Raw genomic sequence first — 54406 nt, 5'->3', positions numbered from 1 at the left:
CCCAGGCCGGTTCGGGCGGGGCGGGGTGTCAGCCTCCAGCGCGCGCAGCTGCAGCCGCAGCCCCGTGTAGCCGCGCAGCTGCAACAGCGCCGACTTCAAGCCGGGCTCGGCCATGAAGAGGGCATCGAAGCTGCCGTCGGCCACTGCCAGATTCAAGCCGCGCTGCAGCCGCTCGGCGAGCTGCGGCCGGCCGGGCGTGACGAAGAAGTACAGCGGCTGCCGGTACTGCAGCGCCAGCCCCGGCAGCTCGACCAGCCCCAGCTCGGCATGCTGCTGCACCTCAACGTCGATCTCCTCCCGGGTGCGAGGGATGAAGTCGAAGCGGCCGGCCTTGAGCATGCGGAACAAGGCATCGAACTTGGGCGTCGCCTCGACGGTGAAGCCGTTGGCGCGCAGGATCTGCGCATCGCTCCAGAAGGTGCCGGCACCGGCGCTCAGCCCGCGCAGCTCTTCCAGCGTGCGCAACTTGCGCATCCTCGGCACGTCAGCGGCCCGCACGAGCAGGAAGCGCAGCTCATTGGTGCCCTTGAGCAGGTTGACGCGCACCGGCAGCGCCTGCGCCTCGCGCTCCGGTGTCGTCGTGCTCCACAGCAGGTCGAGCTGGCCCTCGGCCAGCATCTGGCGCAGGCGCTCGCGCGGGCGGTCGACGGGCGCGTGGACGAGCGTCGGCGGCGGCTCGCCTTCGGCGGTCCTGGCGAGCGCCAGCTTCAGCACCTCAATGAAGAAATCGCCATGCGCGCTGTAGGCCTGAGGGTCGGGCACACGCAGCATCCACGGCGCAGCGCCCCGAGCCGGTGACAGCGCGGCTGCGAAGGGAAGCGCCAGCAGGTGGCGCCGCAGGCGGGACGGGGACGGCATGACGGCTTGATTCTCGTCCCGGGCGACTCCCGCCAGCGTGACTTCTGCCGCATTGCCAACGTTGTCAGCAGTAGCATGACCGACATGAAAATCGCCGCCCTCCAGATGGTGTCCGGCCCCGAGCTGGGCGCCAACCTCATTGCCGCCAGCCAGTTGCTCGAATCCGCCGCCGCGCAGGGCGCCCACCTCGCCGCCCTGCCCGAGTACTTCTGCCTGATGGGCCACCAGGACAGCGACAAGCTAGCCATTGCCGAAGACCTGGGCCACGGCCCCATCCAGGCCATGCTGTCACGCGCCGCGCGTGAGCTGAGGCTCTGGATCATCGGCGGCACCTTGCCCATCAAGGCGGATCAACCTGGCCGCGTGCGCAACACGACGCTGGTGTTCTCGCCCACGGGCGAGGTCGTGGCGCGCTACGACAAGATCCATCTCTTCGCCTACGACAACGGCCGCGAGAGCTACGACGAGGCGCGTGTGCTGGAGGCGGGCAGCCAGCCGACGATGTTTGATGCCGAGGGGGTGCGGACTGGCCTGTCGGTCTGCTACGACCTGCGCTTCCCCGAGCTGTTCCGCAGCTACAACCCCTGCGAGCTGATCGCCGTGCCGGCTGCCTTCACCTACACGACGGGCGAGAAGCACTGGGAGCTGCTGCTGCGCGCCCGCGCGGTGGAGAACCAGTGCTATGTCATCGCGCCGGCCCAGGGCGGCAAGCACGAGAACGGCCGCCGCACCTGGGGCCACAGCATGATCATCGACCCCTGGGGCGAGGTGCTGGCCGTGCTGCCTGAGGGCGAGGGCGTCGTCTGTGCCGACATCGACCCGGCGCGCCTCGCGCAGGTCCGCCAGCAGCTGCCCGCGCTCGCGCATCGCAAGCTGTGACGACCGCTCAACCGCCCCGCAACGTCGCCTGGCTCATCGGTGTGCTGGTCGCACTGGCGCTGTTCGGCAACTACTACGTCTACGACTCCATCGGCCCGGTGGCCGACCTGCTGCAACAGCAGCGCGGTTTCAGCAACAGCCAGGTCGGCTTGCTGAACGCCATCTACAGCCTGCCCAACATCGTCCTCATCCTCGTCGGCGGCATCCTCGTGGACCGCTTCGGCGCGGCGCGCATGACGCTGGTGACAGCAGCCATTTGCCTGGCCGGCGCAGCACTGACGGCCTTCAGCCCAAATTTCACCGGCATGGCGGCCGGCCGCCTCCTGTTCGGCATCGGCGCCGAGACCTTCAGCATCGCCACGCTGGCAGCGATTGCCGACTACTTCGGCGGTCGCAGCCTGGCCCTGGCGATGGGGTTGGCCCTGGCCATTGGCCGGCTGGGCTCCTACAGCGCCGACATGTCGCCCACCTGGTTCGCGAGCGCCTACGCCCAGGGCTGGCAGCAGCCGCTCATCATCGCGGCGGCCATCGCGGCGACCTCGTTCGCCGCGTCGGTCGTCTACTGGCGGGTGGACCGCGGACCGCGTGAGGCCGGGCTGCTGCCGACGGGCCGCACCGCCGAGCGCCTCGTCTGGCGCGACCTGCTGCACTTCGGCCGCGCCTACTGGTATCTGCTGGCGCTGTGCGTGCTGTGGTACTCGGTCATCCTGGCCTTCCGCAGCACCTTCTCGATCACGTATTTCCAGCATGTGCACGGGCTGGACCTGGCCACGGCCGGCGAGATGAACAGTTATGTCTTCCTGGCCGCCGTGTTCGCCACGCCGGCCTTCGGCTGGCTGTGCGACCGCCTCAACCGCTATGCGCCCTTCCTGGCCTTGGGCGCCCTGCTGCTGCCGGTGGCGCTGGCCGTGATGGCGCTGACCAACTGGAGCCTGTGGGTGCCAACGGCGCTGATCGGCGTCAGCTACTCGCTGGTGCCGGCCGTCATGTGGCCGCTGGCCAGCCGCATCGTCGCGCCCAGCCGCTTCGGCACGGCCATCGGCCTGATGTGGGTGGCGCAGAACGCCGGTATCGGCGGCGCCAACCTGGCGGCCGGCTGGCTGAACGACCGCGCGGGCGCCAGCGCCGCCAACCCGGCGGGCTATGCGGCCATGATGGAGTTCTTCGGCATCGCCAGCATCCTGGGCGTGCTGTGTGCCTTTGCGCTGTGGTTCACGGCCGGCCGGCGCCGGCACGAGGTCAAGGCCTCAGCGTGACCAGATCGCGCAGCATCAGGTTGATGTTGCTCCGCAGCGCACGCTCATTGGCGATGCGCAGCCGATCGGACGGCGACAGCACGGCCTCGGTGAAGCCGGCCTCCTCGGTGTTGGCGATGCGGCGCTGGTAGACGAGCTTGCCGCTGGCCTTGTCGACCAGCGTGTAGTGCACCGCCGTGCCCACGGTCACGCCGACGACGGGCACGGTGGGCTGCTCCAGCAGCACGAGCCGGGCCTGCAGCTCGAAGCGCGGCGCCGGTTCGGGCGACGTGGGCCGCATGCCGACGGCGTGGAGCGATTCTTCCAACGCCTGCTGCAACGCCGCAGCGCTGACCTTGGAGCCCCACCACCGCCCCGTCTCGAAGCCGCCTTGCACGGCAGCGACGGCGACCTGGCCCTTCAGTGCGTCAGGCACCCAGCTGCGGATCTGCAGCGCATCGGCCGACACGATGGCCATGGGCAGGGGCTGGCTGGGCGTGCCGCAGCCGGCCAGCACGGAGGCGAGCGCGGCGGCGATGAGGGCAAGGCGTGACATGGGTGACCCATGCTAGGACCAAGCCGCGCCGCCGATGGGCACAAATGCGCCAGCGCGGCCGGCCATTTCAGTGCTCAGCCAGTGGCTCCGGCGCCCCAAGCGCAGAGATCACCTCCAGCATGCCGCGCACCTTGAAGGGCTTGAGCAGCAGGCGGCAGACGTCGAGCTGCTTGAGGCGCAGCGCCAGCTCCACGTCGCAACTCGTGGCCGTGACGGCAATCGGCACGTCGGCCGGGTGCAAGGCCTCGCCGGCGCGCACGCGGCGCACCAGCTCCAACGCCTCGCCGTCGTCGTCGAGGGCGATCAGCAGCGCATTGAAGCGGCGCTCGGTCAGCAGCTTCTCGGCATGCGCCGCGCTGGTGGCTTCCTGCACGTCGGCCAGGCCCATCTCGCGCGCCATCGTCGACACCGTGCGGCGCATGACGAACTGCGGCTCGACGAGCAGCAGCCGGCCGCTGGGGGAGATGCGCGCGTTCATGCGCCAGCCTCCTGCCCGGCCAGCTCGGCCAAGGCCAGGTCGCGCAAGGTGCCGAGGATGGCGCGGTCCATTGCGTCGAACTCGCGCGGCTTGATGTCGATGAGGCAAAGCGTGCCGATGGCAGCGCCGCCCGGCATGGTCAGCGGCGCACCGATGTAGAAACGGATGAAGGGCGCGCCGACGACGAGGGGGTTGTCGGCAAAGCGCGGGTCGCGCAGCGCGTCCATGACCTGGAACAGCTCCGACTGCACGACGGCATGGCCGCAGAAGGAGATGTCGCGCCCGGTCTCGCAGGCGTCCAGCCCGACCCGGGCCTTGAACCACTGGCGGTCGCGGTCGACGAGGCTGATCAGCGCAATGGGCATATCGAACTCGGCGGCCGCGAACTCGACGAGGCGGTCGAAGCGCTCCTCGGGCGGCGTGTCGAGGATGAGCAGCTCGCGCAAGGCGCGCAGCCGTTCTTCATCGTTGGCGGGAATGGGTGCGGGCAGCATGCAGGGCTCCATCAGACGCGGGTCAGTTTAGGTTTGTCACGGGCAGAATTGCGTGGATGAGCGAATCCGTCCGCGTCGTCGGCGCCAGCATCCAGACCGAGCTGCCGGTCATCATTGCCGAGCTCGGCCCCATCGCCGACCGCCTGCAGCTGGCCCGCGAGGCCATCGACGAACTGCGCATCAGCCATCCGCAGTCGCCCGAGTCCAATGTGAAGGCGGCCTACATGAGCCCATGGAAGAGCCATCTGCTCAACCAGAAGCTGATGCCGCTGTGTGCCAGCGTCGTCGAGATCGCCAGGGCGGCCGCGCCCAAGGCCTGGTCGGGCGACCTGGACGCGCTGGGGCTGGACCTGCTGGTCACGCACTGCTGGGGCGCCATCTACGAGCAGGCCGACTACACCGCGCCGCACAACCACTGGCCGGCGGACCTGAGCTGCGTCGTCTATCTGGAGGCCGAGCCCGGGTGCGCGCCGCTGGTGTTCTCCAAGACCAGCGCCTACCAGCCCAGGCCGGCCACGCTGGTCATGTTCCCCGGCATCGCGATGCACGAGGTGCCGGCCACGCCGGGGCGCCGCGTCGTCGTGGCGATGAACCTGTTCAAGCAGCTGGGATTGAACCCGGAGCCGCCGGCAGGCTGAGCCGCGCGCGCAGGCCGGGGCCGCCGTGCGCGTCCAGCAGCAGCAGCTGGCCGCCATGGCGGGCGGCAATGTCGGCCGCGATGGCGAGGCCCAGGCCGCTGCCGGTGCCCGCCGCAGTGCCGCCGCGGCGGAAGCGCTGCATGGCGGCGGGCCGGTCGGCCGGCGCGATGCCGGGTCCGTTGTCCTCGACCTCCAGCCACGCGCCGTCCAGCCCGCTGCCGCAGCGCACCGTGATGCGGGCGCTGGCGCCGGCATAGCTGACGGCGTTGTGGATGAGGTTCTCCAGCGCCTCGCGCAGCAGGAAGGCGTGGCCGAGGCACGGCGCCTCGGCCAGCTCGAAGCCGAGGTCCACGTCGCTGGGCAACGTGCGGTGGGCCCAGTCCTGGCCGCTCTCGGTGGCGATGTCGCGCAGGTCGATGCGTTGGCCGACGTCGACGCTGCGGTCTTCGGCGCGCGCCAGCGACAGCAGCTGCTGGGCCAAGCGGGCACTGCGCACGACGCGCTGGCGCAGCCGCTCCAGCAGCGGGTCGACGCGCTGGTCATGCGGCTCCAGCATGGCCAGCTCGATCTCGGTCTGCAGCGAGGTCAGCGGTGTGCGCAGCTGGTGGGCGGCGTCGGCCAGGAACTCGCGCTGCACGCCGGCGGCGCGGTCCAGGCGCTCGAAGAGGCGGTTGAAGGCGGCCTGCAGCGGCGCCAGCTCGCGCGGCAGGCGGGCCGTCAGCGGCGTCAGGCGGTGCAGGTCGCGGCGCTCCAGCTCGGCGCTCAGGCCGGTCAGCGGCGTCAGGCCCTGGCGCACTGCCCACCAGCCGGCCAGTGCCAGCAGCACGGCCAGCGTGACGCCGTTCAGCGCGACGTAGGTGGCAATCTCGCGCTGCAGCGCATCGCGCTTGTGCAGCGTCTCGGCCACCAGCACCTGGCAGGCGCCGCCGCCACAGTCGCGCCCCAGCTGCACCAGGCGCAGCTCGCGGTCGCGCAGGCGCACGTCGCCGTAATAGGCCTTGCCAGGCGCCCGCATCTTGGGTCGGGGCTGGAGCTCGGCCAGGCCGGCGTCGCCCTGCATCACCTCGCCGCGCGGCCCAAGCACCAGGTAGAAGACATCGTCCTGACGGTCGAAGCGCAGCGCGCGGTCCATGGTGGCGCTGATGTCGATGCGCGGTTCGCCGCTGCGCAGGTCGATCTGGCCGGCCAGCGTCAGCGCGGTGTCTTCCAGGCCCTCGTCCAGCCAGCTCTGGGCGCTGCTCTGCACCTGTTGATACAGCGCTGCGCCCAGCACCGGCAGCACCACCAGCAGCGGCAGCATCAGCCAGCCGAACAGGCGGCGCTGCAGGCTGGAGCGCGAGCCTTCAGCCACGCCAGGCCACTTCAGATGATTTCTTCGAGCAGGTAACCCAGGCCGCGCACCGTGCGCAGTTGCACGCCGCCGGGCTCGATCTTGGCGCGCAGCCGCGACAGGCAGACCTCGATGGCGTTGTCGCTGACGCCCTGGTCCCAGGCATTGCTGGCCAGCGCGATGTGCTCCTTGGGCACGACCTTGCCGGCGCGCGCCATCAGGAAGCCCAGCACGTCCCACTCGCGGGCGGACAAAGCCAGCGGCTCATCCTCGATGTAGGCGCGGCGGGCCTCCTGGTCGATGCGCAGCCGGGCCAGCTGCAGCTGGTTGCTGGTGCGCGCCTGGCTGCGCCGCACCAGCGCCCGGGCGCGGGCGACGAGTTCGGTCAGCGCAAAGGGCTTGACGAGGTAGTCGTCGGCCCCGCCCTCCAGGCCACGCACGCGGTCTTCCACGGCATCGCGTGCGGTCAGGATGAGCACGGGCACGGCCAGGCCCTCGGCGCGCACACGGCGCAGTGTCTCGAAGCCGTCGATGCCGGCCAGGCCGATGTCCAGGATGAGCAGGTCGTAGGCGTCCTCGCGCAGCGAGCGCGGCACGGGCTCGCCTCGGGCGGTGCAGTCCACCACCCAGCCCTGCGAACGCAGCGCGCGGGCGGTGGTTTCGACGAGTTGTTCGTCGTCTTCAACGAGCAGGATGCGCATGGGTGGGCAGTATGGCGCGAGACGACCCGAGGCGCTGACGCAGGGCTGTCGCCGCGTCAGCCGTCGTAACTAGGCCAGATATGACGTCCGACGTCGTGTCATGACCAGCAGCAAGCCGGCAAGAGCAACGTCAACAGCAGCGTCAACCGCCGCCGAACTGCTTCAGCGCCTGCCTGAGCTTCTTGCGCCCATCGCTGTTGGTGCCGCGATAGGTCTTGAGCGCCAGTGCCAGGAACTGCTGCTCGGCGGGTGTCAGGCCGGTGGGCTCGCGCTCTTCGTCGATCCAGCCGGCGGGCTTGTGGCAGTGGTGCTCGATCTGGCGTGCCAGCTTGTCGCCGATGGGCCGGGCGCCGCTCTTGGCCATGGACCAGGTCGCGCCGCTGACGCCGATGCGCGCGGCCCAGGCGGCCTCCAGCCCCTTGGGCGGATCGCCCGCAGTGATGCGTTCTTCGGCAAAGGTCTGGAACAACGCGAGGGCGTTGAGCCGGCGGATGGTGGCTGGGCTGGACACGGCGTGAGGGCTTGGTGTTGTTAAAACACTTCACATGCATTCTAGGTGGCGCGCCGCGCTTGACCAAGGCGTGAACATTTTTCACAATACATGGATTCGCTCAACGCCGTTGGGCCACCGAACAACCCCCACCCGACCGAACCGCTTTCGCACCTCGCCATGAACCGCCACCTCTTCAACGTCATCGCACACCTCGGCTCCTTGAGCCGGCGCGATGGCGCCTGGATGGCGCTGGTCGAGGGACCGAAAGCGGAGGGCATGCAGCCCCAGGTCGGCTATGCCCACGACTACGGTCGTGATCGTCATGACATCCACACATCGGGAGAAGGTCCCGGCTGACGCCGCCCTTCCACGCTCTTTTGAGGCCCGGTATCCGCAAGGAACCGGGCCTTTTGTTTTGTTTTCGCTGTTCAACCGAACACCGCGACGGGGCTTCCTCGTCGCCGCTGCGCACGCGCAGCGCCTGCTCTTTCACAACTTGCATCGAGTGCCCGCCAACCACATCGGCGCGGCGCTCAAGACTGGCAGGCGCCGAGGTTCATCCTCGGCTGCCCTGCCCCATCTCGGGTGTGCCCACGCACAAGCATCGGCCGGCCCGGTGTGCATGTGCGCTCGGGCGGCCGCCTGTCGCGTGCAGCGACGCGATTCTGGTTTGCGCAAACCAGCGGCGTCGCGTGTGGACACAGCCGAGATGGCTTCTGCCCCGTTGGACTTCCGGTGAGGTCCTCGGCCCTTCAAGCCGAAGAGGCGGGTTCAACTCCCGCACGGGGCACCACTCCTCAACCCAAGCCTCTCGGCGAACTCACGCTTCGAGGGGCGCAAACCGGCCGCAACGATTGGGCGGCGTCGGAACCCGTCACCGACAACCTTTTCAGTCCGGGCGTAGCTCAGCCAGGTAGAGCATCTGCTTTGGGAGCAGAGGGTCGCACGTTCAACTCATGCCACCCGGACCAACCATTTCATGTCGCCATAGCTCAGTTGAAGAGCGCCGGTCTGTCGAACCGGAGGTCGCGGGATCAGGACCCGCTGGCGGCGCCATTACTTGCGTGCATTTGGGTGTGGCCGTCGCCTAGCGGCCCAAGGCTCGAGGTTGTGATCCTCGCATCGCCGGTTCGAATCCGGTCGGTCACCCCCAAGTGCATGTCGCCTCGGTAGCTCAGCAGGTAGAGCACCGGTTTGAAAAGCCGGGTGGGCAGGTTCGATTCCTGCCCGAGGCACCACGACACCAACGCCACATCGCGTCGGCCCTTTCCACCGTGCCAGCCCAAGAAAGGAAGTCACCATGCACGACGTTCTGCAGTTGGACATCACCGGCCTTCCCCAGGCCTGGATCTCGGTGGAGCAGGCCGCCTGCTTGGTCGCGACCGGCTCGGTCGTCTGGACCGCTGGCGAGCAGCCGCTCGCCGTGCTGCGCGGCGGCATCAACACCGCCACGGGCCACCAGTCGATGCTGGCCGTGCCACCCATCGTGGCCTTGCGTGGCGCGTCGAGGATCAACCTCTTCGACCTGACGCCCGCCTTCGGCAAGGGCAAGCTGCTCAAGCGCGACAGGCACACCTGCGCCTATTGCGGCGCCGTGCAGGACCACCGCGCGCTGACCGTGGACCACATCGTCCCGGCCAGCCGCGGCGGCCCGCTTAACTGGATGAACACGGTCGCGGCCTGCCGCGCCTGCAATTCCCGCAAGGGCGCCCGCACGCCGGACGAAGCGCGCATGCCGCTGCTTTTTGCGCCCTTCGTGCCCAGCCGCTTCGAGGACTTCATCCTAAAGGGCCGGCACATCCGCGCGGACGTGCACGACTGGCTGGCCGCACGCCTGCCGAAAGGATCGCGTCTGAGCTGAAAGGCTCGGGCGCCAACGAATCTGCCGAGGAAATCAGAGCGCTCACAGGTTGGGGTTCCCAAGCCCCGCTGGTGCGCCGAGACCGGGCCCGCCCGTCGTCTCGGCGTATGCCGCGCCTGCTGGAATCGGTTGATCTAGGAAAGACAAGGTGTCCCGCAAGGGTTGGGGTTCGAGTCCCTGCTTTCCTGCCACTGGATAGCTCATTGGTAGAGCAACGACCTCACACGTCGTCTGTTGCGGGTTCGATTCCCGCTCCAAACCTGGCCTGAAAAACCAGACCAACCGGTCGCAAGACCACCCCGCCGAACGTGCGCACCGGCCTTGGCCGGACCCGCGCATCAGCGGCCCTTGCTCGCGCGCCGGGCAAGCGGGGCTCTGTTGCCACGGCCAGCCGCGAATGCCTTCAGGGAGGAGGCATTGAACGCGCACCGTGGCGCCAGGCCCTGGCATCCGGCGCCCGCACGGGTTGCTGTAACGGCACCCTCATCCCACCCCTCGTCACCAACAAGGAGAACACCATGACGATCAAGCGTGTGACTGTGAAGAAGAACGAGCGCGGCATCCTGCTGCGCAATGACGATTTCGAGCGCGTGCTGCAACCGGGCACGCACTGGCTGTTCGCCGGCCTGGACACGCTGAAGGTCGAGCTGTTCGCCATCAGCTCGCCGGCCTTCGTGCACCCGCTGACTGACTACCTGATGGCCAGGGAGCCCGAGGTCGTCGCGGCGGAGTTCCTGCGCGTCGAACTCGGCGAGCACGAAGCCGGCCTGCGCTCCGAGAACGGCGTGCTCGTCGAAGTGCTGCCGCCCGCCACGCGACGCCTGTACTGGCGTGGCCTGGTGGACGTGCAGGTCGAGGTGATCGACCTGCGCACGTCCGCCGAGCTGCCGGCCGCCCTGGCCACGCGACTGGCGCAGCCGCAACTGCGCCCGCGCGCGGTGACCGGCCTGGCCGGTGTGCTGCAGGTGGAGGTGCCGGCAACCGGTGCCGGCCTGCTGCGCGTGGACGGCAAGGTGGAGCGGCTGCTCCCGGCGGGCAGCTACGCCTTCTGGAAGTTCGGCCGCAACGTGGCGGTGGAACTGGTCGACCTGCGGTTGCAGGCGCTGGAGGTGACGGGCCAGGAAATCCTGACTCGCGACAAGGTCGCGCTGCGGCTCAACCTGTCGGCCACCTGGCGCTACCTCGACGTGCTGCGCGCGTTCGAGCAACTGGCCAAGCCGGCCGACCACCTCTACCGCGAGCTGCAGTTCGGCTTGCGCGCGGCGGTGGGCACGCGCACGCTGGACGAGCTGCTGGAGAACAAGTCGGTCATCGACGAGGTCGTGACCGCCCAGGTCACCGCCAAGCTGGCCGGCTACGGCCTGCAGCTGGACGGCGTGGGCGTGAAGGACATCGTGCTGCCGGGCGAGATGAAAGCCATCCTCGCCCAGGTGGTGGAGGCCGGCAAGGCGGCCGAGGCCAACGTGATCCGCCGCCGCGAGGAAACCGCGGCGACGCGTTCCCTGCTCAACACGGCCAAGGTGATGGAGGACAACCCCGTCGCCCTGCGCCTGAAGGAGCTGGAAACGCTGGAACGCGTGGCCGAGCGCATCGACAAGATCTCCGTGTTCGGAGGTCTGGACCAGGTGCTCAACGGGCTGGTGAAGCTGCGTTGACACCACGCCCTGCCGCCTCGTGCGGCAGGGTTTTTGATCAACGACGCAGTGAGGCGGGTTCGAATCACGTCGCGTCCATCAACGCAACCTGAATCGAGTACCTCATGAAGACCAAACGACTGACATCCGCGCAGCAACGCCGCCTCGCGTGGACACCACAAGGTGTGGGCCTTGCGCCGGAGCTCTATGCGGCGGCGCTGCGCCACCTGTTCGACCGGCCCGTCCCCCCTGACTCGGCACAGGACTGGTACTGGGACATCGACGCGCCCGAGTTCGAAGCGACCCCGCTGGAATGGACTCGCATCCAGGCGGTACTGTTCGCCAACGCGGGCACCGACCTGGCGGCCTACAGCGACGAGCAAGTTGGCCTCGGCCTGAACTACGTCATGAGCAGCGGCATCAGCGATGTGCCGTTCGCCGCAACTGACGCGAGCGTGCCGCTTGATGAAGCCATGCGAATGATGCAGGCCATGCCCGCGCTCTGGCGCGACTGCATCGGGCCGCGGCTGGCCCATGTGCACGCGCCCGTCGGCGCTTCGCCAGGCCGGCTCGGCTATGTCTGCTACATGTGGTTCGACGTCTGGCCGACCTTCTGGAATGCGCAGCACGAGCCCCGGTGGCAAGAGGCGGTGTGGCAGGTCCTGCGCGAGATGCTGGACGTGCCCTGCCGCGAGGTCCAGATCGCGGCGCTGCACGGCATTGGCCACGAGGCCACCCGCCTCAACCGACGCGACGAGATCGACCGCACCATGGCCACATTCATCCGTTCGATCGACCCCAACGATCAAAACCTCAAGAACTACGCGGAAGCTGCACGCCAAGGCATGGTGCAGTGACGCATGAAGGAATCAACATGGAACCCCAACACATCCACGAAGACGTCCCCGGCGGTGTGCCGCTGAAGATGTGGACGCAGGGCGTGCCCGTCGAGCCGCAGGCTAAGCGCCAGTTGCAGAACGCGGCCCGTCTGCCCATCGTCTTCAAGCACATCGCCGCGATGCCGGACGTGCACTTCGGCATCGGCGCGACGGTCGGCTCGGTCATCCCCACCGTCAAGGCCATCATCCCGGCCGCCGTCGGTGTGGACATCGGCTGCGGCATGATGGCCTGCAAGACCACGCTCAGGGCGGAAGACCTGCCCGACAACCTCGGGCCGCTGCGCTCGGCCATCGAGCGCGCCGTGCCGCACGGCCGCCAGCCCGGCAGCCGCGACCCCGGTGCCTGGCAGAAGGCACCCGGCTCGGTCAACACGGCCTGGGCGCAGCTGGAGCCCGAGTTCACCGAGCTGTGTCGCGACTACCCGAAGATCGCCAAGACCAACCACATCCAGCACCTGGGCACGCTGGGCTCGGGCAACCACTTCATCGAGGTCTGCCTGGACGAGGCCGGCGCCGTGTGGTTCATGCTGCACTCGGGCTCGCGCGGCGTCGGCAACTTCATCGGCACGATGTTCATCGAGCTGGCCAAGCAGGACGCGATGCGTCATCAGGCGAATCTGCCTGACCGCGACCTGGCCTATTTCGAGGAAGGCAGCCGCTACTTCGGCGACTACGTCCGCGCCGTCGGCTGGGCGCAGAAGTTCGCGGCCACCAACCGCGAGGTGATGATGAAGCGCGTCATCGAGGCGGCCAAGACCGTCATCCACAAGAACTTCCAGAGCCACATCGAAGCGGTGAACTGCCACCACAACTATGTGCAGAAGGAAACGCATTTCGGCCAGGAGGTCTACCTGACCCGCAAGGGCGCCGTGAGCGCCAAGGCAGGGCAGCTCGGCATCATCCCCGGCAGCATGGGCGCGCGCAGCTACATCGTGCGCGGCAAGGGCCATGCGGACAGCTTCGAGAGCTGCTCGCACGGTGCCGGCCGCGTGATGAGCCGCGGGGACGCCAAGCGCCAGTTCACGCTGGCCGACCACCGCGCCGCGACCGAAGGTGTCGAATGCCGCAAGGACAAGGACGTGCTCGACGAGACACCCGCGGCCTACAAGGACATCGACGCCGTCATGGCCGCCCAGCGCGAGCTGGTGGAGGTCGTCCACACCCTCAAGCAGGTGGTCTGCGTGAAGGGTTAGCCAGCCATTCGCACTGCTCAGGGCGCCCGACTCCGGTCGGGCGCCCCTTTTTTTGGCCTTTGCGGTGTACGCCACGGGAGCATTCACGAAGGGCGAACGGCACCCGCCGGCACTACCATTGCCGCCCCTACGAGGTCGACATGAAACTGCTCGTCAAATTCAACCTGGTCTACCTGCTGGTCATGAGCCTGGGCATCGCCGTCAGCGGCTACATCGCCCGCCAGCTGCTGCAGGACAACGCGCAGAAGGAAGTCATCGGCAGTGCGCAGCTGCTCATGGAAAAGGCGCTGGCCGTGCGCGCCTATACCAACACGCAGATCAAGCCGCTGCTGGTCTCGCAGATGGCGCACGAGTTCCTGCCCCAGACGGTGCCCAGCTACTCCGCCACCGAGGTGCTGGGCACGCTGCTGGCCAAGCACCCCGAGTTCGCCTACAAGGAAGCGACGCTCAACCCCACCAACCCGCGCGACCGTGCCACGGAGTGGGAGGCCGACATCGTGGGTCAATTCAGGAGCGCCGCTGACCTGAAGGAAACCATCGGCACGCGTGACACACCGGCCGGCCCGTCGCTCTACATCGCCCGCCCGCTGCGCATCACCGACCCCGCCTGCCTGGCCTGCCACAGCAGCGTGGACGCCGCGCCCGCCACCATGGTCGCCAAGTACGGCCCCGCCAACGGCTTCGGCTGGAACCTCAACGAGGTCATCGGCGCGCAGATCGTCTCAGTGCCGTTGGGCGTGCCGCTGCAGCGCGCCGACAACGTCTTCAAGCTCTTCATTTCGTCGCTGATCGGCGTGTTCGTCGTCGTCGGCATCGTGCTCAACCTGATGGTGTGGATGCTGGTCGTGCGCCCCGTCACGCGGCTGTCGGCGCTGGCCGACCGCGTCAGCCAGGGCGACCTGGAGGCGCCCGAGTTCAAGACCAGCGGCCGCGACGAGATCGCCACGCTGTCCGACTCCTTCTCGCGCATGCGTGCCAGCGTCGTGCAGGCCATGAAGCTGCTGGATGCCTAAGCTGCAAATCAGCGACGCCGGGCGGGCCAAGCGCCGGGCCGCTCCCAAGCCGGCCTGCGTCCCCTCGGGGGACCGGCTTGCGTATTCGCGGGCCGAGGGGTCGACATGAAGCATCCAGCGCAGCTCGGCAAATACCGCATCACCGAAGTCCTCGGTGAGGGCGCGATGGGCGTCGTCTACAAGGGCTTCGACCCCGACATCCAGCGCACCGTTGCGCTGAAGACCATCCGCACCAACCTCGACGCCGACGACGACAGCCCCGGCGCACCCGCCTCGCGTTTTCGCAACGAGGCGCAGGCGGCCGGCCGGCTGGGCCACCCCGGCATCGTCGCCGTCTACGACTTCGGCCGCACCGAGCAGGTCGCCTTCATCGCGATGGAGTTTGTCGAGGGCCGCTCCCTCGCCAGCTACCTCAGCGCCAAGGTGCGCTTCACCGACAGCGACATTCCCGGCATCATGAGCCAGCTGCTCGACGCGCTGGGCCACGCGCACGAGAAGGGCGTCTGGCACCGCGACGTCAAGCCCAGCAACATCATCATGATGGCCAACGGCCGGCTCAAGGTGGCCGACTTCGGCATCGCGCGCATCGAGTCGCAGAACCTCACGCAGACCCACTACATGGTGGGCACGCCCAGCCACATGGCGCCGGAGCAGTTCCTGGGCAAGCCCATGGACCGGCGCGTCGACATCTATGGTGCCGGCGTCGTGCTCTACCAGCTGCTGACCGGCCGCGCGCCCTTTGCCGGCACGACCGAAGCCCTCATGTACAAGGTCGTCAACGAAGACCCGATGCCGCCGTCGATGGCGGAAGGCGCCGAGCGCCCGGGTTGGTTCGACGCCATCGTCGCCCGCGCGCTGGCCAAGCGGCCGGCCGACCGCTTCGCCGACACCGACGAGTTCAAGCAGGCGCTGCTCGATGGCGCCGGCAGCGGCATCGACGACACCGCCTGGGAACGCACGCTGATGATGGCGCCGCCGCGCCCGGCCCGGCCGCCCCTCTCGGCCACGATTGCGCCGCCCACCATCGCCCCGCCCTCCACGGCCGGCGGCTCCAGCGGCGCGCCGCCACCGACGCATTGGGACAAGGCCCAGCTCACCCAGGCCGAGCAAACGCTGGCCAAGCTCGTCGGCCCGCTCGCCAGCGTCCTCGTGCGCCGCGCGGCGCGCGAGTGCACCGACCTGAACGAGCTCTACGCCAAGCTGGCCGATCAGGTCAGCGACCCGAGGGCGCGGGACAGCTTCCTTGGCCAGGCCAGCCTGGTCACCGGCGGCAGCGTGAAGACGGCTGGTGGCACCAGCGGCGCGCCGCCCGGGTCCAAAGGTTCGGCCGGCACGGCCGGGTCAGCCAGCAGCGGCACCACCATTGGCGGGCCGCTGAACGACGCCGTGATGGAAAAGGCGCAGGCTCTGCTGGCCCAGCACGTCGGGCCCATCGCCAAGGTGCTGGTCAAGCGCGCCGCAGCCGGCATCGACAGCCGGGCCGTGTTCTTCAACCGGCTGGCCGAGGCCGTGAGTGATGCCGGCGCGCGGGAGAAGCTGCTGAGGGCGCTGGGCCGGCTGTCGTGACACCGGGCTCAGGGCGCCTTGAACTGCCGTTTCCCTGGACATTTCCTTCTCGGAACCCCCACGATTCGAGTGGCCGCGCAACCACGCGGGCTTGTAAGCGGCGCCGCGTCCTACCCACTCCGACGCTTGCTGACGCAAAAGTTCCGTCAGGCGCTTGGGGCAAGCGGTTTGCCGAAATAGCGCGTCAGTTGAACGGTGCCAGGTGTGGATCAAGGGCTTTGGATTGAACCTGTCGGAAAGTTGGTGATTGCCAGGATTCGCGGAGAGGCGACCGAGGCCTTGCTGTGGCGATGCCAGGCGAAGGTGCTTGAGATCGTTGCCAGTACTGGCAGTCGCTGTGTCCTCTATGACCTGCTGGAAGCCCACTCGCTCAGCGCGGATGCCGCCCTGTCCCAGGTCTATCTGGATGAGGGCGGCGCGGGTGTCGGACTGCGGCGCGCAATCGTCGTCCCGGACAGCCACCTTGCCTACATGGCGCGGCTGGCGTTCGGCGGTAGCGATCACCGGATTTTTTACTCCGACATCGCGGGAGCGTTCAAGTGGCTTGAACAGGAAGACAGCCCCTGTGCAGACGACACCATCGCCGCGATTGAGCCGCAGCACTCGCCTGTCCAGGCGCAGCACTGAACCGACGCGTCGTTCCTGCGGCTAACAGCGAGTTTGAAGCAGCGCGCGACGGCTCAGAGGCCCATCAGTTCGCTGGAGGTGCAGTCCCGACCACGCTCTTTCGAGAGGTAAAGCGCTCGGTCAGCCCGCTCGATCACTGCGTCCAGTGACTCCTCCGGGCGAGCCTGCGCAACGCCTGCGGAGAAGGTGTAGAAAATGCCGGCATGCGCCTTCAGCGTTTCCCGCACACGTTCGATGGCCGTGCAGGCGTCTGCCAGCTCCGTGCCAGGCAGCAGAAGCAGGAACTCCTCACCGCCGTAGCGCCCCATCGACTGGCCGGAACGCAGATGCGCCTGGGTGTGCTCGCAGAAATGCCGCAGCACGGCGTCGCCGCCGGCGTGTCCATGGGTGTCATTGATCTTCTTGAAGTGATCCAGGTCGAGCAACGCCACGGAGACCGGCTGGGAGTGCCGCCGGGGGTCGGCGAGGGCGCTGGCCGCGAGCTTGAGGATGTGGCGCCGGTTCGGGACGCCGGTCAGCTCGTCTGTGAATGAGGCCTGCACGGCGAGGTCGCGTGCATGCGCCAGCTCGGTCGCCATGCGCTGGTTGGCCCTCAGCAGGCGTTCGCAGTCGTCCTTCTGGTCGAGCAGCGCCTTGCGCTGCAGATACAGCGCCACGAAGGCGCCGACCTTGCTGGCCAGCACCAAGGGCGGGACCGGCTTCACCAGAAAGTCCACCGCACCGGTCTCGTAGCCTTGAAACGCGCGCGCGGCGTCCATGCTCGCGCCGGTCAGGAAAATGATGGGCACCTCCATCGTCCGCTCATCGCTGCGCATGGCCTCCGCCAGCTCAAACCCGTCGACACCGGGCATGTTGACGTCGACCAGCGCCAGGGCGAAGTCGTAGCGGCGCGTTTGCTCCAGCGCATCCGCGGCGGACGGCGCAGACACAACCTCGACGCCGGGCCGATCCAGGATCAACTTGGTGGTGGACAAGTTGTCCGGGTCGTCGTCGACGTGCAGGATGAAGGCGATCTCGCGGGCAGGCAGTGCGGGCTCCCAAGAGGATGTCGCCGCACCTTATCAAGGGCTTGAGCCCAAGTGGTGGCGCTGCAAAAGCTCTTGCAATGCTTTACAGCCCATCCCCCCAAATCTGCAGTCCGTCGCTCCCCGTTAGGTCCGCCCACGGGCCTGCAGATATGGTGTGCTACATCAGCAACACACCTCGGAGCACCCATGACTCCCACCTGGACAGACCAGGCACCGATCTACCAGCAGCTTGCCGACCGACTGGCCGTGCAACTGCTGGACGGCAGCCCCCCGGAAGGCGAGGCCCTGCCTTCGGTCCGCGCACTCGCCACGCAGTACGTCATCAACCCGCTGACCGTCACGCGGGCCCTGCAGGCGCTCAGCGAGCACGGCCTCATCGAGACGCGCCGCGGCCTGGGCATGTATGTGATGGCCGGCGCCCGGGAACGGCTGCTGCGCCATGAGCGCGAGCAGTTCCTGAAGAAGGACTGGCCCGCGCTGCGCGCCAAGCTCACGCGGCTGGGCCTGAGTGCCAATGATCTGAACTGGGAGTCGACATGAACCTCATCGAAGCCAAGAACCTGACGCTGCGCTACGGCAAGAAGACAGCGCTGAACGACGTGTCCGTCACCGTGCCCAAGGGCCGCGTGGTGGGCCTGCTGGGCCACAACGGCGCCGGCAAGACGTCACTGATGAAGGCCCTCGTCGGCCTGCTGCCGGTGCAGGGTGAACTGAGCGTGCTGGGCCTGGAGCCGACCAGGAACCGCCAGCAGTTGCTGACGGAGCTGAGCTACATCCCCGACGTGGCCGTGCTGCCGCGCTGGGCCCGCGTGCATGAGCTGATCACGCTGATGAGCCAGCTGCAGCCCAAGTTCTCGGCCGAGCGCGCCCGGGCGCTGCTCAAGCGCACCAGCGTGAGCGAGAACGACAAGGTGAAGAGCCTGTCCAAGGGCATGGTGGCGCAGACCCACCTGGCGCTGATCGCTGCCATCGACGCCAAGCTGATGATCCTGGACGAGCCGACGCTGGGCCTGGACGTGGTGTCGCGCAAGAGCTTCTACGAAATGCTGATCGACGAATGGTGCGACGGCGAGCGCAGCGTGCTGATCTCGACCCACCAGGTGGAAGAGGTCGAGGCGCTGCTGAGCGACGTGATCATGCTGGACGAAGGGCGCGTGGCGTTGTCGATCAGCCTGGAGGACATCGACCGCCGCTTCGTGGCGCTGAACCACGACCCGGCCGCCGCCGATGCGATGGCCGCCGCCCACCCGCTGCTGCGCTACCGCGAGCAGGGTCGCACGACGTCGCTGTTCGACGGCGCGCCGCCCGAGCACATCACCAGCCTGGGCCAGCGTGTGCGCCCCAGCCTGGTGGACCTCTTCATGGCGCTGACCCGCAACCCGGCGCTCAACAGCAAGCAAGCCTAAAAAGAAGGAGAAGATGCCATGAACAACCACATCCCCACCCTGCTGCAACGCGAATGGATGCAGCACAAGCGCGGCTGGCTGATCGCCGCGTTCGCCCCGCCCCTGCTCTTCCTGGCCATGCTGCCCTTCGGCAAGGTGACCGGCCTGCCGATGGACAGCCCCGAGCTGATGGCCGTGGGCATGGTGCTGATCAGCGCTTGCGCCGTCTACGGGATCTCGCTGCTGGTGGCGCTGTTCCAGTTGCCCGGCCTGGCGCGGCGCGACACGCAGGACCGCTCCATCGAGTTCTGGCTGTCGCTGCCCGGCCGGCCGAGCGAAAGCGTGATGTCGACCGTGATCGCCCATGCCTGGCTGGCGCCGCTGGGTGGCGCCATCGTCGGCGTGCTGTTCGGCATTCCCATCGCGATGAGCGTGCTGACCAGCCGCGCCGACTTCTCGACCGCGCTGGCAGTGAACTGGGGCGAGGTCATCCTGGCGTCGTCACCGCTGCTGCTGCGCGGCCTGGCCGGCACGCTGCCGCTGATGCTGTGGCTGGCGCCGGTGATCTTCGTGCTGATGGCCGCGTCGAGCTGGCTCAAGCGCCTGGGCACGCCGGTGGTGCTGATCGGCGGCGGCGTGGCCGTGGCCGTGCTCGACAAGGCCTACGACATCAGCTGGCCGATGAACGCGCTCAAGGGCCTCAACGAACACATCGCCCGCACCTTGGTTCACGACGGCAGGAGCCTGGCCGAGGCGATGCAGTCCGGCACCAACCTCGTCACCTGGGCCTTGCAGGACCTGGGCCACACGCTGGCCGACCTGGCCACGCTGGACTTCCTCGGCTGGATGGCCGTCGCCGCTGCGGCCTTCGCGCTGACCGTGATGAAGCGCGCCCGCGGCGGCTGATCAGGCCGTCGACGTCGACCCGGCCGGCGGCACGATGCGTGCCGCCATTTCCTTGCGGAACCGGTTCAACTCCTGCACGGTCGCGAAGCTGCGGTCCATCAGCAGGCTCATGTTGTGCAGGATGCGTTCGACGACCTTGTTCTCCCACACGCTGTCGAACTGGATCTGCTTGTCCAGCCAGTGTTCCAGCCACTCGGGGTCGGGCAGGCGGCTCTGGATGGTGTCGCGCGGGAACAGCGCGGCGTTGACGTGCAAATTGGTGGGGTGCAGCGCCTGTGCGGTGCGGCGGGCGCTGGCCATCAGCACGCCGACCTTGGCGAAGGCGGCGCGCGCCTCGTCGCCGAACTTGACCATCGCGCGCTTCATGTAGCGCAGGTAGGCGCCGCCGTGGCGGGCCTCGTCGCGCGACAGGGTTTCGTAGATGGCCTTGATGACCGGCTCGGTGTGCCACTCGGCCGCGCGGCGGTACCAGTGGTTGAGGCGGATCTCGCCGCAGAAGTGCAGCATCAGCGTCTCAAGCGCCGGGGCGGGGTCGAAATCGAAGCGCACCTCGTGCAGCTCGGCCTCGGTGGGCACGAGCTCGGGGCGGAAGCGCCTGAGGTATTCCATCAGCACGAGGCTGTGCTTCTGCTCCTCGAAGAACCACACGCTCATGAAGGCGGAGAAGTCGCTGTCGCCGCGGTTGTCGCGCAGGAACATCTCGGTGGCCGGCAGCGCCGCCCACTCGGTGATCGCGTTCATCTTGATGGTCTGCGCCTGTTCGTCGGAGAGCTGGCTGGCGTCGAACTGGTCCCAAGGGATGTCGCTGTCCATGTTCCATCGCACGGCTTCGAGTTGCTTGAACAGTTCCGGGTAAAGCATGGTGATTCCTCGTTTAGAGGGGAGATTCTAAAAGTTCGCGCCAGCGCTTCGTTTCCGGCGCGATGGCCGCGAGGCCATCAAGGCAGCGCACGCCCTGCGGCACCCCCGGCAAACGCAGTGCCCGGCTGCTGCCGCCGGCCCAGATTTCGACGCTTGCCGGCAACAGCTTGCGCAGTTCAGCCAGGCCGTCCAGCACTGCGCGGTTGGGCAACTGGCCGCTGAAGCTCAGCGCCACGACGTCGGCCCGGTGCGCGGCCACGGCGCCCGGCAGTTGGGGCGGCGGTGTCTGCACGCCGAGCGACAGGCAGGCCGCGCCCTCCAGGCTCAGCAGCGCCTCGGCCATCAAGAGGCCCAGCGCATGGCTCTCGCCGGGCAGCGTGGTCAGCAGCACCCGCGGGCCGTCACCGGGTGCCGCCGGCAGCGCATGGATGGCCTGCCGCAGCACCAGCTGCAGCGACTCGCTGTAGATGTGTTCCTGGAAGACCTGCAGCTCGCCGCTCATCCAGAGATCGCCGATGCGCGTCGTCAGCGGCGCGAAGACCTCGCCGATGCCGCCCGCAAGGCCACGGCGCAGCACCGCCTGCGACAGCAGGCGCCGCAGGCCATCGATGTCGTTGCTCTGCAGCAGCGCGGTGCAGGCGGCAATCTCGGGCGCCTCGACCGCAGCGCCCACATTGCTCTGCCCGGTGGCGGGCCGCAACAGCGCGGTCAGCTCCTGCGCAGAAGCCGCGACGACACGGCCCGGGCGATGACCGGCGTCCAGCAGGCGCTTGACGAGGTGCAGCCGGTGCACCTGCTCGGGCGGGTAGAGGCGCTCACCCGCCGCGTCGCGCCCGGGCACCGGGAAGCCATAGCGGCGCTCCCAGACGCGCAGCGTCTCCTTGTTGATGCCGGTCTCCCGCTCGACCGCCGTGATGCCCACGCCGGACGCTGGCATGCCCGCATCCGCAGCGTCGCCATCGACGTAGACCAGATGTTCAGCCATGCCACGCCCTTCCGGCAGCCAGTAGCTCCACCATCATCCGATCCATAATCTGTCCTGGACAAACATAAGACAACTTTCGTTGGTTGACCTAATATAGGCATGCCAGCCGAGATTTGAACTGGACAAAACATCAACATTTTGCTCTTCCTGTGCGCCACCAGCTTCCTTTCTCGGAACTGTTCGCGATCTGGAGCTTGAGCAGGAAAGCAGCGCCGGACATCCAATCATGACGACAACAATCGTCGCCCGAACCCGGTACAGCCCCGCAGAACTTCGTGCTTCCGGCCTGCACTCAGGCTACACAGCCAGTGAAAACCCCTGTCGTGCTCGAACGGAGGCGCTGCACACACCCACGGAATTCAGGCCGCTCAACCTCTCTGAGTCCAGAGCAGCAATCTCGAAGCCGTTCTCCTCCTCCTCCCTCCCTCCCTCGTTGGCTTCGAGGCGTTCTGCGGCCGCTTTTACAAACAGGGCCCGTGTCGGTGACGCGGGCCCTTCGTTTTCGCCCGGCGGCCACGCCTCGCCCGAGTTGCTGCGCCTGCTGAGTGGACGCGGGCATCCGCGCGCGCCGGGCGGCCACACAAAGAAGCGCATCGCCGTTGTCGGCGCTGGCATCGCCGGCCTGTCCGCCGCCTGGGCCCTGAGCGACCGCGCCCACGTCACGCTGTTCGAGGCCGGCTCCTGCGCGGGCGGCCACACCAACACGGTCGACGTGACGCTGGAGGGCATCACCCACGGCGTGGACACCGGCTTCCTCGTCTTCAACGAGCGCACCTATCCACTGCTGATCCAGCTCTTCGCCCAGCTCGGCGTGGCCACCGCCCGTAGCGACATGAGCTTCTCGGCCCAGGTGCCGGGTGACGGCATCGAGTGGAGCGGCAGCAGCCTGTCCACCGTTTTCGCGCAGCGCCGCAACCTGTTGCGGCCGGCCTTCTGGGGCATGCTGGCCGACCTGGTGCGCTTCAACCGCCTGTGCACGGCGCTGGCGGCCAGCGGCGAAGAGGCCGCGCTGGCCGAGCCCATCGGCGAGTTCCTGGCCCGCAACCGCTTCGGGCGCAGCTTCAGGGACTGGTACCTGCTGCCCATGGTCGCCTGCATCTGGTCCTGCCCGACGGCGCAGATGCTGCAGTTCCCCATCCGCACGCTGATCCGCTTCTGCCACAACCATGGCCTGCTGCAGGTCAACGACCGGCCACAGTGGTGGACGGTAGCGGGCGGTGCGCGCCATTACGTGGACGCCATGCTGCCCGCCATCCACGACGTGCGCCTGGGCACGCGCGTGCAGGCCATTCACCGGCCAGCGGCGGGCGGCGATGTCGTTGTGCAAAGCCCGCACGGCCGGGAGCATTTCGACGCCGTCGTCCTGGCCGGCCACAGCGACCAGAGCCTGGCGCTGCTCGCCCTGCCCACGGACGCCGAGCATCAGGTGCTGGCCGCCATTCGCTACCAGCCCAACATGGCCGTGCTGCACACCGATGCCAGCCTGCTGCCGCGCCGCCGCGCCGCCTGGGCTGCGTGGAACTACGAGAGCGGCAGCCGAAATGGCGATGACAGTGGGGCCGTCTGCCTGCACTACCTGCTCAACCAGCTTCAGCCGCTGCCCTGGCAGCAGCCGGTCGTCGTGTCGCTGAACCCGCTGCGCGAACCCGACCCCGCCCGCGTCATCGGCCGCTACGCCTACGCCCATCCCGTCTTCGACGATGGCGCCGTGCATGCGCAGGACCGGCTGGCCGACATCCAGGGGTCAGGCGGCGTGTGGTTTGCCGGCGCATGGACGCGTTATGGCTTCCACGAGGATGGCCTGCTGTCAGGCCTGAGCGCCGCGCAGGACGTCATCGACCGGGTGTTGTCATGACCAGCGCCTGGCTGGGCCGGGGCCAGGTGCGCCACCGCCGGCTGCGTCCGCGCGAGCACGCCTTCGACTACGCCAGCTACTTCCTGTGGCTGCCGATGCGCGCATTGCGTCGCGACGCTTCGGCGCCGCTGAACCGCAACGGGCGCGGCTGGCTCAGCTTCCACGACGCCGACCACGGCGAGGGTGGTGCCGATGCGCTGTGCTGGCTGGAGGCCCTGCTTGCAGCCGAAGGGATCGCCGATGCCGACGGCGAGGTCTGGCTGCAGACCTATCCGCGCGTGCTGGGCCATGTGTTCAAGCCGGTCAGCTTCTGGTTCTGTGAGCGCGCTGACAGTTCGCTCGCCGCCGTCGTCGTCGAAGTCAACAACACCTTCGGCGAACGCCATTGCTATCTGCTGCGTGGCCCGGAGCTGGCCTGGGGCCGTGAGCAGCATGCGGCCAAGGTCTTCCACGTCTCGCCGTTCTGCCGCGTCGAGGGCCGCTACCGCTTCCGCTTCATGCGTGCCGACGGCCGCGTCGTGGCCCGCGTGGACCACGACGACGCGCACGGCCCGCTGCTGCAAACCAGCCTGAGCGGCCACCTGCAACCGCTGACCCAACGCAGTGCCCGCGCCGCCTTCTTCGCCATGCCGGCGCTGACGCTGATGGTCGTCGCACGCATCCACTGGCAGGCGCTGAAGCTGACCTTCAAGCGCGTGCCCTTCTTCTCCAAACCCCAGCCGCCAGAGCGCTTTGTGACGCGCTGACCGCCATGACGACAACGACCTCCGCCCCCATCCTCACGCCCACCCTGCCCCGCCACGCGCGCCGCGTGCTGGCGCTGCTCAACCATCTGCAGCACGGCAGCCTGGACGTGCAGACGCCCGACGGCGAGATGCTGCACTTCGGCCAAGGGCGCGAACCGCGCGCGGCCATCCGCATCATTGACTGGCAGGTCTGCGCCGCCGCACTCGCGTCGGGCGATGTCGGCTTTGCCGAGAGCTTCGTCGACGGCCAATGGACCAGCCCCGACCTGCGCGCGCTGCTGGAGCTGCTGGTGCGCAACCGCACCGCCCTGGAGTCGCTCGTCTACGGCGGCTTCTGGGGCGGGATGCTGCACCGGGTGCGTCATTTGATGAACCGCAACACGCGCCAGGGCAGCCGCAAGAACATCCACGCCCACTACGACCTCGGCAACGCTTTCTACAAGCTGTGGCTGGACCCGACGATGAACTACTCCAGCGCCTGGTTCGACGGCGCGCCGGAACGTTCCCTGCCCGCCGCCCAGCAGGCCAAGATGCACCGGGCGCTCAGCGAGGCGGGCGTGACCGTCGGCAGCCGCGTGCTGGAGATCGGCTGCGGCTGGGGCGCCGTCGCCGAGGTGGCCGCACGAGACTTCGATGCCAGGCTGACCGGCGTGACGCTGTCGACCGAGCAGCTCGCCTGGGCGCAGGACCGCCTGCAGAACGCCGGACTCAGCGCCGACCTGCGCCTGCAGGACTACCGCGACATCGCCGATGAGCCCTTCGACGCCGTCATCTCCATCGAGATGTTCGAAGCGGTTGGCCGCGAGTACTGGGATGGCTACTTCCGCACCGTGCGCGACAAACTGAAGCCTGGTGGCCGCGCCTGCATCCAGAGCATCACGATCCGCGACGACCTGTTCGACCGCTACGTGCGATCGACCGATTTCATCCAGCAATACATCTTCCCCGGTGGCCTGCTGCCCAGCCCGAGCCAGTTCCGCGCCCACGCCAGAAAAGCGGGCCTGCGCGTCGTCAACGAGCTGGCTTTCGGTGCCGACTACGCCCACACGCTGCGCCAGTGGCGCGAGGCCTTCCTGAAGCGCGAGGGCACGGTGCGCGAGCTGGGCTTCGACACGCGCTTCATGCGGCTGTGGGAGTTCTATCTCGCCTATTGCGAAGGCGCCTTTGCAGCCGGCAACACCGACGTCATGCAGTTCACGCTGGTGCGGGACTGAGCCATGCGACGCCGCGCCGTCCTGGTCTCCTTCGCCGTGGTCACGCTCGCCCAGGCTTCCGCCGAACTGAACGGTCTGACGCGGCGCGGCCAGGCGCGCTTTCGCTTCCTGGGCCTGCACGTCTACGACATCCGCCTGTGGTCGGCCGCACCTGTGACGGCCGCGAACTGGCAGGAACAGCCGCTGACGCTGGAAATTGAATATGCCCGCAGCCTGGACGGCGCCGAGATTGCCAAGCGCTCGCTGAAGGAGATGCGCCACCAGGCTACCGTCAGCGACGCGCAGGCCCAGGCCTGGCTTGCCGAGATGCAGGCCGCCTTCCCGGATGTGAAGGCCGGCGACCGCATCAGCGGCAGCCATGAGCCCGGCGAGGCGGTGCAGTTCTTCGTCAACGGCCAGCCGCGCCGGCGCGTGGCCGACGCCACCTTCGCACGGCTGTTCTTCGGCATCTGGCTCAGCCCGCAGACTTCGGAGCCGGCGCTGCGCGAGAAGTTGCTGGCCGGTGATGGCAACCGTTGACCTGCCACTCGGCGACGGATTGCGCTACGGCGCGCTGGGCCTCGCGCTCGCCTTCGTCGCGCTGCCGCTCTACGTGCATCTGCCGGCCCACTACGCGACCCGCTTCGGCCTCCCGTTGGCCAGCCTGGGGGCGCTGCTGCTGGCCGCCCGCGCGCTGGATGCCATCGTCGACCCCTGGATAGGCCGTCTCTGCGACCGCGCCCTGGGCCGCCGAGCACTCGCATGGCAGCTGCCCGCCGCGGCGCTGCTGCTGGTGCTCGGCTTCACCGGGCTGTTCTTCCCGCAAGTGCAACAACCCACCGCGCTGCTGGCCTGGGCCGGCGCGGGCCTGGTGCTGACCTACCTCGCCTACAGCTGGCTGGCCGTGCTGCACCAGGCCTGGGGCGCGCGCCTGGGCGGCGGCGCCGCGAAACAGACTCGCGTGGTCGCTTGGCGCGAGGGCTTTGCGCTTGTTGGTGTCGTTAGCGCCAGCTTGCTGCCGTCCCTCTTCGGCTTCGGTATCACGACACTCGTGCTGGCAATTGCTCTGGCGTTGGGCCTGGCGGCGCTGAGCGCCGCACCCCGGCCGGAAATCAGCGGCGATGCGCCTGCACCGCTGGCCCTCGCCTGGCGCGTGCCCGAGTTCCGCCGCCTGCTTGCCGTCTTCCTGCTCAACGGCATCGCCGCCGCCGTGCCGGCCACGTTGCTGCTCTTCTTCATCGACGACCGGCTGCGCCTGCCCGAGTCGCAAGGCCTGTTCCTCGCCAGCTATTTCATCGCCGCCGTCGTGTCACTGCCCGTGTGGTTGCGCGTCATCGCCCGCCTGGGCCAGCCGCGCGCCTGGGCGCTTGGCATGGCACTGGCCGTCGCGGCCTTCGCGTGGGCGGCGGCCCTCGGTGCGGGCGACCGCCTGGGCTTCCTCGCGGTCTGCATGGCCAGCGGCGCAGCCCTGGGCGCCGACCTCGCCATCCCCGGCGCGCTGCTGGCCGGCGTCATTCAGCGCGCCGGCATGGCAGGCCGCGCCGAGGGCGCGTTCTTCGGCTGGTGGAACGCCGCCACCAAGCTCAACCTGGCGCTGGCCGCCGGCCTCGCGCTGCCCCTGCTTCAGGCCCTCGGCTATTCGCCCGGCCAGCGCGACCCGCAGGCCCTGCAGGCGCTCACCATCGCCTACTGCCTGCTGCCCTGCGCACTCAAGCTCGCCGCCGCCGCGCTGCTGTATCGCTACTTCATCACCACGCCATGAACCGACGCCTGCTGTTGACCACCTTCGCCGCGATCACGCTGACCGGCTGCGCCAGCGCACCTACGCCCGAGGACTACGCCGCCGAGAAACCCGTGTTGGACCTGAAGACCTACTTCAACGGCCCGCTGACGGCCCACGGCCTCTTCACCGACCGCGCCGGCAAGGTGCAGCGCCGCTTCGTCGTGCGGTTGGTGGGCCGCTGGCAGGGTGATGTCGGCACGCTGGAGGAAGACTTCAGCTACAGCGACGGCAAGACGGAGCGCCGCGTCTGGACCATCACGGCCCTGGGCAACGGTCGCTACAAGGGCACGGCTGCCGACGTCATCGGCGATGCGGCCGGCGAGGCGCGCGGCAACGCACTGCGCTGGAGCTACACGCTTCGCCTGCCCGTCAATGGCACCACCTACGACGTGCAGTTCGATGACTGGATGTTCCTGATGGACGACAAGGTCATGTTGAACAAGGCGCGCATGAGCAAGTTCGGCTTCCACGTCGGCGACGTGACCTTGTCGTTCTACAAACCATGAGCGCCGCGCCGGGCCGCCGCAAGCAAGCTCGCTCCCGCTTGGCGGGACTGGCCGAAGGCCGAAGGGTGCTCCAGTGAGCCTCAACCCGCGGCTGCGCGACTGGCAGGGCAAAACGGTCTGGCTGATCGGCGCGTCCAGCGGCATCGGTCGCGCGACCGCGGGTGCGCTGCACGCAGCCGGCGCGCGCGTCATCGTGTCGGCGCGGCAGGCAGCGCTGCTGAACGAGTTCACCGCCCTGCACCCGGGGAGCCACGCGCTGCCGCTTGACGTGATGGACCTGCCCGCGCTGCAGGCCGCCGTGGCTGAGATCGGCGTGCCGGACTTGTGCGTCTACTGCGCCGGCTACTACCGGCCGATGACGGCAGACAGCTTCGACCTTGCCGACGCGCGTCGCCACTTCGACGTCAACCTCGTCGGCGCGCTGAACCTGCTGGACACGCTGCTGCCCCGCCTGCTGGCAGCCGGGCGCGGCCACCTCAGCCTGGTCTCCAGCGTGGCCGGCTATCGCGGCCTGCCCAAGGCGCTGGCCTATGGCCCGAGCAAGGCGGCGCTGACGCATCTGGCCGAGGCGCTCTACCTCGACCTGCATCCGCGCGGTGTCGGTGTGTCCGTCATCCACCCCGGCTTCGTGAAGACGCCGATGACGGCGCAGAACGAATTCGCCATGCCAGCCGAGATCAGCCCCGAACAGGCCGCCAAGGCGATGCTGGCGGGCTGGGCCGCGGGCGAGTTCGAGATCCACTTTCCCAAGCGCTTCACGCTGGCGATGAAGGCACTGCGCCTGCTGGGCGACAGTGCCTACTTCCGGCTCGTCAGCAAGGCCAACCGATGAGGCATGCCGACCCGCGGGCCGCCGCCTTGATCTCGCAGTACGAGGCGCTGACCGTCGCCGGCCTGGACGCACTCGTCGCCCTGTATGCCGAGGGCTGCCACTTCAAGGACCCCTTCAACGACGTGCGCGGCCGCGCGGCGGTGCGGCGCGTCTTCCAGCACATGTTCGAGACGGTTAAGGCGCCTCGCTTCGTCGTCAAACAAGCGCTGGTCGAAGGCGAGCAATGCTTTCTGGCGTGGGACTTCCACGCCGACGACCTCGTCATCCGCGGCGCCAGCCACCTGCGGTTCGACACCACCGGCCTCGTCGTCGATCACCGCGACTACTGGGACGCGGCCGAGGAGTTGTACGAGAAGCTGCCGGTGCTGGGCGCCTTGATGCGCTGGCTGAAGAGCCGACTTCGGGCAGCGTAGTGCATGCCCGCGCGACTGCCGTGGAAGCGGCTTTGCCGGGCCGCTGGCAGTGCCCCCTCGAGGGGGCGGCCGTCAGGCCGTAGGGGGTCGTCTATCTCAACCAGCCTTTGCGGCGGAAATAGATGAAGGGCGCGGCCACCGACAGCAGCATCAGCCCGAGGGCGAGCGGATAGCCCCAGGGCGCTTGCAGCTCCGGCATGTTCCTGAAGTTCATGCCGTAGATGGACGCGATCAGCGTCGGCGGCAGCAGGGCCACACTGGCCACCGAGAAGATCTTGATGATCTTGTTCTGGTTGATGTTGATGAAACCAACCGTGGCGTCCATCAGGAAGTTGATCTTGTCGAAGAGGAAAGCAGTGTGTGAGTCGAGTGAGTCGATGTCACGAAGAATCTGCCGCGATTCCTCGAACTGCTCGGCGTTCAGCATGCGGCTGCGCATCATGAAGCTGACCGCGCGGCGCGTGTCCATCACATTGCGTCGGATGCGCCCGTTCAAGTCTTCCTCACGCGCGATGGCCGACAGCACTTCGCCGGCCTCGGCGTCGGTCACGTCGCTCTTCAGCACACGGGTGCTCACCGCCTCCAGCTTGTCGTAGATGCCTTCCAGCACGTCGGCCGAATACTCCGCGTCGGCGTCGTAGAGCTTGAGCAGCACGTCCTTCGCATCCTCGATCAAGGCCGGGATGCGCCGCGCCCGCAGGCGCAGCAGGCGGAACACCGGCAAGTCCTCGTTATGGACGGAGAACAGCACGTTGTTGAACAGGATGAAGGCCACGCGCACGTTGCGCGCCGATTTCCCATCCGGGCCGCCGTCGCCCTCGATGAGGAAGTCTGAGCGGATGTGCAGTTCACCGTTGTCTTCCTCGTAGAAGCGCGCCGATTCCTCGAGGTCATCGTCGACGATGTCTTCAGGGATGGTCAGCCCGAAACGGTCGCGTATCCAGCCCTTTTCCTCGGCGCTCGGGCTCTCCAGGTCGACCCAGATCGGGCGCGACAGAGCCAGGTCCTCGGCGGTTTCGATTTCTTCCTGGAACAGCCCGCCCTTCAGGCGGCCGTTATCCAGCGTGAACACATTCAGCATGCATCGTCTCCAGCGGCGCTGGCTATGGAACGGGACGACGCGGCGCGCCGTCCGGGGTGGCGGGATTCAGTTCAACCGTCTCACTCCGGGCGGGGCGCGCTGCTCAGCGCACATGGCCAACGCACATGGCGGGAGTGGACGGTCACCGAGGGTGACTGCTGTCCAAGAAGGGCTCCGTAGGGGAAGTAGCCGGGGATTATTGCACCGGCGCCAGGCGTGAAAGAAGCCTCAGGAACGCGCCCTGGATGGGCACAAAACCTCACCGTCATCCCCTTGTCACGCCGCCGCTTCGCGCGCAAACTGGCTTCGTCGATTCCCCACTCCCACCCACCTCGCTACCTTTTAAACAGCTCCTTACTCCGCAACTTTCCTCAGTTTTCTGGTTCCGTTTTTTCCGACCCATTCCTGTGAAAGGAAGCTCTATGAATCTGACGATCAGTGGCCATCATCTCGACGTCACCCCAGCCTTGCGCGAATACGTACTCACCAAGCTGGACCGCGTGACCCGCCACTTTGACCAGGTCGTTGACATCAACGTCCTGCTGACCGTAGAAAAGCAGAAGGAAAAGGACCGCCGGCAACGCGCCGAAGTCACGCTGCACGTGAAGGGCCGCGACATCTTCGTGGAACAGTCCCATGAAGACCTCTATGCCGCCATCGACCAATTGATGGACAAGCTGGATCGCCAGGTCTGCCGTCACAAGGACAAGGTGCAGGACCATCACCATGCCTCGGCCAAGCGCCTCGAGGTGCCCGCCCGCTAAATCCACGCAGGTGGTTTGTCCCCCAAGCGGCCTGCGGGCCGCTTTCGCTTTTTTGCCATGCGCAATCGACGCCTGCCCCCGGTGAATCGGTTGTTGTTGCAGTGCCGCAAAAACCCGCATTCAGGGGTGAGCAGGGGCCTTTTGCACGCCTCGGGGATCGACCCCTCACCTCAAAACAGCCCGCAGTTCCATAATCTGTGACTCTGATTGACCCAACCGCCGGATTCGGCCGCGCCCACCCGGCGCCCCCGACGCTCGGCCCCAGCCCATGAACCGTCTAGCCGCCATCCTGCCCGCCGACAACGTGTTGGTGAATGTGGATGCGTCCAGCAAGAAGCGCGCTTTCGAACACGCCGGCCTGCTGTTCGAAAACCACCACCAGATGGCCCGCGCACTGGTCACCGACAACCTGTTCGCTCGCGAGCGCCTGGGGTCAACCGGACTCGGCCATGGGGTCGCCATCCCGCATGGCCGCGTCAAGGGCCTGAAAAATCCGCTGGCCGCCGTGCTGCGCCTGCAGCAGCCCATCGCCTTCGACGCCCCGGACGACGAGCCCGTCGGCCTGCTGATCTTCCTGCTCGTGCCCGAGGCGGCCACGCAGCGTCATCTGGAAATCCTGTCCGAAATCGCCGAGATGCTGTCCGACCGCGAACTGCGCGAGCAACTCAAGACCGAACCCGAGGCCGCGACGCTGCACAAGCTCATCGCCTCGTGGGAGCCGCTGAAGTCGGTTGCCTGATGCCGCCAATCGGCGCTTCGCGTAAACCCTTAGTGATCCATTCCCTGAATTGAAACCAACCTCCATCAGCGCAGAGCGGCTGTTTGAAGAACACCGCGAAGCCCTCCGCTGGGAATGGATCGCCGGCCACGGCCACCCGGAGCGCCGCTTCGACGAAGCCGCCGTGCGCGACGCACAGAGCGCGGCCGACCTGGTCGGCTACCTCAACTACATCCATCCCTACCGCGTGCAGATCGTCGGCCGCCGGGAGGTGGCCTACCTGAACCAGGAAGGCACCGACGTCCAGGACCGCCGCATCTCGCGCATCGTCACGCTGGAGCCGCCGGTCATCATCGTCGCCGACGACACCTTGCCGCCGCCCCGCCTGGTGGCCATGTGCGACCGCGCAGAGATCCCGCTGTTCCGTACCAAGGAATCGGCCGGCCACGTCATCGACTTGGTGCGCGGTTATCTGTCGCAGCTGTTCGCCAACCGCACGACGCGCCACGGCGTGTTCATGGACATCCTCGGCCTGGGCGTGCTGCTGACCGGCGAGTCGGGCCTGGGCAAGAGCGAGCTCGGCCTGGAGCTGATTTCCCGCGGCCACGGCCTGGTGGCCGACGACGCGGTCGACTTCTTCCGCATTGCCCAGACCGCCATCGAGGGCCGCTGCCCAGAGCTGCTGCTGAACCTGCTGGAAGTGCGCGGCATCGGCCTGCTCGACATCAAGGCGATCTTTGGCGAGACCGCGGTGCGCCGCAAGATGCGCCTGAAGCTCATCGTCCACCTGGTACGCAAGGAGACGATGGAGCGCGACTTCGAGCGCCTGCCCTACGAGCCGCTGCACGAGGACGTGCTCGGCATGCCGGTGCGCAAGGTCGTCATCGCCGTGGACGCCGGCCGCAACCTCGCCGTGCTGGTGGAAGCCGCTGTGCGCAACACCATCCTGCAGCTGCGTGGCATCGACACCTACAAGGAATTCGTCGAGCGCCACCAGCGCGCCATCGACAGCGGCTCGATGGACTGATGACGCTCAACGGCTTCAGCGATATCGCCCGCCTGCTCGTCCTCAACACGGACAGCTACAAGACCAGCCACTGGCGGCAGTACCCGCCCGGCACAACGACCGTTTTCAGCTACATCGAAGCCCGCGGCGGCTCACTGCCGTACACCGTCTTCTTCGGCTTCCAGGCGCTGCTCAAGGAGTACTTCACCAAGCCTGTCACGGCCGACGACGTGGCCCTGGCGGTCGAGGTCTGCGCGGCCCACGGCGTGCCCTTCAACCGAGAGGGCTGGCTGCACATCGTCGGCGCGCACGGCGGCCGGCTGCCGCTGCGCATCCGCGCGGTGCCCGAGGGGACCGTCGTGCCGGTCAACCATGCCCTCGTCACGGTCGAGAACACCGACCCGGCGTGCTGGTGGTTGACGAGTTATGTCGAGACGGCGCTGCTACGCGTCTGGTACCCGACGACGGTGGCCAGCCATGGTCTGGCGACGCGCCGGATGATTGGCGATGCGCTGGCTCGCACCGGCTCTCCCGAGGGCCTGCCCTTCAAGTTGCACGATTTCGGCGCGCGCGGCGTGTCATCGCTGGAATCAGCCATGCTGGGCGGCATGGCCCACCTGGTGAACTTCAAAGGCACGGACACGATGACCGCCCTGCTGGGCGCCCGCCTCTACTACGGCGAGCCCATGGCCGGCTTCTCCATCCCGGCGGCCGAGCACAGCACCATCACCGCCTGGGGCCGCGATGGCGAGCTGGACGCCTATCGCAACATGCTCAAGCAGTTCGGCCAACCCGGCGCGCTGCTCGCCGTGGTGTCCGACTCCTATGACCTCGACGCCGCCGTGGCCGGCCTCTGGGGCGGGGCGCTTCGCGACGAGGTCATCGCCAGCGGCGCCACCGTCGTCATCCGCCCCGACAGCGGAGACCCGACCAGCGCCGTGCTGCGCACCGTGCGCGCGCTGGATGCCAGCTTCGGCAGCGACGTGAACGCGAAGGGCTACAAGGTGCTCAAGCATGTACGCGTCATCCAGGGCGACGGCATCACGCGCGAGTCCATCGGCAGCATCCTGGGTGCACTCGAATCCGCCGGCTACTCGGCCGACAACGTCGCCTTCGGCCAGGGCGGCGCGCTGCTGCAACAGGTCAACCGCGACACGCTGGGCTTTGCGATGAAGGCCTCGGCTGCGGAGGTGGGCGGCGCGTGGCGCGACGTGTTCAAGGCCCCGGTCACCGACCCGGCGAAGCGCAGCAAGGCCGGGCGCCTGACGCTGATGCGCCGCGTCAATGAAGACGTGTGCGCCTTTGCCACCGTCCGCCTGGACTCGCCCGGCTATCAGCAGGCCCTGGCCGACGGTGCGACCGAAGCGCTGCGCACCGTCTTTGAAAACGGCCGGCTGCTCGTGGACGACAGCTTCGCGGCGATCCGCGCACGCGTCACCGCCTAGCTTTTGTTCGGGCAGTTGGGCTTCGCGCAGGTCGCATAAAGCGCCAGCGAGTGCTCCTGCAGCTGGAAGCCCTTCTCGCTGGCGATGGCGTGCTGGCGTTCCTCGATGCCGGAGTCAAAGAACTCCTCGACCTTGCCGCAGTTCAGGCACACGAGGTGGTCATGGTGGTGCCCCTCGTTGAGCTCATAGACAGCCTTGCCGGTCTCGAAATGGTTGCGGCTCAAGAGGCCCGCCTGCTCGAACTGCTGCAGCACGCGGTAGACCGTCGCCAGGCCGATGTCGGCGCCTTCGCCGAGCAAAGCCTTGTAAACATCTTCGGCCGTCATGTGGCGCTGCTGTGTGCGCTGGAAGATCTCGAGGATCTTGATCCGCGGCAGCGTCGCCTTGAGGCCGCTGTTCTTGATGTCGCTGGTCTGGTCTTTGACGGAAGAGGGCATGGCGCGTGGGCCGGAGCCCGGAAGGGGGCCCCGCTAGAATCCGCCGATCATAGCCAGCCGAACATTCGGCAGGCGCTTTCCGCACTCTGCCCAGCCGCCCCATGCGTCCCCTGCTTGCCTCTCTCCCGCTGATTGCGCTGCTTGGCGGCTGCTCCTACATGCCCAAGTGGGACTCCCTGCCCTCCATCACCGGCGAAAAGGTGCTGGGTGTGCTGACGCCGTACCGCGTCGAGGTGGTGCAGGGCAATGTGCTGACCAAGGAGATGGTCGCCCGCGTCAAGCCCGGCATGCCCAAGGCCCAGGTACGCGACCTGCTCGGCTCGCCACTGCTGACCGATGTCTTCCACGAGTCGCGCTGGGACTATGCCTTCACGATCCGCCGCCAGGGCGCCCCCTACCAGCAGCGCCTGGTGGTCGCCGAGTTCGACGGTGACACGCTCAAGACGCTGACGGCGCCCGACGACCTGCCCACCGAGAACGAGTTCGTCGCCTCGGTGAACACCTTCAAGCCTGGCAGCAAGCAGCCCAAGCTGGAGCTGAGCGAGGCGGAGCGCAGCGCGCTGCCACCGCCCAAGCGCAGCGCCGACGCAGCGCCGACGGCCGCCGCAGAGGGCCCGGCGCCCGGCCGCACCTACCCGCCGCTGGATGCCAAGGTGGGAGCCGGTTCTTGATCAGGATTGCCATCGCAGGCTCCTCCGGGCGCATGGGTCAGATGCTCGTCGCAGCCGTGGAGGCCGCCGACGACTGCACCTTGCATGCCGCGCTGAGTCGCAGCGATGACCTTCCCGCGCGCCTGGCCGGCGCCGACGTGCTGATCGACTTCACCCGCCCCGAGGCGACGCTGTCCAATCTGGCCGTCTGCGCGGAGCTGGGCGTCAAGGCCGTCGTCGGCACGACCGGCTTCGACGCAGCCCAGAAGGCCGAGCTGGCCCGGCTGGCCGAGCGGACGGCCATCGTCTTCGCGCCGAACATGAGCGTCGGCGTCAACGTCGTGCTCAAGCTGCTCGACATGGCCGCGCGGGCGATGAACGAGGGCTTCGACATCGAGATCGTCGAGACCCATCACCGCAACAAGGTCGATGCGCCCAGCGGCACGGCGCTGCAGATGGGTCAGGTCGTGGCCGATGCGCTCGGCCGTGACCTGAAGGCATGCGCCGTCTACGGCCGCGAAGGTGTCACCGGCGTGCGCGACCCTTCAACCATCGGCTTCGCCACCGTTCGCGGGGGCGACGTCATCGGCGACCACACCGTGCTGTTCGCCGGCATTGGGGAGCGCATCGAGATCAGTCACAAGGCCAGCAACCGCAGCATCTACGCCCAGGGCAGCCTGCGCGCGGCGCGCTTCCTCGCGGGCAAGAACACGGGCCTGTTCGGCATGAACGACGTTCTCGGATTCAACGACTGACATGGGTGGCTTTGCGGACTTCTGGGGCCAGAGCGACCTCGTCGGCCGCGCGGTGGCGCTGCTGCTGCTGGCCATGTCGGTCAGCGCCTGGGCGCTGATCCTGTGGAAGACCTGGCTGCTGCGACGCGCCCGCCGCGGCCTCGTGCGCGCGGTGCCGGCGTTTTGGGCCGCCTCAGGCGTGCCTGAAGGCCGCAGCGCACTGCAAAGCTTCGACACCGAAGGCCTGCTGCTGCCGCTGCTGGACGCCGCCACCGCCGAGACGCGCACGGCCACGCTGGACGCATCCGCCAAGCGCGACTCCCGCCTGACCCGCCGCCTGCGCGACGCGCTGCACGCCGTGCTGGCCAAGCTGCAGTTCGGCCAGGTGCTGCTGGCCTCCATCGGCGCCACCGCGCCCTTCGTGGGCCTGTTCGGCACCGTCTGGGGCATCTATCACGCGCTGGGCAGCATCTCGGTGGCCGGCAACATCACCATCGAGAAGATCTCCGGCCCGGTCGGCGAAGCGCTGATCATGACGGCCGCCGGCCTCGCGGTGGCCATTCCCGCCGTGCTGGCGTACAACGTCTTCGGCAAGCTGGTGGCCGCTTGTGAAGCCGATCTGGAAGGCTTTGCGCACGACCTGCGCGAGTTGCTGGACCACGAATGAGCGCCGAGCGCCGGGCCGCTCCCAAGCCGGCGCGCATCCCCTCGGGGGACCGCCTGGCGTACTTGCCGGGCGAGGGGCAGACATGAGTTTCGGTCGGCTTGAACGCACCGACGCCGCTCGCCCCATGAGCGACATCAACATGACGCCGCTGATCGACGTGATGATGGTGCTGCTGGTCATCTTCATGATCACCGCGCCCTTGATGACCGCGTCTCTGCGCCTGGACCTGCCCAAGAGCGAGGCCGCGACGCCGAGCGACGCGCCGAACTTCATCGCCGTGGCCATCACGCCGGACGGCAAGCTGCATCTGGGCGAGGACGAGCTCGACGCAAAAGCCTTCCAGCAGCGCATCACCGAACTCGGCCGCGCCAACACGCAGCTGGAAGTGCAGCTGCGCGCCGACCGCGCCGTGCCCTATGGCCAAGTGGCGGAGCTGATCGGCTGGGTGCAGGCGGCGGGCCTGAACCGCATCGCCTTCGTTGCGCAGGCCGCAGCGTCCGCCCCCTGACGCTGCCCTGATAATTTGGCGCATGAACGCCAAGACCGAAGCGCCCAGCTACAACCCGAACGAGATCGAAGCCGCCGCCCGTGCCTACTGGACGGAGCGCGATGCCTACCGCGTCACCGAAGACGCGAGCAAGCCGCACTTCTATGCCTGCTCCATGCTGCCCTACCCGAGCGGCAAGCTGCACATGGGCCATGTGCGCAACTACACGATCAACGACATGCTGGCCCGCCAGCTGCGCATGAAGGGTTTCAACGTCCTCATGCCCATGGGCTGGGACGCCTTTGGCCTGCCGGCCGAGAACGCGGCGATGAAGGGCAAGGTGCCACCGGCGCAGTGGACGTACTCCAACATCGCCCACATGAAGGGCCAGATGCAGGCGATGGGCCTGGCCATCGACTGGAGCCGCGAGGTCGCGACCTGCCAGCCCAGCTACTACAAGTGGAACCAGTGGCTGTTCCTGAAGATGCTTGAAAAGGGCATCGCCGAGCGCCGCACGCAGGTCGTCAACTGGGACCCGGTGGACCAGACCGTGCTGGCCAACGAGCAGGTCATCGACGGCCGCGGCTGGCGCTCCGGCGCGCTGGTGGAGAAGCGCGAGATCCCGGGCTACTACCTGAAGATCACGCAGTACGCCGAGGAGCTGCTGTCGGCCGTGGCGGACCCGACCGATCCCAACTACCTGTCCGGTTGGCCAGAGCGCGTGCGCCTGATGCAGGAGAACTGGATCGGCAAGAGCCAGGGCGTGCGCTTCGCCTTCCCGCACACCATCGAGGGCGGCGGCGGGCGCCTGTGGGTGTTCACGACCCGCGCCGACACCATCATGGGCGTGACCTTCTGCGCCGTGGCGCCGGAGCATCCGCTGGCCACCATCGCTGCCAAGGACAAGCCCGAGGTCGCCCGCTTCATCGAGGAGTGCAAGGCCGGCGGCACGACCGAGGCCGAGCTGGCGACGCAGGACAAGAAGGGCGTGCCGACGGGCCTGTTCGTCACGCACCCGATCACGGGCGCGCAGGTCGAGGTCTGGGTCGGCAACTACGTGCTGATGAGCTACGGCGACGGCGCCGTCATGGGTGTGCCGGCGCATGACGAGCGCGATTTCGCGTTCGCGCTGAAGTACCAACTGCCGATCAAGCAGGTCATCGACGTCGACGGTCAGGCCTATGACGACAAGAAGTGGGCCGAGTGGTACGGCGACAAGCAGAAGGCGCGCTGCATCAACTCCGGCGTGCTGGACGGCCTCTCGCATGTCGACGCGGTCAACAAGGTCGCCGAGCTGCTGGCCGAGAAGGGCCTGGGCGAGAAGAAGACCACCTGGCGCCTGCGTGACTGGGGCGTCAGCCGCCAGCGCTACTGGGGCACGCCGATCCCGATCATTCACTGCGAGACGTGCGGCGTCGTGCCGGTCCCCGAGAAGGACCTGCCCGTCGTGCTGCCCGACGACCTGATCCCCGACGGCAGTGGCAACCCGCTGAACAAGCACACGGCCTTCCTGAACGTCGCCTGCCCGAGCTGCGGCAAGCCGGCCAAGCGCGAGACGGACACGATGGACACGTTCGTCGATTCGTCCTGGTACTTCATGCGCTATTGCGACCCGACCAACGACCAGGCGATGGTGGCGGACGGCACGAAGTACTGGATGCCGATGAACCAGTACATCGGCGGCATCGAGCACGCCATCCTGCACCTGCTGTACGCGCGCTTCTGGACCAAGGCGATGCGCGACCTCGGCCTGGTGACGATCAGCGAGCCGTTCGAGAAGCTGCTGACGCAGGGCATGGTCCTGAAGGGTGCGTTCTTCCACAAGCCCGAGGGCGGCGGCAAGGACTACTACTGGGACCACGAGATCGACGTCCTCCACGACGACAAGGGCGGCATCGCCGGTGCCAGGCTGAAGAAGGACGGCACGCCGCTCGAGTACGAGATGACGACGATGTCCAAGTCGAAGAACAACGGCGTGGACCCGCAGGCACTGATCGACCAGTACGGCGCCGACACGGCCCGCCTGTTCGTGATGTTCGCGTCGCCCCCGGAGCAGACGCTGGAGTGGAACGATGCGGCCGTCGAAGGCGCGCACCGCTTCCTGAAGCGCGTGTGGAACTTCGGCGCGCGCAACGCTGACGCGATCAAGTCGGGCGGCCAGGACTACGCCGCGCTGAATGGCGACGGCAAGGCACTGCGGCGCGAGGTGCACCACGTGCTGAAGCAGGTCAGCTACGACTACGAGCGCATGCAGTACAACACCGTCGTCTCCGGCGCGATGAAGCTGCTGAATGCGCTGGAGGGCTTCAAGGCTGAGGGCCAGTCGGCCGCCATTCGCGACGGCTTCTCGGTACTGCTGCGAGTGCTCTACCCCGCCACGCCGCACATCAGCCACCAGCTCTGGCAGGACCTCGGCTTTGCCGCCGAACTGGGCGACCTGCTCGACGCGCCTTGGCCCACCGTCGACGAAGCTGCGCTGGTGCAGGACGAGATCGAATTGATGTTGCAGGTCAACGGCAAGCTGCGTGGTGCGGTGAAGGTGCCTGCCTCGGCGGACAAGGCTGCGATCGAGGCGGCCGCGCTCGCCACCGAGGAGTTCGCCAAGTTTGCAGAAGGCAAGGCGCCGAAGAAGGTCGTCATCGTGCCTGGCCGCCTCGTCAACATCGTCGTGTGATGCTGCGGAGAACACTGCTCCTGGGCCTCACCGCCCTTGCCGGCTGCGGCTTCGCGCTGCGCCGCGAAGCCGAGCTGCCGTTCAAGACGCTGGCGCTGACCGGCTTCGAGCCCAACTCGCCGCTGGCCGCCGGCCTGCGGCGCCAGATCAAGCGCACGCCGGTGCAGCTGCTGGACGACCCGGCCCGCGCCGAGGTCGTGCTGGAGGTGCTGCACGAGTCGCGCGACCGCACCGTCGTCGCGTCGACCAGCGTCGGCCAGGTGCGTGAATTCCAGCTGCGCCTGCAGTTCGACTACATGATCCGAACGGCGGCCGGCGAGCTGCTGGTGCCCAAGGTCGAGCTGCGCCTGGCTCGCGACATGAACTACACCGAGACCGCGGCCCTGGCCAAGGAGCAGGAGGCCGCCAACCTCTATGGCGCCATGCATTCCGACGCCATTGCGCAAGTCTTGCGCCGCCTCGCGGCCGTGAAACTCCCCACCTGATGCAGTTACGCGCCGAGTCGCTTGCCGCCCATCTGGCCAAGGGCCTGGCCCGCATCTACACCGTCCACGGCGACGAGCCGCTGCTCGCCCAGGAAGCGGCCGACCAGATCCGCGCTGCGGCGCGCGCCAACGGCTTTGGCGAGCGGCAAGTCTTCATCGTCTCCGGCGCCTATTTCGACTGGGCGCCCGTGCTGGCCGCTGCCCAGGCCATGAGCCTGTTCGCGGAGCGCCAGTTCATCGAGATCCGCATCCCGAACGGCAAACCGGGCAAGGACGGCTCCGAGGCCTTGCAGCGTTATGCCCAGGCCGCGCCCGACGACGTGCTGACTCTGGTGACGCTGCCGCGCCTGGACAAGACCCAGCTGGCCAGCGCCTGGTTCACGGCGCTGGACGGCAACGGCGCGTCCATCCGCGTCGAGCCCGTCGAGCGCCGGCTGCTGCCCGCCTGGCTGGCCCAGCGCCTCAAGGCCCAGGGGCAGTCCGTACCCGAGGGCGAGGACGGCCAGCGCGCATTGGCCTTCTTCGCCGACCGCGTGGAGGGCAATCTGCTCGCCGCCCACCAGGAGCTGCAGAAGCTCGCCCTGCTGCATCCCAGGGGCGAGCTGACGCTGGCCCACATCGAGGCCGCCGTGCTGGACGTGGCGCGCTTCGACGTCTTCAAGCTCAGCGAAGCGGTGCTCTCGGGCGCCGTGCCGCGCCTCCTGCGCATGCTCGACGGCCTGGAGGCCGAGGGCGAGGCCGCCGTGCTGGTGCACTGGACGCTGTCCGAGGACGCCCGCGCGCTGGCCCGTGTGCGCGCCGCGCTGGACGCCGGCAAGCCGTTGCCCTTGGCGCTGCGCGAGGCGCGCGTCTGGGGCGCCAAGGAGCGCTTGGTGGAACGCATCGCGCCCCGGCTCGACAGCATCCAGGCCGGCGCGCTGGTCCAGGCCGCCCAGGTCTGTGACGGCCTCGTCAAGGGCTTGCGTCACCCCGACTGGCCCAGCAACCCCTGGGCCGCACTGCGCCGCTTCGCCTTGATGCTGGCCGAGGCCGCCAGCGGCAAAACCGGGTCAGTTCTCACGGTTCGCTGAGCACGATTGGGCTATCGTCGGGGCGGAACCCAGTCCGCCATGTCCAACCTACGCCAACTCATTGCCGCCGCCCTTGTGCTGAGCCCGCTAGCCGCGCTGGCGGTGCCCGTCACCGTGCAACTCCGCGGACCGGGCGGCCAGCCGCTGGCCAATGCGGTCGTGGCTGTCGAGGTCAAGGGGCGGCCCGCCAGGACGACCACGGCCAAGGCCGACGTCGGCCAGCGTGACCGCCAGTTCACGCCGCAGCTGCTGGTCGTGCAGACCGGCACCGCCGTGAACTTCCCGAACTTCGATACCGTGCGGCATCACGTCTATTCGATCTCGCCGATCAAGGTCATCGACATCAAGCTCTACTCCGGCACGCCGACCGAGCCGGTGGTGTTCGACAAACCCGGCGTGGCGGCACTGGGCTGCAACATCCATGACCGCATGACCGCCCACGTCATCGTCGTCGACACGCCAACCTTCGCGCGCACCGACGACAAGGGCCAGGCCACGTTCGATCTGCCGGCCGGCGAGCATGCCGTCAAGGCCTGGCACGCCGGCCAGAAGTCGGCCACGCTGCAGAGCCTCAGGATCAACGTGCCGGCCGGCGGCGGCCCCAGCGTGCTGACGCTCGGCGAGTAAGGCCGGCAAACGCGATGCACCTGCCGGCCTGGCTGAATCCGCGTCGCCTCGAAGGGCGCATCGTCGGCCTGTTCCTGGCGCTGCTGCTCGTCGTGCAGCTCATCAGCTTCGTTGCCATCAACGCCAGCATCACGCGCAACGCCGAAGACTCCTTGGCCACCGAGTTGCAGACCGGCGAACGCGTGCTGCGCCGCCTGCTCGACCAGCGCGCCGGCAAGCTGCACGACGCGGCCGAGCTGCTGGCCAAGGATTACGGCTTTCGCACCACCATCGGCCTGTCGCTGGCCGAGGAAGGCACGGTCGACACCATCAAGGACGCCCTCGTCAACCAGGGCGAGCGCATCGGCGCTTCGGTGGTGGCTTATTTCGATGTGCAGCTCCAGCTCGTCACCGCCACGCGCGACGGCGCGGCGTCCTTCGGCACGGCGCTGCAGCAGTCCGTGAAGAGCAAGGACGGAACCGCGCTGGCCGTGCTGGGCAACCGCGTCTACCAGGTCGTGGCCGTGCAGGTGCGCACGCCGGCGCCGGTGGGCTGGGTGCTGATGGGCTTTGAGCTGGACCATGAGGTGCTGGACGATCTCAAGGCGCTGTCGGAGCTGGAGAGCGTGGTGCTGCTGCAGCCGGCCGGCCAGCCCTGGCTCAGCATCGTCGCCAACCTCGGCGCCGGCCCCACCGCCGCGCTGCGAGCCGGGCTGGGCGACCGGCCGCCGGCCGACGGCGTGCTGGAGCTGGATGGCGAGCGCCTGCGCGCGCGCTTCGTGCCGTTGCTCGACGGCGAGCAGCACCTGGGCGTGCTGCTGCTGCGCTCGCTGGACGCGGCGCTGGCGCCCTACCAGCAGCTGCAGCTGGTGCTGCTGGGCCTGACGCTGCTGGGCGTGGCCGTCTTCGCCCTCGTCAGCGTGCTGCTGGCGCGCGGCATCAGCGGGCCGATCAAGGCACTGTCCGCCGCCGCGCGGCGGCTGGAGCGCGGCGACTACGACACGCCCGTGCCGTCCACGTCTCGGCTGGACGAAGTGCACAAGCTTGCCCTCGCGCTGGAGAGCATGCGCGAGGGCATCCGCCGCCGCGACGCCCTCGTCAACAACCTCGCCTATGTGGACCAGCTGACGCTGCTGCCCAACCGCGCGCGGTTTGCCGAATTCCTGCAGCACCACCTCACCCACAGCGACACACCAGGCGCCGTGCTGATGCTGGACCTGGACCGCTTCAAGCACGTCAACGACGTGCTGGGCCACGACGTGGGCGACCGCCTGCTGCAGAGCGTGGCCGAGCGGCTGCAGGCGCTGTGCGCGCCGGCACACTCGGTGCTGGCGCGGCTTTCCGGCGACGAGTTCGCCGTGCTGCTGGCCCATACCGACGCGCATGCGGCCAGCGAGGCGGCCCTGGCCATCCTGAAGGACTTCGAGCACCCGCTGCACATCGACAACGAGACCATCGACCTCGGCGCCGGCATCGGCATCGCCCTCTTCCCCGAGCATGGCCACGACGTCAACCAGCTGCTGGGCCGCGCGGAGCTGGCCATGTACGCCGCCAAGACACGCCAGTGCGGCAGCCTGATCTATCACGCCCAGCTGGACGCCGGCAGCCAGGAGTCGCTGTCGCTGCTGACCGAGTTGCGCCATGCCGTCGAGAACGAGGAGCTGCGCTTGTTCCTGCAGCCCAAGATCGACCTGCAGAATGGGCGCGTCATCGGCGCCGAGGCGCTGGTGCGCTGGCAGCACCCGACGCGCGGCCTGGTGCCGCCGATGCAGTTCATCCCGTTCGCCGAGCAGACGGGCTTCATCCGCCTGCTGAGCGCCTGGGTGCTGTCCAACGCAGCACGCTTCTCGCGGCAGGCGCTGGACGCGGGGCTGAACCTGAGGCTGTCGGTGAATCTATCCACCCGCGACTTGATGGACCAGGACCTGCCAGCCAAGATCGAAGCCCTCATCACGCCGCTGCAGGTCCCGCCTGAATCGCTGTGCCTGGAGATCACGGAGAGCGCCATCATGGACGACCCCGAACGGGCGCTGTCGACGCTGGAGCATCTGCATGCGCTGGGCTTCAAGCTGTCCATCGACGACTTCGGCACCGGCTATTCGTCGCTGGCCTACTTGAAGCGCCTGCCGGTGGACGAGCTGAAGATCGACAAGAGCTTCGTCATGGCGATGGAGCGCGACCTGGACGACGCGCGCATCGTGCGCTCAACCATCGAGCTGGCGCACAACCTGGGCCTCACCGTCGTGGCCGAGGGCCTGGAGACGGCCAAGGCCTGGGGCATGCTGAGCCGCCTGGGCTGCGACGAAGGCCAGGGCTATTTCATCTGCAAGCCCATGCCGCAGGAGCAGTTCATCGCCTGGGCCGCCAACTGGCAGCCGCCCGAGGATGTGACCCTCACTGCCGAGAGCGTGATGGCCAAGCTGGGCTGAGACCGGGCTAGTTGTCGCGGTCTTCCAGCGCTTCGCACAGCGCCGTCAGGCCCGCAGTCACTGTCTGTGCCCGCACCGCGTGGCGGTCGCCGCTGAAATTCTCGCGCCAGACCTGGGCCGGGCGCCCCGCATGCACCAGCGCCAGCCACACCGTGCCGACCGGCTTGGCCTCGCTGCCGCCCGTGGGCCCGGCCACGCCAGTGACCGAGAGCGCCCAGTCGATGGGCGCATGGGCAAGCAGGCCGCGCGCCATGTGCTCGGCCACCTCGGCGCTGACGGCACCGTGCAGCGCGATCAGGCCCTTGGGCACGCCCAGCAGCTCGGCCTTGGCCTCGTTGCTGTAGCTGACGACGCCGCGCTCGAACCAGGCGCTTGAGCCGGCGAGATCCGTGCACGCCGCGGCGATGAGGCCACCCGTGCAGCTCTCGGCCGTGCCGATGCGCTCGCGCCGCTGCATCAGCGCCACGGCGATGCGGTCGATCAGTTCGGTGTCATCGGCGGGCATGGTGTCATCCGATCAGCGCGCGGTAGAGCGCGATGACGGCAAGCGTACAACCGGCTGCCACGAAGTCGTCGATGAGGATGCCCAGGCCCTGACGCCAGCCGATGGGGGCGCCGCGTGCGGACTTGAACAGCTGGTCGGCCCAGCGCACCGGCCCGGGCTTGGCGGCATCGAAGAAGCGGAACAGGCCGAAGGCGATGAGCTGGCCGAGCAGGGAGGCGGGGCCGGTCAGCCACAGGACGAGCCAAAAGGCCATCACCTCGTCCCAGACGATGGAACCCGGGTCGGGCACGTTCATGTGCTGGGCGCAGCGCGTGCAGGCCCACCAGCCGATGACGGTGCCGCCGCCGATCAGCGTCGCCCAGCCGAGGTCGGTCAGCCACGGCGAGATGAGCAGGAACACGCCCCAGGCCCACAGCGTGCCGAAGGTGCCGGGCGCTTTCGGGCTCAGGCCGCTGCCGAAGCCCAGCGCGATCCAGCGCGCGGGGTGGCGCAGCATGAAGCCCAGGGTCGGGCGGATGGGTGCGCCGGTCACGACGCGAAGTGGTCAAAGGACCGCAGGCCGTGCGCCACGGGGGCGCCGCTGGCATCGACGACGCGCAGGCCCGGCTCGGCCTCGATGACGCCGATGCGTGTCAGCACCACCCCGACATCGGGCAGGCGCGCGCTGGCCGGCGCCGTGAACACCAGCTCGTAGTCGTCGCCACCCGCCAGCAGACATTCATGCTGCAGCGCCTCCAGCTGGGCGGCCAGCACTGCGCTGCGCGGCAGGGCGTCCACGTCCAGCCGTGCGCCTACACCCGACGCCGCCAGGATGTGGCCCAGGTCACCGAGCAGTCCGTCGGACACATCGATGGCCGCCGTCGCGACCCCGCGCAGCGCCTGACCCAGCGCCAACCGTGGCGTGGGGCACTCCATCGCCGCGCGCACCGCCTCGAAGCCGTCGCCACCCAGCGCCACCGTGCCGCGAAACACCTCCAGCGCCAGCCGCGCATCGCCCAGCCGGCCCGACACCCAGATTTCGTCGCCCACCCGCGCGCCGCTTCGCAGCAGGGCCTGGCCGGGCGGCGCCTCGCCGAAGACGGTGATGCAGAGGTTCAGCGGCCCCTGCGTCGTGTCGCCGCCGATCAGCGGGCAGCCGCTCGCGTCGGCCAGCGCCCACAGGCCGCGCGCAAACCCGGCCAGCCAGGCTTCGTCAACGCGCGGCAGCGCCAGGGCCAATGTGAAGCCTCGCGGGGTCGCCCCGCAGGCGGCCAGGTCGCTCAGGTTGACGGCCAACGCCTTGTGGCCGAGGCGCGCCGGATCGACCGTCGACAGGAAGTGCCGGCCCTCCACCAGCATGTCGCTGGACACCAGCCAGCGCGCGCCCGGCGTGGGCACGAGCACGGCGCAGTCATCACCCACGCTCACTTCGACACCTTCAGCCGCAGGGCGCTGGAAGTAGCGCCGGATCAGATCGAACTCGCCCATGCGGCCATTGTCTCTGCGGAGATCCACATCGCCCCGGGCGCGGCTGCGGTGGCATGATTCCCACCCCGCCGCCGGCCCTAGCTCGTCCTCCGCCATGCCAAGCCCAGAAGAAAAACGCGCCCAACTCCGCCAGGCGGCCCTCGAATATCACGAGTTCCCGACGCCGGGCAAGATCGCCATCGCGGCCACCAAGCAGCTCGTCAACCAGCACGACCTGGCCCTGGCCTATTCGCCCGGCGTGGCCGCGGCCTGCGAGGAGATCGTCGCCGACCCGGCCAACGCCTTCCGCTACACCTCGCGCGGCAACCTCGTCGCCGTCGTCTCCAACGGCACGGCCGTGCTGGGCCTGGGCAACATTGGCCCGCTGGCGTCCAAGCCGGTCATGGAGGGCAAGGCCGTCCTGTTCAAGAAGTTCGCGGGCATCGACGTCTTCGACCTCGAGGTGGCCGAGAACGACCTCGACAAGCTGGTCGACTGCATCGCCGCGCTGGAACCCACCTTCGGCGGCATCAACCTCGAAGACATCAAGGCGCCGGACTGCTTCTACGTCGAGCGCAAGCTGCGCGAGCGCATGAAGATCCCGGTTTTCCACGATGACCAGCACGGCACCGCCATCGTCGTGGGCGCGGCCTTCCTGAACGGCCTCAAGGTCGTCGGCAAGGACATCACCAAGGTCAAGCTGGTCACTTCAGGCGCTGGCGCCGCCGCACTCGCCTGCCTGGGCCTGCTCGTCAAGCTGGGCCTGCCGCGCGAGAACATCTGGGTGACCGACCTGGCCGGCGTCGTCTACGAAGGCCGCACCGAGCTGATGGACCCGGACAAGGCCGTCTTCGCCCAGCCGACATCGCAGCGCAGCCTGCGCGAGGCCATCGTCGACGCGGACATCTTCCTGGGCCTGTCGGCCGGCGGCGTGCTGAAGGCCGACATGGTGGCCACCATGGCCGCGCAGCCGCTGATCTTTGCGCTGGCCAACCCGACGCCCGAGATCCTGCCGGAGGAAGTGCTGTCCGTGCGCAGCGACGCCATCATGGCCACCGGCCGGACCGACTACCCCAACCAGGTCAACAACGTCCTGTGTTTCCCCTACATCTTCCGCGGCGCGCTCGACTCAGGCGCAACGACGATCAACGTCGAGATGGAGATCGCCGCCGTCCACGCGATTGCCGACCTGGCCCAGGCCGAGCAGAGCGAAGTGGTGGCCGCCGCCTATGTGGGCGCGACACTGAGCTTCGGGCCGGAGTACCTCATCCCCAAGCCCTTCGACCCGCGGCTGATGATGCGCATCGCGCCAGCGGTGGCCAAGGCCGCCGAAGACTCCGGCGTCGCTGCCCGGCCGATCAAGGACTGGGACGCCTACCGCGAGAAGCTGCAGAGCTTCGTCTACGCCTCCGGCAACACGATGAAGCCCATCTTCACCGCAGCCAAGCGTGCACCCAACAAGCGTGTCGCCTACGCCGAGGGTGAGGAAGAGCGCGTGCTGCGCGCGGCCCAGGTCGTCGTCGACGAAGGCCTGGCGCGCCCGACGCTGGTGGGCCGGCCCGAGGTCATCGCCGAGCGCGCCGAGCGCTTCGGCCTGCGCCTGCAGCACGGCCGCGACTACGACGTCGTCAACGTTGAGCACGACGACCGCTACCGCGACTACTGGCAGACCTATCTGCGCATGACCGAGCGCAAGGGCGTCACCCAGCAGCTCGCCAAGATCGAGATGCGCCGCCGCCTGACCCTCATCAGCGCCATGCTGCTGCACAAGGGCGAGGTCGACGGCATGCTCTGCGGCACCTGGGGCACCACGGCCACCCACCTGGCCTACATCGACCAGGTCATCGGCAGGCGCGCCGGCGTGAAGACCTATGCCTGCATGAATGGCCTGATCCTGCCGGGCCGCCAGGTCATGCTGGTCGACACCCACGTCAACTACGACCCGACAGCCGAGCAGCTCGCCGAAATCACCATCCTGGCCGCCCAGGAGATGTGCCGCTTCGGCCTGACGCCAAAGGCCGCGCTGCTGTCGCACAGCAACTTCGGCACCAGCGACAAGCCTTCGGCCATCAAGATGCGCGACACGCTGGCGCTGGTGCAGCAGCTGGCGCCCTGGCTGGAGGTCGACGGCGAAATGCACGGCGATACCGCGCTGGACCCGACCTACCGCAAGCAGCTGATGCCGCACAGCCCACTGAGCGGCGAAGCCAACCTGCTGGTGCTGCCCAACATCGACGCGGCCAACATCTCCTACAACCTGCTGAAGACGGCGGCTGGCGGCGGCATCGCCATCGGCCCGGTGCTGCTCGGTGCTGCCAAGCCGGTACACATCCTGACGCCCTCGGCGACGGTGCGGCGCATCGTCAACATGACGGCCCTGACCGTGGCCGACGCCAACGCGGCACGCACCTGAACGCTGGCCGTAGACCCCGGGGAGGCGGGCGGAGCGACCCGGACGCCCCCAATTGACATAAGTTTTCACGCCCGATTTCGTGTCATCGGTCGGTCACGATCCAAGCAAAAACAACCGCTTAGCGCTATGTGAGCGCCGGCTTACACGCGGCTGATCCAGACGCTGCCGCTGGGGTCCGGCTTGAGCTTTTGGGGTCGTTTCGGTACCATATCGGTTTTCAGAACAGGGTAAACCCGTGTTTTTGCTCTCGTGGCTGGTGCGCTCTGGCGCCTCGGCGGTCACCACCGCCCTGCTGCTGTCCGGCTTGTCCGGCGGCGTGCAAGCCAAGGAAGCCTTCCCCACCACAACGCCCGCTCTGGCCGAAATTGCGCTGAGCGAGCTGCCCGTCCAGGCCCAGGAAACACACCGGCTCGTCCTCACCGGCGGCCCGTTTCCACATGGCAAGGACGGCGTGGTGTTCGGCAACCGCGAACGCCTGCTGCCTCGCAAGGCACGCGGCTTCTATCGCGAATACACGGTCAAGACACCTGGCGCGCGCAATCGGGGCGCTCGTCGCATCGTCTGCGGCGGCTCACCGCCAACCGCGCCTGAAGTTTGTTATTACACCGGCGATCACTATGCCAGCTTCCAGCGCATCCGCGCCTCGGCTGGCCGGTGAAGGTCGGGGTTCAGTAGTTTTGTGACTTGAAAGGAGGAACGCGACCATGCTTTTGCAGACCGTCCGTCCCAATATCGTGCAGGCCATACGGGCCTACCGAGTCGAGGACTTGATGCAGGCCGCCCAAGAAGCGGGCCAGCATTTCCTGTACGCCAACCTGTCGGAGGCGCAGTCCAAGCAGGACGTGCTCGATGGCATCGCGCAGGCCTTCCTGTTCCCGACACATTTCGGCAAGAACCTGGACGCCCTGCATGACTGCATGACCGACCTCGTCCACAAGGCCGGCAGCCAGCCGGGCTTTGTCGTGGTGCTGGAGCAGTTGCCTGACAACGTGCGCTTTGACCGCGAGGCGCGGGAGCAGTTGCTCGATGTCTTCCGGGACACGGCCGATTACTGGGCCGACAGGAAGATAGCGTTCAGGTGCTTCTATTCTTTTCAGTAGCCCGCTCCCAAGATAACGGGTCATGGGAGCGGGCTACTGAAGTGGCCCCGGTTATTGAGAAGCCTGCGCCGAAAAGCGCCAAGGCAGCGATTGGCAACCCCAACTTCGGCATGAACATGCCGATGATGTGCAGCGCCTTCGACACGTCGATGTGGCTCAGCGCGGCTTGAAGCGCTGAACCCTCGATGCAGAACGGGACCCTCGGGTCCCGTTTTTCATTTTTGCGGCGGCACTTCCAGCGCCAGCGCGATGAACTCGGCGACCGGCACCTCCTCGGCGCGCCGTTGCAGGTCGAACTGACCTGCATAGCCGCGCTCGGACAACCAGCGGCCCAGGCTGTGGCGCAGCAGCTTGCGGCGCTGCGAGAAGGCGCTGGTGACGACGGCACCCAGCAGCTTGGGGTCGACCGCCGGCGGGGTCTTGAGCGGCACCATGCGGACGATGGCCGAGTCCACGCGCGGCGGCGGGTCGAACGACTCGGGCGGCACGTCCAGCACCGACTCGATGTCGTAGCGCCATTGCAGCATCACGCTGAGGCGGCCGTAGTCCTTGCGGCCGGGCGCGGCGGCCATGCGGTCGACGACTTCCTTCTGCAGCATGAAATGCTGGTCGACCACGTCATCCACCGCGTCCAGCAGGTGGAAGAGGATGGGCGTGGAGATGTTGTAGGGCAGGTTGCCGACGACGCGCAGCTTGGCGCCCTTGGTGGCGGCCAGCGCCTTGAAATCGACCTTGAGCACATCGCTCTCGATGACTTCGACATCGTCGCGCTTGCGCAGGCGGGCAGCGAGATCGCGGTCCAGTTCGATGACGGTCAGCGGCTTGTACCGCGCCAGGATGGGCAGCGTCATCGCGCCCAGGCCGGGGCCGATCTCAACGAGCGTCTCGCCAGCCTGCGGGTCGATCAGGTCGACGATGGCCTCAATCAGCGCCTTGTCGGTCAGGAAATGCTGCCCGAAGCGCTTGCGCGGAATATGCGATTTCATGAATTACCCAGTGACTGCCGTGGAACCGGCTTTGCCGGGCCACTGGCAGTGCCCCCTTGAGGGGGCCGGCGAAGCCGGTAGGGGGTGGGTCAATCCAGCCATTCGCGCACTTCGACGAAGGCCTTGGCGCGCAGTTCCTTGACCCAGTCCTGGTAGACCTCGTCGTACTTCTGCTCGCGCAGCGCGCCGCGGGCCTGGTCGCGCAGCGTCTTCATCTCGACATCAACCATGCGGCGCTCCAGCACCTGGATCAGGTGGACGCCGAAGCGCGACATGACGGGCCCGGAGATGCCGTTCAACGCCAGCGCGTTCATGGCCTCCTCGAACTCGGGCACGAAGCCGCCGGCGCCCATCCAGCCCAGGTCGCCCCCGGCTTCGGCGCTGCCGTCCTCGGAGTTGGCCTTGGCGAGGTCCTCGAACTTGGCCTGCCCCGCTTCGATCTGGCGCTTCATCTCGGCCAGGCGGCGGGCAGCGACCTCGGCCGTCAACTGGGCCGAGGGGCGCAGCAAAATGTGGCGGGCATGGGTCTGCTGGGTCTGGGTCAGCGAGCCGGAGCCCTGGCGCTCGACGACCTTGAGAACGTGGAAGCCCGCGCCACTGCGCAGCAGCGCCGGCGCGACCTGGCCGCTCTTCAGGTCCTTGATGGCCGACACGAAGAGGTCGGGCAGCCGGTCGGCCGGGCGCATGCCGATCTCGCCGCCCTTGGCCTTGTTGCTGTCTTCCGAGATCTCCTGGGCGACCTTGGCGAAGTCCTCACCGGCCTTGACGCGGGCCAGCGCGGCTTCGGCGCGGGCACGCCGCTCGGCGATGACGCTTTCCGGCGCGCCTTCGGGCACGGTCACCAGCACCTGGGCCACGTTCACCTGGCCGCCTTGCTCCAGGATGGCTCGCTTCTTGTCGAGATAGGCGTCAATCTCCGCGTCGCTGACCTTGATGCGGCCCTGCACTTCGCGCTCGCGCACGCGCTCGGTCATCATCTGGTCGCGCAGGTTCTCGCGAAAGTTCTTGTAGTCGGTGCCGTCGGCCTTCAGGCGTTCGCGCAGCTGGACCATCGTCAACTTGTTCTGCGCGGCGACGTTGGCCACCACGCGGTCCAGCTCGGCCTCGTCAATCTTCTGGCCGCTGTCGCGGGCGTAGGTGATGAGCACGCGGTCCTCGATGAGGGCCTCCAGCGCCTGCTTGCGCAGGCCGGCCGTCTCGGGCATGACCTCGCCCTTCTGGCGGGCCTCCTGGCGCAGGCGTTCGGTGCGGGCGACGACCTCGCTGGCGGCAACGACGTCCTGGTTGACGACGGCGGCGATGTAGTCCCCCGGCTGCAGCGTGGGCGGCGTCTGGGCGGCCACATGAAGGGCGGCCAGGGCCAGCGTCACGGCAAGGATGGAGGGAGCGAAGCGATGGATCATGGTAGGAAGTCTGAACTCGGCGAGCGGTCGGAACTCAACCGGCGGTAACCGGGCACATTGTCCTTCAAGACCTTCAGGGCATTGGAGCCGAGCTGGCTGAGGCCGACGAGCTCCAACTGGAGCATGACGCGGGTGTTGGTTTCGGCGCGGCCGGTGGACAGGCGCTCCAGGCCAAAGCGCAGCACCCAGCAGCCGGCGTCGTACTCGAAGCCGGCGACCGAATCGGTCAGGCGCTTGTCGCGCAGCGAATACTGCACACGGCCGGCGCTGTACCAGGCGCCGCCGCAGCCCTGGCTGTCGGCGCCGCGCTGCGTGACGGGCGTGCCGTAGATGGGCCATTGCCAGGCCAGCTCGACCTGCTCGCTCTGCCCGCGCGCCAGCCGGTAGGCGACGCTGACGGTCTTGTACGGCCCCGGCGAATAGCGCGCCCGAATGACCGAACGCACCGAGCGGTTGGTCTCGGAATTGAACTGCAGCGTGCTGTCGGCCCACCACTTCTCGTCGAGGTGGGCGGCGGCCGCCAGCAGCAGGTCGGAGAAGCGCTGGGTGACGGGCTGGTTGTCGGGCGTGACGAGCTGGTCGCGGAACAGGAAGCGCTGCACGGCGCCGACACGCAGGATCTCCTCGCCCTGAGAGGCGCTGACCCAGCGGCTGGTGGCGCCGACGCTGACGGCATGCAGGTCCGACACCCGGTCCACCCCCGAGAACTGGTTGTCGGTGTAGATGGAGTCGAAGTTGAAGTCCTTGGCCTCCGCGTCGAACTTGGGCAGCGTGGACTGGTCGCGGAACGGCGTGTTCACGTAGAGCAGGCGCGGCTCCAGGCTCTGGCGCATCTGGCGGCCGAAGAGCTTGGTGTCGCGCTCGAAGACCCAGCCGTGGTCGACGCTCAGTGTCGGGATGACGCGGCTCATGCGGCGGCGGCCGTCGGCCAGCGGCTGATCCAGGTCGTAGGCGGCGGCATTGAAGGACACGCGCGGGATGAACCACCAGGCCTCGCCACCCAACGGTGCGGCCACATGGCCCAGGGCGTGCACGCGCTGGCCACCAGGCAACTGGGCCGGCCCGGCCGAACTCGGCAGGTCGAAGCGGTTGTATTCCAGCTCCAGGCCGCCTTCCAGCCGTGCCTTGCGACCCCAGGGGCGGAAGCTGTCCAGCACGGCCTCGTCGGCCGCCGTCGTCACGCGCATGCCGACCTGCGGGCTGCGTTGGTAGGGCGACTGGAACTGCGACGGTACGTCGATGCCCTGCAGCGTTTGCCAGCGTTGCAGGCGGGCATAGGTGTCGATGACGCCCCAGGACAGCTCGCGGTGGCGGCTGATGTTCAGGTCGCTGGCCAGCAGGCGCGGCGTCTGACTCTCGACGCGGCGCGACATGTCCTTCCAGTAGTCGTCATCGGAAACGCGCTCGCTTTTCAGGCGGTAGTGCCAGTCGCCGAGCTGGCCGTCGTTGTTGAACTTGAAGCTCCAGCGCGAATGGCCGAAGACGCGGTCGCTCGGCAGCAGGTCGACATTGATGCGGCCGGCGTGGCCGGGCTCAAGGTAGCGGAACTCGCCGTCCACGCCCGCGCCGCGCTTGGTCATGATGAAGGGCGCCACCGTGGCATCGCGCTGCGGCGCGATGTTCCAGTAATAGGGCACGCCCAGCTCGAGGCCGCTGCGGTTGTCCAGAAAGATGCTGGGCGGCAGCCATCCCGACTTGCGCGCCGAACTGAGCGGGAAGCTCAGGTTGGGCGCCGCCAGGATGGGCACGCCCAGGAAGCGCAGCACCGCGCCCTCGGCCTCACCCTCGTTGGCGGCGAGATCCAGGCGTAGCTGCTTCGCCGTGATCTGCCAGGCCGGCTCCTGCTTCTCCACGACCGGGCAGCTGCTGTAGCTGGCCTCGGTGGCGCTCAGGTGCTGGCTGTCCTGGAACTTGACGACCTTGGCCTTGCCGGCGCCGCCGGTGGCCTTCAAGAAGAAGCTGGGTGTCAGGAACTCGCCCTCGAAGCGGCTGACATAGAGCTGCAGCAGCGGGCCGGCGAAGACATTGCCGTTGTGGTTGATGCGGACGTTGCCCTCGGCGCGGGCCAGATCGTCGACGACGCGGTAGTTCAGCGTGTCAGTGTTCAGCAGCAGCTCGCCGTAGCGCAGCTCCACGGCGCCCGAGGCCTCGGCCGTCTGCTCGGCCTGGGCGGTGAGTTTGTCGGCGCTGATGACCAGAGCCGGCTTGGCAGCCACCTTGGCGGGCGCGCTCAGCACGCGGCTGCCGCGCAGTGGCAGGGACTCCTCGGCCGGCCGGGCAGACGCCTGCCCCCAGGCGCACAAGGCCAGGGCGATCAGGGTGGGCAGCGGGGCGAGGTGGGGGGTGCGGGAC

General features: G+C 68.1%; 56 protein-coding genes and 6 tRNA genes (1 of these 62 cut by a window edge). 44 read left to right on the top strand and 18 right to left on the bottom strand.

The features are described from left to right. On the bottom strand, positions 1–858 hold the 5' portion of the coding sequence (locus tag AC0IZJ_RS26285) for a substrate-binding periplasmic protein (protein WP_471854866.1). Its footprint begins 21 nt before the window's first position; the window shows 858 of its 879 coding nt (coding positions 1–858); it begins with the start codon at positions 856–858; its stop codon lies beyond the left edge, outside the window. 75 nt (positions 859–933) lie between these two features. Here AC0IZJ_RS26285 and AC0IZJ_RS26280 point away from each other — a divergent pair, with 75 nt between their 5' ends. Both AC0IZJ_RS26280 and AC0IZJ_RS26275 read left to right on the top strand, forming a co-directional pair. After that, complete coding sequence (locus tag AC0IZJ_RS26280; RefSeq protein WP_471854864.1) at positions 934–1737, top strand: carbon-nitrogen hydrolase family protein; 804 nt, start codon at positions 934–936, stop codon at positions 1735–1737. Next, positions 1734–2993, top strand: a complete 1260-nt coding sequence (locus AC0IZJ_RS26275) for an MFS transporter (protein WP_471854862.1) — start codon at positions 1734–1736, stop codon at positions 2991–2993. Before AC0IZJ_RS26280 ends, AC0IZJ_RS26275 begins: the two co-directional genes overlap by 4 nt. Here the strand turns inward: AC0IZJ_RS26275 and AC0IZJ_RS26270 are convergent. From AC0IZJ_RS26270 to AC0IZJ_RS26260, 3 genes are all read right to left on the bottom strand, one after another. Next, on the bottom strand, positions 2977–3528 hold the full coding sequence (locus AC0IZJ_RS26270; protein WP_471854860.1) for a hypothetical protein: 552 nt from the start codon (positions 3526–3528) through the stop codon (positions 2977–2979). The genes AC0IZJ_RS26275 and AC0IZJ_RS26270 overlap by 17 nt on opposite strands. A 67-nt stretch (positions 3529–3595) precedes the next feature. Continuing rightward, on the bottom strand, positions 3596–4006 hold the full coding sequence (locus AC0IZJ_RS26265) for a hypothetical protein (RefSeq protein ID WP_471854858.1): 411 nt from the start codon (positions 4004–4006) through the stop codon (positions 3596–3598). Beyond that, complete coding sequence (locus tag AC0IZJ_RS26260; RefSeq protein ID WP_471854856.1) at positions 4003–4500, bottom strand: GAF domain-containing protein; 498 nt, start codon at positions 4498–4500, stop codon at positions 4003–4005. Before AC0IZJ_RS26260 ends, AC0IZJ_RS26265 begins: the two co-directional genes overlap by 4 nt. Positions 4501–4556: 56 nt before the next feature. Between AC0IZJ_RS26260 and AC0IZJ_RS26255 the strand changes: the two genes are divergently transcribed. Further along, positions 4557–5138, top strand: coding sequence for a 2OG-Fe(II) oxygenase family protein (locus tag AC0IZJ_RS26255; protein WP_471854854.1), 582 nt, complete (start codon positions 4557–4559; stop codon positions 5136–5138). On the opposite strand, the gene AC0IZJ_RS26250 is transcribed toward AC0IZJ_RS26255, so the two are convergent. From AC0IZJ_RS26250 to AC0IZJ_RS26240, 3 genes are all read right to left on the bottom strand, one after another. Further along, the gene (locus AC0IZJ_RS26250; protein ID WP_471854852.1) at positions 5098–6489 is read right to left on the bottom strand and encodes a sensor histidine kinase; all 1392 of its coding nucleotides are present in this window, start codon (positions 6487–6489) and stop codon (positions 5098–5100) included. The genes AC0IZJ_RS26255 and AC0IZJ_RS26250 overlap by 41 nt on opposite strands. An 11-nt stretch (positions 6490–6500) precedes the next feature. Further along, positions 6501–7169 carry a response regulator gene (locus tag AC0IZJ_RS26245; protein WP_471854850.1) on the bottom strand — a complete coding sequence of 223 codons (669 nt, stop codon included), beginning with the start codon at positions 7167–7169 and terminating at the stop codon, positions 6501–6503. A 142-nt stretch (positions 7170–7311) separates the two neighbouring features. Then, a complete protein-coding gene (locus AC0IZJ_RS26240; protein ID WP_471854849.1) occupies positions 7312–7680 on the bottom strand; it encodes a hypothetical protein in 369 nt (122 codons plus the stop codon). Between the two features lie 159 nt (positions 7681–7839). Here AC0IZJ_RS26240 and AC0IZJ_RS26235 point away from each other — a divergent pair, with 159 nt between their 5' ends. The 14 genes from AC0IZJ_RS26235 (at position 7840) to AC0IZJ_RS26170 (ending at position 16455) form a co-directional block, all read left to right on the top strand. Further along, on the top strand, positions 7840–8019 hold the full coding sequence (locus tag AC0IZJ_RS26235; RefSeq protein ID WP_471854847.1) for a hypothetical protein: 180 nt from the start codon (positions 7840–7842) through the stop codon (positions 8017–8019). Positions 8020–8380: 361 nt separating this feature from the next. Beyond that, positions 8381–8455: transfer RNA gene (locus tag AC0IZJ_RS26230), tRNA-Glu, on the top strand. Between the two features lie 101 nt (positions 8456–8556). Next, a tRNA-Pro gene (locus tag AC0IZJ_RS26225) sits at positions 8557–8633 on the top strand. 10 nt (positions 8634–8643) lie between these two features. Further along, positions 8644–8718: transfer RNA gene (locus AC0IZJ_RS26220), tRNA-Asp, on the top strand. 20 nt (positions 8719–8738) lie between these two features. Next, a tRNA-His gene (locus AC0IZJ_RS26215) sits at positions 8739–8811 on the top strand. Positions 8812–8825: 14 nt separating this feature from the next. Beyond that, positions 8826–8900, top strand: a tRNA-Phe gene (locus AC0IZJ_RS26210). A 62-nt stretch (positions 8901–8962) separates the two neighbouring features. Continuing rightward, complete coding sequence (locus tag AC0IZJ_RS26205) at positions 8963–9523, top strand: HNH endonuclease (protein WP_471854845.1); 561 nt, start codon at positions 8963–8965, stop codon at positions 9521–9523. Between the two features lie 193 nt (positions 9524–9716). Further along, positions 9717–9780, top strand: a tRNA-Val gene (locus tag AC0IZJ_RS26200). A gap of 261 nt (positions 9781–10041) precedes the next feature. Further along, positions 10042–11178 carry a slipin family protein gene (locus tag AC0IZJ_RS26195; RefSeq protein ID WP_471854843.1) on the top strand — a complete coding sequence of 379 codons (1137 nt, stop codon included), beginning with the start codon at positions 10042–10044 and terminating at the stop codon, positions 11176–11178. A 104-nt stretch (positions 11179–11282) separates the two neighbouring features. Next, a complete protein-coding gene (locus tag AC0IZJ_RS26190) occupies positions 11283–12014 on the top strand; it encodes a hypothetical protein (protein WP_471854842.1) in 732 nt (243 codons plus the stop codon). A 17-nt stretch (positions 12015–12031) separates the two neighbouring features. Beyond that, positions 12032–13249, top strand: a complete 1218-nt coding sequence (locus AC0IZJ_RS26185) for an RtcB family protein (RefSeq protein WP_471854839.1) — start codon at positions 12032–12034, stop codon at positions 13247–13249. Between the two features lie 140 nt (positions 13250–13389). Then, entirely contained in the window at positions 13390–14262 is an 873-nt protein-coding gene (locus tag AC0IZJ_RS26180; protein ID WP_471854836.1) for a c-type heme family protein, read from the top strand. Between the two features lie 105 nt (positions 14263–14367). Next, positions 14368–15828: a serine/threonine-protein kinase gene (locus AC0IZJ_RS26175; RefSeq protein WP_471854833.1), complete on the top strand. Its 1461-nt coding sequence runs from the start codon at positions 14368–14370 to the stop codon at positions 15826–15828. Positions 15829–16071: 243 nt separating this feature from the next. Further along, the gene (locus tag AC0IZJ_RS26170) at positions 16072–16455 is read left to right on the top strand and encodes a hypothetical protein (protein WP_471854831.1); all 384 of its coding nucleotides are present in this window, start codon (positions 16072–16074) and stop codon (positions 16453–16455) included. Positions 16456–16508: 53 nt separating this feature from the next. Here the strand turns inward: AC0IZJ_RS26170 and AC0IZJ_RS26165 are convergent, their stop codons facing one another. Beyond that, complete coding sequence (locus tag AC0IZJ_RS26165) at positions 16509–17456, bottom strand: GGDEF domain-containing response regulator (protein ID WP_471854874.1); 948 nt, start codon at positions 17454–17456, stop codon at positions 16509–16511. Positions 17457–17669: 213 nt separating this feature from the next. Here AC0IZJ_RS26165 and AC0IZJ_RS26160 point away from each other — a divergent pair, with 213 nt between their 5' ends. Genes AC0IZJ_RS26160 through AC0IZJ_RS26150 form a run of 3 tightly spaced genes read left to right on the top strand, consistent with a single transcriptional unit; the run spans position 17670 to position 19774 of the window. Then, positions 17670–18023 carry a GntR family transcriptional regulator gene (locus AC0IZJ_RS26160; protein WP_471854828.1) on the top strand — a complete coding sequence of 118 codons (354 nt, stop codon included), beginning with the start codon at positions 17670–17672 and terminating at the stop codon, positions 18021–18023. Next, positions 18020–18889, top strand: coding sequence for an ABC transporter ATP-binding protein (locus tag AC0IZJ_RS26155; RefSeq protein WP_471854826.1), 870 nt, complete (start codon positions 18020–18022; stop codon positions 18887–18889). Before AC0IZJ_RS26160 ends, AC0IZJ_RS26155 begins: the two co-directional genes overlap by 4 nt. An 18-nt stretch (positions 18890–18907) precedes the next feature. Continuing rightward, positions 18908–19774 carry a hypothetical protein gene (locus tag AC0IZJ_RS26150; protein ID WP_471854823.1) on the top strand — a complete coding sequence of 289 codons (867 nt, stop codon included), beginning with the start codon at positions 18908–18910 and terminating at the stop codon, positions 19772–19774. Here AC0IZJ_RS26150 and AC0IZJ_RS26145 read toward each other — a convergent pair whose 3' ends face one another. Continuing rightward, positions 19775–20635: a ferritin family protein gene (locus tag AC0IZJ_RS26145; RefSeq protein WP_471854820.1), complete on the bottom strand. Its 861-nt coding sequence runs from the start codon at positions 20633–20635 to the stop codon at positions 19775–19777. It abuts the gene before it with no gap. Positions 20636–20648: 13 nt separating this feature from the next. After that, positions 20649–21620 (bottom strand): MerR family transcriptional regulator, encoded by a 972-nt coding sequence (locus tag AC0IZJ_RS26140; protein ID WP_471854817.1) that lies wholly within the window; start codon positions 21618–21620, stop codon positions 20649–20651. 529 nt (positions 21621–22149) lie between these two features. Here AC0IZJ_RS26140 and AC0IZJ_RS26135 point away from each other — a divergent pair. The 8 genes from AC0IZJ_RS26135 (at position 22150) to AC0IZJ_RS26100 (ending at position 28948) form a co-directional block, all read left to right on the top strand. Next, on the top strand, positions 22150–23475 hold the full coding sequence (locus AC0IZJ_RS26135) for an NAD(P)/FAD-dependent oxidoreductase (protein WP_471854814.1): 1326 nt from the start codon (positions 22150–22152) through the stop codon (positions 23473–23475). Next, on the top strand, positions 23472–24221 hold the full coding sequence (locus AC0IZJ_RS26130) for a DUF1365 domain-containing protein (RefSeq protein WP_471854812.1): 750 nt from the start codon (positions 23472–23474) through the stop codon (positions 24219–24221). Before AC0IZJ_RS26135 ends, AC0IZJ_RS26130 begins: the two co-directional genes overlap by 4 nt. 5 nt (positions 24222–24226) lie before the next feature. Next, positions 24227–25435, top strand: coding sequence for a class I SAM-dependent methyltransferase (locus tag AC0IZJ_RS26125; protein ID WP_471854809.1), 1209 nt, complete (start codon positions 24227–24229; stop codon positions 25433–25435). Positions 25436–25438: 3 nt separating this feature from the next. Further along, positions 25439–25954, top strand: a complete 516-nt coding sequence (locus AC0IZJ_RS26120; protein ID WP_471854806.1) for a chalcone isomerase family protein — start codon at positions 25439–25441, stop codon at positions 25952–25954. Then, positions 25941–27176, top strand: coding sequence for an MFS transporter (locus tag AC0IZJ_RS26115; RefSeq protein WP_471854804.1), 1236 nt, complete (start codon positions 25941–25943; stop codon positions 27174–27176). Before AC0IZJ_RS26120 ends, AC0IZJ_RS26115 begins: the two co-directional genes overlap by 14 nt. After that, a complete protein-coding gene (locus tag AC0IZJ_RS26110) occupies positions 27173–27703 on the top strand; it encodes a DUF3833 domain-containing protein (RefSeq protein ID WP_471854801.1) in 531 nt (176 codons plus the stop codon). Before AC0IZJ_RS26115 ends, AC0IZJ_RS26110 begins: the two co-directional genes overlap by 4 nt. Before the next feature lie 73 nt (positions 27704–27776). Continuing rightward, positions 27777–28535 carry an SDR family NAD(P)-dependent oxidoreductase gene (locus AC0IZJ_RS26105; RefSeq protein WP_471854798.1) on the top strand — a complete coding sequence of 253 codons (759 nt, stop codon included), beginning with the start codon at positions 27777–27779 and terminating at the stop codon, positions 28533–28535. Further along, the gene (locus tag AC0IZJ_RS26100; RefSeq protein WP_471854796.1) at positions 28532–28948 is read left to right on the top strand and encodes a nuclear transport factor 2 family protein; all 417 of its coding nucleotides are present in this window, start codon (positions 28532–28534) and stop codon (positions 28946–28948) included. Before AC0IZJ_RS26105 ends, AC0IZJ_RS26100 begins: the two co-directional genes overlap by 4 nt. Before the next feature lie 91 nt (positions 28949–29039). Here the strand turns inward: AC0IZJ_RS26100 and corA are convergent, their stop codons facing one another. Further along, the gene (gene corA / locus AC0IZJ_RS26095; protein WP_471854795.1) at positions 29040–30029 is read right to left on the bottom strand and encodes a magnesium/cobalt transporter CorA; all 990 of its coding nucleotides are present in this window, start codon (positions 30027–30029) and stop codon (positions 29040–29042) included. A gap of 422 nt (positions 30030–30451) precedes the next feature. Here corA and hpf point away from each other — a divergent pair, with 422 nt between their 5' ends. The 4 genes from hpf (at position 30452) to AC0IZJ_RS26075 (ending at position 33962) form a co-directional block, all read left to right on the top strand. Continuing rightward, the gene (gene hpf, locus AC0IZJ_RS26090) at positions 30452–30793 is read left to right on the top strand and encodes a ribosome hibernation-promoting factor, HPF/YfiA family (protein ID WP_457418610.1); all 342 of its coding nucleotides are present in this window, start codon (positions 30452–30454) and stop codon (positions 30791–30793) included. A 268-nt stretch (positions 30794–31061) separates the two neighbouring features. Further along, the gene (gene ptsN, locus AC0IZJ_RS26085; RefSeq protein WP_457418608.1) at positions 31062–31532 is read left to right on the top strand and encodes a PTS IIA-like nitrogen regulatory protein PtsN; all 471 of its coding nucleotides are present in this window, start codon (positions 31062–31064) and stop codon (positions 31530–31532) included. A gap of 49 nt (positions 31533–31581) precedes the next feature. Next, complete coding sequence (gene hprK, locus AC0IZJ_RS26080) at positions 31582–32538, top strand: HPr(Ser) kinase/phosphatase (protein ID WP_471854791.1); 957 nt, start codon at positions 31582–31584, stop codon at positions 32536–32538. Beyond that, positions 32538–33962: a nicotinate phosphoribosyltransferase gene (locus tag AC0IZJ_RS26075; protein WP_471854789.1), complete on the top strand. Its 1425-nt coding sequence runs from the start codon at positions 32538–32540 to the stop codon at positions 33960–33962. Before hprK ends, AC0IZJ_RS26075 begins: the two co-directional genes overlap by 1 nt. Here the strand turns inward: AC0IZJ_RS26075 and fur are convergent. Then, complete coding sequence (fur, locus tag AC0IZJ_RS26070; RefSeq protein WP_471854787.1) at positions 33959–34399, bottom strand: ferric iron uptake transcriptional regulator; 441 nt, start codon at positions 34397–34399, stop codon at positions 33959–33961. The two genes, AC0IZJ_RS26075 and fur, sit on opposite strands and share 4 nt — an antisense overlap. A 101-nt stretch (positions 34400–34500) precedes the next feature. Here fur and AC0IZJ_RS26065 point away from each other — a divergent pair, with 101 nt between their 5' ends. The 9 genes from AC0IZJ_RS26065 (at position 34501) to AC0IZJ_RS26025 (ending at position 44201) form a co-directional block, all read left to right on the top strand. Next, complete coding sequence (locus tag AC0IZJ_RS26065) at positions 34501–35070, top strand: outer membrane protein assembly factor BamE (RefSeq protein ID WP_471854785.1); 570 nt, start codon at positions 34501–34503, stop codon at positions 35068–35070. Next, positions 35067–35804 carry a 4-hydroxy-tetrahydrodipicolinate reductase gene (gene dapB, locus AC0IZJ_RS26060; RefSeq protein WP_471854783.1) on the top strand — a complete coding sequence of 246 codons (738 nt, stop codon included), beginning with the start codon at positions 35067–35069 and terminating at the stop codon, positions 35802–35804. The genes AC0IZJ_RS26065 and dapB overlap by 4 nt, the downstream gene beginning before the upstream one ends. A 1-nt stretch (position 35805) precedes the next feature. Next, positions 35806–36450, top strand: a complete 645-nt coding sequence (locus AC0IZJ_RS26055; RefSeq protein ID WP_471854781.1) for a MotA/TolQ/ExbB proton channel family protein — start codon at positions 35806–35808, stop codon at positions 36448–36450. Positions 36451–36532: 82 nt separating this feature from the next. Continuing rightward, entirely contained in the window at positions 36533–36958 is a 426-nt protein-coding gene (locus AC0IZJ_RS26050) for an ExbD/TolR family protein (RefSeq protein ID WP_471854779.1), read from the top strand. 22 nt (positions 36959–36980) lie between these two features. Continuing rightward, positions 36981–39611: a leucine--tRNA ligase gene (gene leuS, locus AC0IZJ_RS26045; RefSeq protein ID WP_471854776.1), complete on the top strand. Its 2631-nt coding sequence runs from the start codon at positions 36981–36983 to the stop codon at positions 39609–39611. Continuing rightward, complete coding sequence (locus AC0IZJ_RS26040) at positions 39611–40096, top strand: LPS-assembly lipoprotein LptE (RefSeq protein ID WP_471854774.1); 486 nt, start codon at positions 39611–39613, stop codon at positions 40094–40096. Before leuS ends, AC0IZJ_RS26040 begins: the two co-directional genes overlap by 1 nt. Further along, on the top strand, positions 40096–41166 hold the full coding sequence (gene holA / locus AC0IZJ_RS26035; RefSeq protein ID WP_471854772.1) for a DNA polymerase III subunit delta: 1071 nt from the start codon (positions 40096–40098) through the stop codon (positions 41164–41166). The genes AC0IZJ_RS26040 and holA overlap by 1 nt, the downstream gene beginning before the upstream one ends. Positions 41167–41205: 39 nt before the next feature. Then, positions 41206–41793 carry a methylamine utilization protein gene (locus AC0IZJ_RS26030; protein WP_471854770.1) on the top strand — a complete coding sequence of 196 codons (588 nt, stop codon included), beginning with the start codon at positions 41206–41208 and terminating at the stop codon, positions 41791–41793. Between the two features lie 14 nt (positions 41794–41807). Continuing rightward, complete coding sequence (locus AC0IZJ_RS26025) at positions 41808–44201, top strand: putative bifunctional diguanylate cyclase/phosphodiesterase (protein WP_471854769.1); 2394 nt, start codon at positions 41808–41810, stop codon at positions 44199–44201. 7 nt (positions 44202–44208) lie between these two features. Here the strand turns inward: AC0IZJ_RS26025 and AC0IZJ_RS26020 are convergent, their stop codons facing one another. From AC0IZJ_RS26020 to thiL, 3 genes are read right to left on the bottom strand one after another with little or no spacing between them, the layout of a single operon-like run. After that, a complete protein-coding gene (locus tag AC0IZJ_RS26020; RefSeq protein WP_471854767.1) occupies positions 44209–44706 on the bottom strand; it encodes a CinA family protein in 498 nt (165 codons plus the stop codon). A gap of 4 nt (positions 44707–44710) precedes the next feature. Continuing rightward, on the bottom strand, positions 44711–45202 hold the full coding sequence (locus AC0IZJ_RS26015; RefSeq protein ID WP_471854872.1) for a phosphatidylglycerophosphatase A family protein: 492 nt from the start codon (positions 45200–45202) through the stop codon (positions 44711–44713). A 32-nt stretch (positions 45203–45234) separates the two neighbouring features. Then, positions 45235–46173, bottom strand: coding sequence for a thiamine-phosphate kinase (gene thiL, locus AC0IZJ_RS26010; protein WP_471854766.1), 939 nt, complete (start codon positions 46171–46173; stop codon positions 45235–45237). A gap of 94 nt (positions 46174–46267) precedes the next feature. On the opposite strand from thiL, the gene AC0IZJ_RS26005 reads away from it, so the two are divergent. From AC0IZJ_RS26005 to AC0IZJ_RS25995, 3 genes are all read left to right on the top strand, one after another. Continuing rightward, positions 46268–48565, top strand: a complete 2298-nt coding sequence (locus AC0IZJ_RS26005) for an NADP-dependent malic enzyme (RefSeq protein WP_471854764.1) — start codon at positions 46268–46270, stop codon at positions 48563–48565. A 235-nt stretch (positions 48566–48800) separates the two neighbouring features. Beyond that, the gene (locus AC0IZJ_RS26000) at positions 48801–49223 is read left to right on the top strand and encodes a guanyl-specific ribonuclease (protein ID WP_471854762.1); all 423 of its coding nucleotides are present in this window, start codon (positions 48801–48803) and stop codon (positions 49221–49223) included. 46 nt (positions 49224–49269) lie between these two features. Next, positions 49270–49665: a barstar family protein gene (locus AC0IZJ_RS25995; protein ID WP_394477781.1), complete on the top strand. Its 396-nt coding sequence runs from the start codon at positions 49270–49272 to the stop codon at positions 49663–49665. A gap of 215 nt (positions 49666–49880) precedes the next feature. On the opposite strand, the gene rsmA is transcribed toward AC0IZJ_RS25995, so the two are convergent. The 3 genes from rsmA to AC0IZJ_RS25980 form a co-directional block, all read right to left on the bottom strand. After that, positions 49881–50651 (bottom strand): 16S rRNA (adenine(1518)-N(6)/adenine(1519)-N(6))-dimethyltransferase RsmA, encoded by a 771-nt coding sequence (rsmA, locus tag AC0IZJ_RS25990; protein ID WP_471854760.1) that lies wholly within the window; start codon positions 50649–50651, stop codon positions 49881–49883. Positions 50652–50740: 89 nt separating this feature from the next. Then, entirely contained in the window at positions 50741–52054 is a 1314-nt protein-coding gene (locus tag AC0IZJ_RS25985; protein ID WP_471854758.1) for a peptidylprolyl isomerase, read from the bottom strand. Beyond that, positions 52051–54406, bottom strand: a 2356-nt coding sequence (locus AC0IZJ_RS25980) for an LPS-assembly protein LptD (RefSeq protein ID WP_471854756.1), incomplete at its 5' end; no start/stop codon positions are given. The genes AC0IZJ_RS25980 and AC0IZJ_RS25985, both read right to left, overlap by 4 nt.

It is taken from the genome of Roseateles sp. AC306 (assembly GCF_979253795.1).
Note: the sequence above shows the minus strand (reverse complement) of the source record. Positions and strands in the feature narration are given on the sequence as shown.

Excerpts from the sequence above, each read along its gene's own strand:
- AC0IZJ_RS26280 (WP_471854864.1), top strand. The coding sequence starts at position 934 with ATGACCGACATGAAAATCGCCGCCCTCCAGATGGTGTCCGGCCCCGAG.
- AC0IZJ_RS26270 (WP_471854860.1), bottom strand. The coding sequence starts at position 3,528 with ATGTCACGCCTTGCCCTCATCGCCGCCGCGCTCGCCTCCGTGCTGGCC.
- AC0IZJ_RS26265 (WP_471854858.1), bottom strand. The coding sequence starts at position 4,006 with ATGAACGCGCGCATCTCCCCCAGCGGCCGGCTGCTGCTCGTCGAGCCG.
- AC0IZJ_RS26260 (WP_471854856.1), bottom strand. The coding sequence starts at position 4,500 with ATGCTGCCCGCACCCATTCCCGCCAACGATGAAGAACGGCTGCGCGCC.
- AC0IZJ_RS26255 (WP_471854854.1), top strand. The coding sequence starts at position 4,557 with ATGAGCGAATCCGTCCGCGTCGTCGGCGCCAGCATCCAGACCGAGCTG.
- AC0IZJ_RS26245 (WP_471854850.1), bottom strand. The coding sequence starts at position 7,169 with ATGCGCATCCTGCTCGTTGAAGACGACGAACAACTCGTCGAAACCACC.
- AC0IZJ_RS26235 (WP_471854847.1), top strand. The coding sequence starts at position 7,840 with ATGAACCGCCACCTCTTCAACGTCATCGCACACCTCGGCTCCTTGAGC.
- AC0IZJ_RS26205 (WP_471854845.1), top strand. The coding sequence starts at position 8,963 with ATGCACGACGTTCTGCAGTTGGACATCACCGGCCTTCCCCAGGCCTGG.
- AC0IZJ_RS26195 (WP_471854843.1), top strand. The coding sequence starts at position 10,042 with ATGACGATCAAGCGTGTGACTGTGAAGAAGAACGAGCGCGGCATCCTG.
- AC0IZJ_RS26190 (WP_471854842.1), top strand. The coding sequence starts at position 11,283 with ATGAAGACCAAACGACTGACATCCGCGCAGCAACGCCGCCTCGCGTGG.
- AC0IZJ_RS26185 (WP_471854839.1), top strand. The coding sequence starts at position 12,032 with ATGGAACCCCAACACATCCACGAAGACGTCCCCGGCGGTGTGCCGCTG.
- AC0IZJ_RS26180 (WP_471854836.1), top strand. The coding sequence starts at position 13,390 with ATGAAACTGCTCGTCAAATTCAACCTGGTCTACCTGCTGGTCATGAGC.
- AC0IZJ_RS26175 (WP_471854833.1), top strand. The coding sequence starts at position 14,368 with ATGAAGCATCCAGCGCAGCTCGGCAAATACCGCATCACCGAAGTCCTC.
- AC0IZJ_RS26160 (WP_471854828.1), top strand. The coding sequence starts at position 17,670 with ATGACTCCCACCTGGACAGACCAGGCACCGATCTACCAGCAGCTTGCC.
- AC0IZJ_RS26155 (WP_471854826.1), top strand. The coding sequence starts at position 18,020 with ATGAACCTCATCGAAGCCAAGAACCTGACGCTGCGCTACGGCAAGAAG.
- AC0IZJ_RS26150 (WP_471854823.1), top strand. The coding sequence starts at position 18,908 with ATGAACAACCACATCCCCACCCTGCTGCAACGCGAATGGATGCAGCAC.
- AC0IZJ_RS26145 (WP_471854820.1), bottom strand. The coding sequence starts at position 20,635 with ATGCTTTACCCGGAACTGTTCAAGCAACTCGAAGCCGTGCGATGGAAC.
- AC0IZJ_RS26140 (WP_471854817.1), bottom strand. The coding sequence starts at position 21,620 with ATGGCTGAACATCTGGTCTACGTCGATGGCGACGCTGCGGATGCGGGC.
- AC0IZJ_RS26130 (WP_471854812.1), top strand. The coding sequence starts at position 23,472 with ATGACCAGCGCCTGGCTGGGCCGGGGCCAGGTGCGCCACCGCCGGCTG.
- AC0IZJ_RS26125 (WP_471854809.1), top strand. The coding sequence starts at position 24,227 with ATGACGACAACGACCTCCGCCCCCATCCTCACGCCCACCCTGCCCCGC.
- AC0IZJ_RS26120 (WP_471854806.1), top strand. The coding sequence starts at position 25,439 with ATGCGACGCCGCGCCGTCCTGGTCTCCTTCGCCGTGGTCACGCTCGCC.
- AC0IZJ_RS26115 (WP_471854804.1), top strand. The coding sequence starts at position 25,941 with ATGGCAACCGTTGACCTGCCACTCGGCGACGGATTGCGCTACGGCGCG.
- AC0IZJ_RS26110 (WP_471854801.1), top strand. The coding sequence starts at position 27,173 with ATGAACCGACGCCTGCTGTTGACCACCTTCGCCGCGATCACGCTGACC.
- AC0IZJ_RS26100 (WP_471854796.1), top strand. The coding sequence starts at position 28,532 with ATGAGGCATGCCGACCCGCGGGCCGCCGCCTTGATCTCGCAGTACGAG.
- corA (WP_471854795.1), bottom strand. The coding sequence starts at position 30,029 with ATGCTGAATGTGTTCACGCTGGATAACGGCCGCCTGAAGGGCGGGCTG.
- hpf (WP_457418610.1), top strand. The coding sequence starts at position 30,452 with ATGAATCTGACGATCAGTGGCCATCATCTCGACGTCACCCCAGCCTTG.
- ptsN (WP_457418608.1), top strand. The coding sequence starts at position 31,062 with ATGAACCGTCTAGCCGCCATCCTGCCCGCCGACAACGTGTTGGTGAAT.
- AC0IZJ_RS26075 (WP_471854789.1), top strand. The coding sequence starts at position 32,538 with ATGACGCTCAACGGCTTCAGCGATATCGCCCGCCTGCTCGTCCTCAAC.
- fur (WP_471854787.1), bottom strand. The coding sequence starts at position 34,399 with ATGCCCTCTTCCGTCAAAGACCAGACCAGCGACATCAAGAACAGCGGC.
- AC0IZJ_RS26065 (WP_471854785.1), top strand. The coding sequence starts at position 34,501 with ATGCGTCCCCTGCTTGCCTCTCTCCCGCTGATTGCGCTGCTTGGCGGC.
- AC0IZJ_RS26055 (WP_471854781.1), top strand. The coding sequence starts at position 35,806 with ATGGGTGGCTTTGCGGACTTCTGGGGCCAGAGCGACCTCGTCGGCCGC.
- AC0IZJ_RS26050 (WP_471854779.1), top strand. The coding sequence starts at position 36,533 with ATGAGTTTCGGTCGGCTTGAACGCACCGACGCCGCTCGCCCCATGAGC.
- leuS (WP_471854776.1), top strand. The coding sequence starts at position 36,981 with ATGAACGCCAAGACCGAAGCGCCCAGCTACAACCCGAACGAGATCGAA.
- AC0IZJ_RS26040 (WP_471854774.1), top strand. The coding sequence starts at position 39,611 with ATGCTGCGGAGAACACTGCTCCTGGGCCTCACCGCCCTTGCCGGCTGC.
- holA (WP_471854772.1), top strand. The coding sequence starts at position 40,096 with ATGCAGTTACGCGCCGAGTCGCTTGCCGCCCATCTGGCCAAGGGCCTG.
- AC0IZJ_RS26030 (WP_471854770.1), top strand. The coding sequence starts at position 41,206 with ATGTCCAACCTACGCCAACTCATTGCCGCCGCCCTTGTGCTGAGCCCG.
- AC0IZJ_RS26025 (WP_471854769.1), top strand. The coding sequence starts at position 41,808 with ATGCACCTGCCGGCCTGGCTGAATCCGCGTCGCCTCGAAGGGCGCATC.
- AC0IZJ_RS26020 (WP_471854767.1), bottom strand. The coding sequence starts at position 44,706 with ATGCCCGCCGATGACACCGAACTGATCGACCGCATCGCCGTGGCGCTG.
- AC0IZJ_RS26015 (WP_471854872.1), bottom strand. The coding sequence starts at position 45,202 with ATGCTGCGCCACCCCGCGCGCTGGATCGCGCTGGGCTTCGGCAGCGGC.
- thiL (WP_471854766.1), bottom strand. The coding sequence starts at position 46,173 with ATGGGCGAGTTCGATCTGATCCGGCGCTACTTCCAGCGCCCTGCGGCT.
- AC0IZJ_RS26005 (WP_471854764.1), top strand. The coding sequence starts at position 46,268 with ATGCCAAGCCCAGAAGAAAAACGCGCCCAACTCCGCCAGGCGGCCCTC.
- AC0IZJ_RS25995 (WP_394477781.1), top strand. The coding sequence starts at position 49,270 with ATGCTTTTGCAGACCGTCCGTCCCAATATCGTGCAGGCCATACGGGCC.
- rsmA (WP_471854760.1), bottom strand. The coding sequence starts at position 50,651 with ATGAAATCGCATATTCCGCGCAAGCGCTTCGGGCAGCATTTCCTGACC.
- AC0IZJ_RS25985 (WP_471854758.1), bottom strand. The coding sequence starts at position 52,054 with ATGATCCATCGCTTCGCTCCCTCCATCCTTGCCGTGACGCTGGCCCTG.